This window comes from Halanaerobium sp. ST460_2HS_T2 (genome assembly GCF_003337665.1).
GTDB classification, from domain to species: Bacteria; Bacillota; Halanaerobiia; order Halanaerobiales; family Halanaerobiaceae; genus Halanaerobium; species Halanaerobium kushneri.
The window spans coordinates 57,672-104,266 of sequence record NZ_QPJF01000010.1; the positions used below are offsets into that span (position 1 = coordinate 57,672).

Genomic DNA, 46,595 nt, shown 5'->3' on the forward strand with positions numbered 1-46,595 from the left:
CAAATTTAACATCCGCCTTAAGGATGATAAAACTTATCCCTATATTAAAGTGACTAAAAATGTTGATTTTCCAAGGGTGTTTAAAACCAGAATTGTAAAAAATGATGGAGCAAAATATTTTGGCCCCTTTGCTGATGTTGATGCAATTTATAAGACTCTTGATGTGATCAAAGATATTTTTAAGCTTAGAAGCTGTAAAAAGGAATTGAAGGCAGATGATCCAGAAGATCGCCCCTGCTTAAATTATCATATTGATAAATGTCTTGGTCCCTGTATTGGAGCTATCAGTAAAGAGGATTATCATGAGCTGATTGACCAGGCCTGCCTTTTTCTCTCCGGGCGTCAGGTGGAGCTTAAACATCAGGTCGAGGAGAAAATGAAAGAAGCGGCCGCTGAAAGAAATTTTGAAAAAGCAGCTCGTTTCAGAGATGCCCTGGAGGCATTTGAAAAATTAAGTGAAAGTCAGAAAGTAATGACAGATAAAAATGTTGATCAGGATGTGGTGGCCCTGGTTCAGGGAGAAGAGGATAATGCCTGTGCTCAGCTGCTTTTAGTCCGCAATGGCCGTCTGATTGGACAGGAATACTTTATTCTTCAGGGAACTGAAGAGGAAAGTGAAGCAGAAACCATGGCTTCATTTTTGCAGCAGTATTATGAGCAGGCAGCTGGAATCCCTGATGAGCTCTTATTAAATACGGAAATAAACTATCAGAGTTTACTTGCCGAAAGACTGGCAGATATTAAAGGTAAGAAAGTAAGCATCCAGTACCCGCAAAAAGGTGATAAGAAAAAAATGCTGGAGATGGCTGAACGAAATGCCGAACAGAATTTAAAGAAGGAAGATATTCGCAGCAAATATGAAAAACAGCGTACCTCAGGAGCTGTAGAGAAGCTGGGAGAAATTCTGGAAATGGAAAATGATCCCTATCATATTGAGGGATTTGACATCTCAAATATACAGGGTACAGATTCTGTTGCTTCAATGGTTGTTTTCAAAAATGGACGACCTTCCAAGCAGGATTACCGGCGTTTTAAAATTAAAACTGTGGAAGGACCCGATGATTTTTCCAGTATGAAAGAAGTGGTGGAACGCCGCTATGCAAGACTTTTGCGTGAAGATAGAAAACTTCCGGATCTGATTCTAATAGATGGTGGTAAAGGCCAGCTTAATGCAGCCTATGAGATTTTGGAACTCTTAGGTATAGAAGACCTGCCGATTATTGGTTTGGCTAAAAGAGAAGAAGAGATCTTTAGGCCTGGAGAAAGTGAACCGATCACTTTACCTCACCATACTCCTACTCTGCAGCTGCTGCAGCGGGTAAGAGATGAAGCCCACCGCTTTGCAGTCAGTTATCACCGCAAACTTAGATCAAGGCGTCTGACCCATTCGATGTTAGATGAGATTCCAGGAGTGGGAGAAACCAGAAGGAATGCCCTGCTCCAGCACTTTGGTTCTCTGGCAAAAATAAGAGAGGCTAAAATCTGGCAGCTTAAACAGGTGGATGGAATCAGCGGCAAAACAGCGCGTAAGATCTATGATTATTTAAGAGAAAATATGAGAGCCTATTGATTTCAGGCTTAAAAGAGGTGAAGATTATGGATTTTAGCAGAGATGAAAAGGGACGAATAAAAAGAGATAGTTTAATTGAGGAAATAAGAAAAGAACTTAAGCGATTATATTTTCTTGAACAAATTAACAATATAGATTTAAGAATTGATTTATCTAACCATTTTTCTAAACTGACAGGAATAGAAACTGATATAATAATATTAAACTCTGCTAAACCATTATTGAAATTTCAGGTTTTGAAGCATGGAAAACCAATATATGTAAATGATGATTTTGACTATCCAGGTTATTTTTCTAAAAGTCTGAGGGAACACTTTGATTTTAAATATTATAAGGAATATCATTATCAAAAGATGAGAGAAAGATTAACTAAATCAACTTAGGTAAACTGAATTTTGATAAGAGGATGTGTTATACATGGTAGATAAAGATGTGGTTTTAAAATATTTATAGATTTTTTATTTTTTTTGCAGGAGAATTAACTTCAGTGTTGAATATGTAATATAGAGAATCTGATATATCACAGAAAAAATTAGGAAGTGTTACTATGGCAATTAATAAAAAAAGCCTGACAGATCAGGTTTATTCAATGTTAAAGGAAAAGATTTTAAATAGAGAGGTAGAACTTGGAGAGCAGTTAAATACCAGAGAGATTGCCGAAGAGCACGGTATTTCTTTGATGCCTGTTCGTGATGCTCTGCGTCGTCTGGCAAATGAGGATCTGGTTGAAAATAAACCGCGAGTTGGCTTTTTTGTTAAGAATTTTTCGGAAGCTGAAGTCAATGAAATTTTAGAGGTCCGCAAAATGCATGAAATTTACTGTCTTAAAAATTATTTTACTGATATTAATAGAGAAGTTATTTCTGATCTAAAAGATAAATTTGAGAATGGGCATAAAAAGTATTTTACCAGTTATGACAGTAAATTGCACAAAGAAATTGTGCTAGCCTCTCATAACGATTATTTAATTGACAGCTATCTAAAAATGATAAATCACTATACAATGCTGTTTAGTTATTTAAATTATAAGCGTTCGGAGACTTCTCATCAGGAGCATATTGATTTGATTGACTGTATTTTAAATGATAAAAAAGAAAAAGCAATGGAAATTTTATACCGTCATTTAGATAGAGTTGAGATTGCTGAAGATGCAGCAATAAAAAGAAGAGCTTAAAATTTGATGGTAAAAATGCAAATTTTATTTGCATTTTGTTGCTAAATGTTGTAATATTAAAAATAGAAAGAAAATAAAGGCAACAGAATAATTAAAAAATCTTTATTTAACAAATAAAGAATATTTTTTGCTCAACTCTGATATATCACATATCAAATAGTAGATAAATGATATCAGTAAAAGTTATTAATAAAATTTTTATTAAGATTATTCAGGCAGGAGTTGATTCTTGTGCAAATTAAAAAAATTGAACTTTTTAAGGTTCCACCCCGCTGGCTTTTCCTTAAAATTACTACTGATCAGGGGTTATCTGGTTGGGGAGAAGCAATTGTAGAAGGGAAAGCTGATACAGTAAGAGCAGCAGTAAAAGAAATGGAAAGCTACTTAATTGATAAAAACCCAATGCAGATAGAAGATATCTGGCAGACTTTATACAGAGGTGCTTTTTACCGGGGAGGGCCTGTTTTAATGAGTGCAATTGCTGGTATTGATCAGGCACTCTGGGATATCAAAGGTAAGTATCTGCAGCAGCCTGTTTACGAGCTGTTGGGAGGAAAGGTTAGAGATAAAGTTAGAGTTTATTCCTGGATTGGTGGAGATAGACCTGATAATGTAGCTCAGGCGGCTCAGGAAAAAAAGGATGCCGGATTTACAGCTGTTAAAATGAATGGAACTGAGGAATTACATTACATAGATAGTTATAAAAAAATTGATCAGGCAGCTGCCAGAGTTGCAGCTATTAGGGAAAAACTTGGCCCTGATTTTGGAATTGCAGTTGATTTTCATGGAAGAGTACATAAAGGAATGGCTCGAATTCTGTTTAAAGAATTAGAACCCTATCGTTTAATGTTTATTGAAGAACCAGTACTGTCTGAAAATATAGAAGCACTGGCTACAATGGATACTTTTGGAATTCCAATTGCTCTGGGAGAGAGATTATTTAGCCGCTGGGATTACAAAAAAGTTTTTGAGCTCAATAAAGTTGATATAATCCAACCTGATCTATCACATGCAGGTGGTATATCGGAGGTTAAAAAGATTGCAGCAATGGCTGAAGCCTATGATACAGCAGTAGCTCCTCATTCTCCACTGGGACCAATTAATTTAGCTGCCAGTTTGCAGATTGATGCTGTTACACCAAATGTTTTCATTCAGGAACAGAGCCTTGGTATTCATTATAACCAGGGAAATGGCCTTTTGGATTATTTAGTAAATAAGGAAGTATTTAAATATAAAGATGGATATGCGGAAATTTCTGACCAGGCTGGACTTGGTATAGAAATTGATGAGGAGCTGGTAAGAGCGGAAGCAAAATCAGCCCATAACTGGAAAAATCCTGTCTGGCGCAACCAGGATGGAACTATTGCAGAGTGGTAAAAATTTTAATTGCTTATTGTTTTCTCTAAACCATAATTAGGAGAGAAGAAAATGAATAAAATCAAATCCGAAATTATCAGTCAGGGTAAATATCTTAATGAAGCAGAAATTGATAAATATTTATCTGAACTGACCAGAGATATAATAGATGCAAAAATAAATAACCTCTTACTTATTCCACCTGATTACACACGTAAATCATCAGCTCTGGGACCAATAACTGAGAAATTATATTTTAAGCTGGTTGAACAGGTTAAAAATATTGAAATTTTGCCTGCATCTGGAACCCACGATCCAATGGACAGAAAAAGTCTTAAGTCTATGTTTGGGGAAATACCCTCAGATAGATTTTTAGCTCATAACTGGAGAAGTGAAACAATCAAAGTTGGCGAAATACCAGCTGCTAAGATGAAAGAATTTTCTCAGGGAGAATTAACTGAAGCGATTCCCTTAGAAATTAACAGGCACCTATTTGATGATAAATATGATCTTATTATCTCTATTGGCCAGGTTATTCCACATGAGGTTGTAGGGATGGCAAATTATACTAAAAATATTGTAGTTGGCTGTGGAGGAGATCAGATAATTAATAAATCACATTTTCTGGGAGCTCTTGCCGGAATGGAAAAAATAATGGGAAAAGATCATTCTCCGGTTAGGAAGCTTTATGACTACTGTCAGCAGAAATTTTTAGCTCAACTTCCGCTTTTATATTTAATGTCTGTTAACTCGCCAGTAGGAGACAGCAAAACTGGTTTGACAAAGATTAAAGGTATTTTTGCTGGAAGTGAGAGAGATAGTTTTGAAAAGGCAGTTGCTTTGAGTCAGCAGCAAAATATAATAAAAGTAGAAAAACCACTGGAAAAAGTTGTAGTTTACTTAAAAGAAGATAAATTTAAAAGCACCTGGATTGGTGGTAAGGCAATTTATCGAACCAGAATGGCAGTTGCCGATGGGGGAGATTTAATTATCATTGCTCCGGGTATCCATAAGTTTGGAGAAGACAAAGAAATAGATAGACTGCTGCGTAAATATGGCTATCGGGGGACAGAAAAAACTCTGGAGAACTTGCATAATAATTCGGAGTTACAGGAAAATCTTTCGGCAGCAGCCCATTTGATTCATGGTTCTTCTGAAGGCAGATTTACAATTTCACTGGCGTCGCCAAAATTAAGTCAACAAGAAATTGAAGCTATAAATTTTAATTATTTAGATTATCAGCAAACAATTGAAAAATACAAAATAGATGAGTTAGAAAATGGTTTTAATAATGTAAATGAAGAAGAGATCTTTTATATCAACAATCCTGCTACAGGATTGTGGGTATATCAAGATAAATAAGTAAAACAGGAGCAAGTTTATAATCCTATAAGCCCTTTAAAAAATCTTGGTGCAGGAGGTGGTAGTTTAAAAGAGGGGAGATTCATAGTATAATATGTTTGGTCAATTTATTTTAATTAATTAACTTAAACTAAAAAATATCTTACAGGAGGAAATTATCTTGAGAAAAAATTTAATTATTAACTTATCACTTGCTCTATTATTGGTTTTAACATTCACAGTGTCTACAATGGCGGCAGAATATACTATTAATGCTGGTATCGGTCTTAACGATAAATCCGCTCAGTACAAGTCTCTGGAATTCTTTAAAGAATTAGTTGAGAAAAATAGTGACGGTCAGATTGAAGTAAACCTTTATCACTCCAGTCAGCTTGGTGACGATAGAGAGATGATGGAAGCTCTGCAGATGGGTGTACAGGAAATGACCTGTCCTTCTACAGCTCCTATCGCTCCTTTTGTTAATGGATTTAAAGTCTTTGATTTACCTTTCTTATTCCCAACTCACGAAGCAGCAGACTATGTTCTTGATGGACCTGTTGGTCAGGATCTATTAAAGCAGTTAGAAGATGTTGGTATTGTTGGTCTGGCATTCTGGGAAAATGGATACCGTCAGTTAACAAACAGTGTTAGACCTGTTGAAACTCCAGAAGATGTTAAAGGTCTAAAAATTAGAACTATGGAAAATCCAATGCATCTGGCTGCCTGGAAAGAAATGGGAGCTAACCCTACACCAATGGCATTTGGTGAGTTATTCTCAGCTATGCAGCAGGGTGTTGTAGATGGTCAGGAAAACCCATGGGGTACAATTTACCTACAGAATTTCTTTGAAGTACAGGACTACACAACAAACACAGGACACGTATATTCTCCATTTGTACTTATGATTTCCAAGCAGTTCTATGACAAATTACCTTCTGACTTACAGGATGTAGTTTATGAAGCTGCTCAGAAAGCTAAAGATCACAACAGAAGAACAAACAGAGCAATGAACGCTGAATACTTAGAAAAACTGAAAGATGTTATGAATGTAACTATTTTAACTCCTGAGCAAAAAGCTGCTTTCCAGGAAGCTGTTCAGCCAGTATACGATCAGTTTAAAGATGAAATTGGTGCAGACTTAGTTGAAGAAGTACAGGCTCAGGTAAAAGAATTTCAGGCACAGCAGTAATTAGTCTGATATTTTAAGCAAAGAATCTTTAGAAGAATAATTAACTGATGAAGGGGGAGCTAATCCCCCTTCATTTTAAAATTCAAGCCAAATGGGTTTAAAGGGGAGAATATTATGGAAGACAAAGGGTTTTCTAATTTATTTTTTAGCATTTATAAATTTTTATTAATTTTATTAACTCTGGTAATGTTTATTATTGTAGGAGCAAATGTTTTCAGCCGTTTTGTTTTAAACAATTCACTTGGCTGGGCAGATGAACTGTCTCGATTTATTTTTATCTGGATTTCATTTCTGGGGGCTGTACTTGCTTATAATACTGATGACCATGTTGGTTTAAATTTTGTAATAGCAAGAATTCCATCAGCAAAAGTACAGAACATAGTAAATCTTATTTCTGATATTTTAATTTTACTGGTCGTATCATTTATAACCTATTATGGCTATATAGTGGCAACTTCAGCTACCAATGTATCACCTGCTTTATATATACCAATGAGCTATGTTTATTCGGTAGTTCCAGTTAGTGGTCTAATGATGGTAATAATTAATTTATCAAAAATCAAAAAACATATTGACTTATTTAAAGAAAATGAAAAAGAAATATCTGTTTCGGCTGAAGAATATGGAGGTGCTGAATAATGCTCTGGTTATTTTTAGGAACTTTATTTACTTTTGTACTGGCAGGGATACCTGTAGTATTTAGTCTGGGATTATCAAATATCGCAATTATGAATGCAATGGACCTGCCTTTTATGGTGCTTCCCTCAAAAATGATCTCCGGTATGAATAGTTTTCCACTGCTGGCGATTCCATTTTTTATGTTTGTAGGAGAGGTTATGAACCGTGGTGGAATTGCAAAAAGACTGGTTGATTTTGCGGATGCAATTGTAGGGCATATTACTGGAGGTTTAGGACATGTAAATATTCTGGCCAGTATGTTTTTTGGTGGGATTTCTGGTTCTGCGATTGCTGACACAGCTGCTATTGGTGGATTACTGATTCCACCAATGATTAAGCAGGATTATCCAGCTGATTATTCAGCTGCTATTACTGCTTCCTCAGCTGTAATTGGAATTATTATTCCTCCCAGCATTCCCTTTATTTTATATGGAATTATTACCAGTACTTCTATTGCCAGATTATTTTTGGCCGGTATTATTCCCGGTATTATTGTTGGGCTGGCTTTAATGATCACAACTTATTTTACTACTAAAAAACATGGTTATGGTCATATAGTTGAGTCCGAACAGGTAGCAGAATTTACTCTGGGTAGACTCTGGAAGACATTTAAGCGGGCCTGGCTTGCTTTAACAATTCCGGTACTTGTTGTAGGTGGAATATTAGGTGGTATTTTTACTGCAACTGAAGCGGGAGTTGTGGCAGCTTTTGTGGCTTTATTACTCGGTCTTTTTGCTTATAAAGAAATTACAGTAAAAGATTTACCCGAGATCTTTTTGGCTACTGCTAAAACAACTGCAATTGTATTATTTTTATGTGGAATGGCAATGGTAACTGCCTGGCTTTTAACAATGGCCCGAGTACCATTTACCTTATCAAATCTGCTGACTTCAATTACTAATAGTCCAATCGGAGTTTTATTAATTGCCAATGTTTTGCTATTTTTAGTAGGTTTTGTAATGGATTTAACCCCTGCAATGCTGATTTTAGCTCCGATTTTACTGCCGGTTATGGAATCAGTTGGTGTTGATCCTGTTTATTTTGGAGTTATTATGTCGATCAACCTGGGTATTGGTTTAATTACACCTCCTGTGGGAACAGTACTTTATGTTGCAACCGGGGTGGCTAATATAACATTAGAAGAACTTGTAAGGTCAATACTGCCCTTCTTATTTACTCTGCTGGCAGTACTGGGATTACTACTTGCTTTTCCCCAGTTAGTAATGTTTATTCCTAATTTAGTAAGTTAATTTTAAAAATAACATAAGCTATATTACTAGCAAGATTGGTTAAATAGATTTTAATTAGTTAGAAAAAGTTAATTAAGTGTAAGTGTTTTTAATAAGGAGTTGATTTTATTGCTTAGAAGTCAGGAAATTAGAAAGCAGGGTCCGGAAATTGATGCTCTGCGTATGGGAATGGACTGGAAAGCAGAAGATTTAGATAAAATGCAGATTGTAATTGCCAATACTTATGGCAATGGTCATCCAGGAAGTTTTCATCTTGATAAATATGTAAGTTTACTAAAAAAAGAATTAAAAGAGATTGATGTGATGGGCAGCAGAATGACAACCTCTGATATCTGTGATGGAATTGCCCAGGGACATGATGGGATGAATTATTCCCTGGTTTCCAGAGAAATGATCGCTAATATGGTTGAGATTCAGGCAATGGCAGCTCCTTATGATGGGATTGCTCTTTTTTCCAGCTGTGATAAGTCGGTGCCTGCACATTTAATGTCGATAATGAGACTTGATTTACCTGCGGTTCATATACCGGGTGGCTCTATGGCTCCGGGACCAGATGGTTTGACTTTAGAAATGATCGGAACTTATTCTGCTGAGCTGCAGCGGGGTGAAATTACAGAAGAGGAATTTAAAGAATATCAGTATTCAGCCTGTCCCAGCTGTGGAGCCTGTCAGTTTATGGGAACAGCTTCTACAATGCAGCTAATGGCGGAAGCTTTAGGTCTTGCTTTACCGGGGGCAGCATTAATACCTTCAACAAGCCAGGCACTGTCAGAAATGACAAAAGAGGCAGGACATTATTTAGTTGAGCTGGTCAAAAAAGGTCTGAAACCATCGGATATTATTAGCCGTAAATCATTTGAGAATGCAATAATGATTCATGCTGCTATCGGAGGTTCTACTAATGCCTTACTCCATCTGCCGGCAATTGCGCACGAATTTGGAATTGAAATTGAACTGGATGAGTTTGATGAGATCCACCGTAAAATTCCCTTTATTGCCAATGTCAAGACCAGTGGTCAATATCCAACCCACTATTTCTGGTATGCAGGTGGTCTGCCTGCAGTAATGAAGGAGCTAAAAGATTACCTACATCTTGACCAGATGACTATTACTGGAAAGACTTTGGGAGAGAATCTTGCAGAACTGGAGAGATTCAGCTATTTAGAATATATGGAAAGTGAAGCACCTGCTAATCTGCCTGATGATGTAATTTATCCTGCAGCAGAACCAATTAATAACGAAGGTTCACTGGCTGTGCTCAAGGGTAATCTGGCACCAATGGGGGCGGTTGTAAAACATTCAGCCGTTGAACCGGAAATGCATAAATTTAAAGGTAAAATTAAAGCCTTTGACACGGAAGAGGATGCTATGGAAGCAGTTCTTTCTGGTGATATTGTCTCAGGTGATGCAGTAATTATCCGTTATGAAGGACCCAAAGGGACTGGAATGCCTGAAATGTTCTACACCAGTGAGGCGATAGCTTCTGATGAAGTTTTAAATACTTCTACGGCCTTAATCACAGATGGCCGTTACTCGGGAGCTACCCGGGGGCCAGCAATTGGACATGTTTCTCCCGAGGCAGTAGATGGAGGCCCCATTGCTCTGGTTGAAGATGGAGACCTGATAGAAATTAATATTCCAGAACGGAGTTTAAATATTATTGGAATAGCGGGTGAGGAAAAATCTGCCGCAGAAATTGAGCAGGTACTGGCCCGGAGAAAAGAGAAGTGGGTTAAACCTGAACTAAAGTTTAATAGTGGAACTCTGGGGCTTTATGTCCGGCACGCAGTTCCAGCTGCTAAAGGTGCCTATATTGGTATGGACTAATAAATATTTTGGTTTGGACAGAAAATTAACTATAAATCATTTTGCTATGAGGTGAAAAAGATGACTAAAAAAGTTAAATTAGATCCCCAGACGGCTTATCTGCAGGCGGCTCCAGCACAGTATATCAATGAAAAAGGAATTCTGAAAAAAGCTGGCGCCTATGTCAGTGAATGGGGAGAGAGAGTTTTAATTACTGGTGGTGTGAGGGCACTTAGAGCTGCCGAGGAAGATTTAACAGCTTCTTTAGACGAATATGGTATCTACTGGGAGAAGAATGTTTTTAAGGGTGAGGTTTCTCAGTCTAATATGGAGATTATCAAAGAAAAAGCAGAAAAGATGAAGGCTGATTTGATTATTGGAGTTGGTGGTGGTAAAGCAATTGATACTGCCAAAGCAGCTGCCGAAGATCTCAGACTTCCAGTTGCAGCTGTGCCGACAATTGCAGCTACCTGTGCGGCAGGTTCAGCCTTTGCTGTTGTTTATACAGAAGATGGTCAGTTTGAAAGAGATTATTTTATGACTCAGAATCCGAGACTGGTAATGGTTGATCCTGAGATTATTGCTGAGGCACCTGCTAAATATTTAAAGTCGGGAATTTTAGATTCTTTAGCAAAATGGTATGAGGGTAAAGCAGTAGAAAGTGGAATAGAAAATCCCAGTCTGGAAACTGTTGTAGCTATGAATCTGGCAGAAATATTATATAATAAAATGCGAGCAGAGGCGATTACAGCCGTCGAACAGTGTGAAAATAATGACTTGGGTCCGGAGTTAAAGGAAGTTATTGATCTAAATATTTATCTAACTACAATTATTCAGAGTCTGGGCCAGAATACTTCTCGAGGAGCAGCTGCACATGGTATTCACAACGGAATGACAGCACTGGCTGAATCCCACGAATTACTACACGGGTTAAAAGTAGGTTATGGAATTATTGTACAGCTTTATCTGGAGGAAAAGGATCAGGACTATATAGATGATGTGATTGAGTTTTTTAATCAGCTTGGTTTGGTTCCTTCCTTTAAAGGTCTGGGACTTCCGTTTACCGAGGAAAATCTTGCGAAAATAGCAGCTAAATCTGTCAATGATACAGTAATGCTCAAGATGCCCATTAAAGTAACCGAAGAGATGATAATTGAGGCTATGCAGAAGGTAGAAAAAAAGGTAAATTAGTAAGATTAAAAAAACGAAGTTGAAAAAGCTATAAATTATTTAAATTTCTCCCTCCGAGGAATTAACATTAAAGCCAGCCCATTTGGGCTGGCTTATTATTTTAGTCAGGATAATCCTTCGTATTTATAAAAAGACTGGAAGATTTTATCCAGACCATACTTTTCAGGTGAAAATATATATTCGGTGTTGCCGAGGAAAAAATAACCGCCTGGATTTAAGACCGAAGTAAACTTTTTAATCAGCTCGTCTTTCATGTCTTTGGTTAAATAAATAAAGAAATTGCGGCTTAAAATTAAATCCCAGTCGTTTTTAAAACGAGCATTGATTAAATCCTTCTGCTCGAAATTTACCATTCTTTTGATTTCAGAACTGAGAGCATAAGTTTTGCCATCACTGCTTTCTTTAAAGTATCTCTTTAAAAGCTTATCGGAAACATTTTTAAGAGAGTTTTCCTTATATTCAGCTCTGCGGGCGGTATCCAGAATTGTGTGATCTAAATCTGTAGCATAAATTTCAAATTTAGATGGTCTGATCCCCATCTCCTTTAAAATAATGGCCAGAGTATATGGTTCCGAACCATTAGAACAGGGAGCACTCCAGATTTTAACTTTTTCATTTGTTTCAAATAATTTTGGAAAAACATCTGACTTTAAAAACTCAAAATTTTCTGGATTGCGAAAAAACTCCGAGGTGTTAATGGTAAAATGGTTTAAATATGCATCTTTAAATTCCCCATCATTTTTGATTAAGTTAATACACTGATCAAAATCATCAACCTGATATCGGCGCATCAGGCTCTTAGTCCTTCGCTCAACTCGATCCAGTTTATAGCCATCTAAATCAATATTTAAAATTTCCTTAGCCTGATCTTTAAATTCTGTAAAAGTAATAGCCATTAAATTTATCCCTCCACGATTTCTGTAATTCTCCTGCCAATTTCATCTATTCTTTTAATTTCATGATAGGCACCAGCCTTTGCCGCCGCTGAAGGCATGCCATAAACAAGTGCAGTCTCTTTAGATTCTATTATACCATATCCACCCTGGTTTACAATGGCAGACATTCCTTCTGCTCCATCATGACCCATTCCGGTTAAAATAACTCCCAGGAGTCTATCTCCACTGAAGTTTTCAGCAATACTTTTCATCATATAGTCCACACAGGGGCGAACACCGTGCAGTCTGTCTTTCTGATTCAATTTAACTTTTCCCTGGGCGTCAATTTCTAAATGATAATCTCCAGGAGCTAAAAGTCCATGACCGGGTTTAAGCTGGTCGCCAGCTTCTGCCTCTTTAATTTTAAGGCCAGAAATATTATTCAATCTTTCAGCTAGAGTTTCTGTAAATCCCGCCGGCATATGCTGTACTATCACAAAAGCAGCCGGAGAATTTTTTCCGATATCTGCAAACAGCTTATTTAAAGCTCGCGGTCCTCCCGAAGAGGAGCCAACTGCCACAATCGGAAAACCTCGATTTTTTTTGATAACTTTTTTCTTAGCCTTCTTATTTGTTATTCTGCCTTTAGAATCAGCAGCAGCCTTCAATTTAAGCAGCAGTTCTTCTTTGATTGAGTCAATATTTAAAGAAATAGAGCCTGAAGGTTTGGGGATAAAGTCAAAAGCACCCAGCTCCAGTGCTCTAAATACTGTTTCGCGATTATCCAGAGCACTGACCATAATTACAGGTATTTCGGGATATTTTTCTTTAACAATTTCTAAGGTTTCAAGGCCGTTAAGTTCAGGCATTTCAACATCCAGCATCAAAAGATCTATATCAATTTTTTTGAGTTTGCGCAGAGCATCTTTACCGTTATAGGCAGTTGCCGCAACTTTGAGTTCTGAATCTTTTTCAATAGTATCCGAAAAAATTTTTCTCATAAAAGCGGAATCATCACAGATTAAAACTTTAAGCATGATTTTAACCTCCCTTATTATCTCTGTCTCTAATTTATATATTCTTTGTTTGCCCTAAAAAACCTCTTTAAATATCTGATTATTATCCTAATAATTATCGAATTTTGCTCAATCTGTCAAAAAATGTCTCAAAATATCTGGAGCCTCAAATGACTCTATGTTATAATATAGATAAAGAAACTTTAAAAGTAACTCTTTAATCAATTTTTATAAAAATGTTAACAGGAGTGAGACTCATGGAGCTTATAAATTGTAAAGAATGTGGTAAGTTGTTTTCTTCAGGTGGACAGAAAGTCTGTCCTGATTGTCGTCAGAGTGAAGAGGAAAAGTTTGAGCTGGTCAAGGAATATCTCTGGGAAAATCCTAATTCAACGGTTAAAAAAGTCTCAGAGGATACTGGAGTAGAAAAAGAATTAATTATTAAGTTTATGCGGGAAGACAGACTGGCTGCTGAGGGGCTGCTGGTTGACTACAGCCTGAAGTGTAAACGCTGTGGAACTGAAATTCAGTCGGGACTCTTTTGTTCAAGCTGTCGTTCCAAGATGATTAGTGACTTTAATCAGGGTTCTGAGCCAGAGGAAGAAAAGAAAAAAAGCAGTCAGGAAATGTTTTTAAAGGAACGTTTTAAAAGGAATAATTAGTTAAAATAATGAATGAAAAATTAAAGGACAAATAATCTGCTTTCTATTTAAGATTAAAATATTAGTTTAAAAATGCCAGGCTGAATGATCAGAGTTTATATTTTCAGTCTGACATTTTTGAGAAAGAATTTTCAAAATAATCTTTTAATTTAGTGAGGATATGATATAATAATAGTTGAAGTCGGATTTTTTTGTCTGAATTCTAATTCGATTTAGTTAAGTTAAAAAAGGAAAATGAGTTCAGTGGAGGTGGTAGCTGGATAGTATAAATTAGATTCTGTTTTCAACATTTGTTAAAGTCTGAATACAAAAATAAGGAGGACAAAAAATGTTATTGAAAAAAAGTGCTGTGTTGAGTGTTCTGGTTATGGTGGCTTTGCTTTTTGTCTTCAGTTTTTCAGCTCTGGCTCAAGAAGGAGAAGTTGAAATTTTTAGCTGGTGGACCGGTGGTGGAGAAGAAGAAGGTCTAAATGCTTTAATTGAACTTTTCAATGAACAATATCCTGATGTTGAAGTGATTAACGCTACAGTTGCAGGTGGTGCAGGTTCTAATGCTAAGGCTGTACTAAAAACCAGAATGGTTGGGGGTAATCCTCCAGACTCATTCCAGGTACATGGTGGTGCAGAACTGGTTGATACTTATGTTGAAACCGGTATGATGGAACCAATTACCGGCCTGCTGGAAGAATGGGGAGTAAAAGACAAATTTAATCAGCAGATTTTAGAAATGTCTTCTTATGAAGGCGAATATTATTCTATTCCTGTTAATGTTCACCGCTCAAATATTATGTTTTATAACAATCAGGTACTTTCCGAAAACAATGTTGAACCTCCAACAGATCTAGCAAGCTTTAAAGAAGCTCTGGCTAAGCTGGATGAAGCTGGTGTAGTTCCACTGGCACTTGGTGATACTAATAAGTGGCCTGCCGGTCAAATTTTTGAAACATTATTGGTAGCTACTTTAGGTCCTGATGGCTATAATGGTCTCTGGGATGGCTCTACAGCACCAGATGATCCTGCAGTCAGAGAAGCACTAGTTCACTTTAAAGATATTATGCAGTATGTAAATGAAGATCACTCTGCTCTTACCTGGCAGGATGCTACTCAACTGGTAAATGAGGGAGAAGCAGGATTTAATATTATGGGTGACTGGGCAGAAGGTTATCTTAAAACATTAGGCTGGACTCCCGGTGAAGAATTTGGCTGGACACCTGTGCCAGGCTCAGAAGGAACTTTTATAGTTGTAACTGATACCTTTGGTCTGCCAAAAGGTGCTCCTCATCCAGAAAACGCTAAGAAATGGTTGAAAATTATTTCCTCTAAAGCAGGTCAGGATACATTTAACCCAATTAAGGGTTCAATTCCTGCTCGTTTAGATGCTGATAAGAGTAAATATGATCCTTATTTAACAAGTGCAATGGAAGATTTTGCAAGTGATACTCTGGCACCTTCTATTGTTCACGGTTCTGCTGCTCCAGAAGGATTTATTACAGCAATGAATGATACAATTAACTCCTTTATTACAACTGGAGATGTTGATCAGGCATTTAAAAGCTTCCAGCAGAATTATGAGGAATATGTTCAGTAATTGATCTAGATTTATTTTAGATCTGGTTAAAATTGAGGTACTGATGCAGTAAACTATTTCGGTAGGGAATGCAATATCTCCCCTCCTGTAAATTTTCAGGAGGGGAAGATTTATTTTATGGAGTGATAGCTATGAAAAGAAAACATAAAGAATCACTTACTTCACTTGCAATTTTATCACCGTCAATAATTACTCTGGCAGTATTTGTCTATGGTTTTATCAGCCGCAGTGTTCAGATTTCTCTGCTTGACTGGGACACTTTTTCCAGTTTTATGCGGAAGGCAAAGGATTATGTAGGTTTAGAAAATTATGCCGGACTCTTTCGGGAAGCGAGGTTTCAGACTGATCTCTGGAACACCCTTTATTTTACTCTCTTTTTTATCCTGGGCTGTCTGGCAATTGGTATTTTACTGTCTTTAATTTTGAATAATAAGCCTAAAGGAGGATATTTCTTTCAGAATCTTTATCTTTTCCCGATGGCAATTTCCTTTGTAGTAACAGGTACAGTCTGGCGCTGGATTTTTGCTCCTGGTCGTTTACCCGATAATCCCCGGGGTATTAATCTGCTCTTTGAGCAGCTGGGGCTCGATGTTTTTCAGTGGGGCTGGTTTACCAGCACCGGTAACTTTTTGGGTTTCAATATTGCGCTGGTAGCTGTAATAATTGCTGCTGTCTGGCAGTACTCAGGTTATACAATGGCCATGTGGCTGGCCGGTCTGCGGGGAATTGATCAGCAGCTGATAGAAGCAGCCCGGATTGATGGTGCCAGTAAGTGGCAGATTTTTACCAAAATACTATTTCCAATCCAAAAGCCAATTACTCTTTCGGCGATTATAGTACTGGCTCACGTATCACTAAAAGCCTTTGCTTTAATCTATGCGATGACAGGTAGTGGACCAAATAATGTAACTGATATTCCAGCAGTCTATATGTTTGAGGCCACCTTTAGATCCAACCGCTATTCAACAGGTTCGGCAATAGCAATTGTACTTTTAATGATGGTTGGACTGCTGATTATACCTTATCTGGTCAACAGCTTTAAGGAGGAGTAAGCAATGGACGAAAAAATGACAACTCAAGAAAAAATAATTAGATATGCTATTTTAATTGCCTTTGCCATATTTTTTCTGATTCCAATGTATGTACTTTTATCTACCAGTTTAAAAAGTTTTTCCGAAGTTTCAATTAACACAATGTGGCAGCTGCCCGACTCGCTTTCTTTTGAAGGATTTAGAGAGGCTTTTACCAAATTGGCTCCCAATGTGTTAAACAGTTTTTATCTGGTAATTCCGGCCACTCTGCTTTCTGCCATTATGGGCTCAATGAATGGTTATGTATTATCACACTGGAAATTTAAAGGTTCAGATACACTCTTTGCTTTAATTTTATTTGGGATGTTTATTCCCTACCAGAGTGTACTTTTTCCTCTGGTCCAGTTTATGCAGACAATAGGACTTTATGGTTCAATTCCGGGTCTTATTTTAGTTCATGTTGTTTATGGTCTGCCAATTACCACCTTAATGTTTAGAAATTATTATCAGGATGTTCCGGAGGCTCTAACAGAGGCGGCAAAAGTTGATGGAGCGAATATTTTTAGTATTTATCGTCATATCTTTTTTCCAATTTCCATTCCGTCTTTTGTAGTAGTCTTTATCTGGCAGTTTACAAATATCTGGAACGAATTTCTCTTTGCTGTTTCTTTAACTGATACCCAGAGTCAGCCAATTACGGTAGCACTAACCAATCTGGCCGGAAGTCAGGTTGTAGAGTGGAATGTGCAGATGAGTGGAGCAATAATTACTGCTCTACCAACCCTTTTAGTTTATATTATTTTTGGTCGTTACTTTATTAAGGGGATGCTGGCCGGTTCAGTTAAGGGATAATTTTTACTTAAACTTAAAAATGAATAAAACAGAGATATACTCAGTCACTAATGGCTGGGTTTTATCTTTTTTAAAAGCTAAAAAATAATGTTTAACAGAATATGGTTTTAAATTACAGTTTTCAAACGAGCTTTTTCCGGGTTAAAATTATACTCTGAGAGAGGAATTGCAGCTTTTTTCAAGAAATAAATAAAGAGTGGTTAATTAGCTGTATATTTTTTGATATTTAAAATAGTAAGGCATTCTACTTAATTTATCTAAATTTATCACTAATAAAGTACTTAAAAATTTTTAAATTAGAGGAGTGAGTTGTTAATGGAGAAAATTAAATGGGGAATTTTAGGCTGTGCAAATATTGCTCGCAAGGCTGTAATACCAGGCATTATAGCTGCCGAAAATTCAGAATTATATGCTGTAGCCAGTCGGAGTCAGGAAAAAGCGGCTGATTTTGCGGAGCAATTTGGAGCTGCTGTCTATTATGATGATTATGATAAACTGCTGGCTGACGAAGAGATAGAAGCTGTTTATATTCCACTGCCCAATGGAATGCATAAGGAATGGACAATAAAGGCAGCAGAAGCTGGAAAACATATTTTATGTGAAAAACCACTTTCCGGAAAAAGCAAAGCAGAAGCAGAGGAAATGTTTGCTGCTGCCAAAAAAAATGGAGTTAAGTTGATGGAGGCCTTTATGTATCGTTTTCAGCCTTTTGTGGTTAAGCTCAAAGAAATGGTTGCTGACGGAGTTATTGGAGAGATTAAAGAGATTAAAAGTAATTTTGCTTTTGATATTAGTGATCGTGATAATGACATTCGCCTCAGTGCTGAATTAGATGGAGGAGCCTTAAATGATATCGGCTGTTATACTGTTAATATCTCGCGTTATTTAATGGGAGGAATGCCAACGAAAGTTGCTAATTTCTTTCAAAAAGAAACAGCGGCAGGTGTTGATTTAAGCGGAAGTGGTACTCTCTATTTTGAAGGCGGGTCTTTTGCCAGTCTTTATTACAGCCTCAATTCTTATAATGAGCAGGACCTGGAAGTAGTAGGGACAGAAGGTATAATTAGAGTACCAGGATTTTTCTCCTGGCTGGAAGAAAATTATTTTCTGCTGGATAAAAATGGTGAGGTGGAAAAGCTTGAAGTGGAAACCGGTGCTCAATATCAGCTTGAAGTGGAAGCCTTTGCCAGAGCAATCATTTATCAGACTGAGGTGCCGCTAAAAGTAGAAGAAGAAACATATGCCAACCTGAAAGTTATGGATGCTATGCGCAGATCAGCTGCAGAGGAGACAGTGGTTAAGCTTTAGTAAAGTTTTCACATTAATTTTTTGAGATTACTGGATTTTTTGCCTGAAATCAAATACAATAATAACAATAGAGTATTTCAGCTATTTTTAATAAAATAAGAAATTTGATTTTTTGCAGTCAGTACTGACAGGAGGTTGAATTGTGGAAATAGAAAAGGTTAATCAGATTATAGAAAAATTATTGGTTTATGGTGAGTCCAACGATCTGCTGGGAGACTGGGATCGAGTTGCGGCTCGTAATCAGATCAGAAGTATTTTAGATATTAAGGAAAGTCCGGCATCTGCTTTAACGGAAGAAGATTTTGAGATTCCCGCTGAGCCCCAGGTTTTACTGGATCCACTTTTAGATTTTGCAGTTGAAAAGGGACTGATTAAGGATCGGGTAACAGAAAGAGATCTTCTGGATACTAAAATTATGGGGGCACTGACACCTCGTCAGTCGGAAATTGGGCGTCGTTTTTATCAGACCGCCGAAAGAGAAGGAATCAAAAGGGCTACTAATGAGTACTATCATTTTGCTAAAGCAAGTAATTATATCCGCCAGGCCCGAATTGCCCGCGATTTAAATTGGAAGGCCGAAAGTGATTATGGTCAGATTGAGATTACTATCAATCTTTCCAAGCCGGAGAAAGACCCGGATGAGATCGCAAAAGCAAAAGAAGAACCTCAGAGTAATTATCCAAAATGTTATCTCTGTCTTGAAAATGTGGGATATCCAGGCAATTTTAGTCATCCTGCCCGTCAGAACCACAGAGTTGTACCTTTAAAACTGCAGAATGAAGACTGGTTTTTACAGTATTCGCCCTATGTTTACTATAATGAACACTGTATAGTTTTTCATAAAGATCATATTCCAATGCAGATTGATAAAAACACTTTTGCCGTACTGCTGGACTTTATTGACCAGCTGCCGCATTATTTTATCGGTTCTAATGCTGATCTACCGCTCGTTGGTGGTTCAATTTTAAATCATGATCATTATCAGGGAGGACGACATATTTTCCCGATGGAAGAAGCGGAGGCAGAAAAGTTTTATCAGCATCCAACCTTTCCCGAAGTTGAGATCAGCCGGGTTAAGTGGCCAATGTCGGTAATCCGTCTTAAAGCGGAAGTCAGAGAAGATATTATTAATCTGGCTGCTAAAATTTTAGATAACTGGCGTCAGTATTCTGATCCGGATCTTGATATTCTTGCTTTTTCTCAGGTTGATGGCAAACAGAAAGCTCATAATACAATAACCCCAATTGCCCGGAAAAAGAACGGTCACTATGAACTGGATCTGGTGCTGAGAAATAATCGTAAAAGCGAAGAATATCCGGATGGTATTTTTCATCCACATGCAGATTTACATCATATTAAAAAAGAAAATATCGGTCTGATTGAGGTAATGGGAAGAGCTATTCTGCCGGGACGGTTAAAGACTGAATTAAACTGGATTTCTAGTTATTTAAGTGGTGATCTGGAGCTGGACGAGTTAAAAATGAAGGATGGTCTGGGAAAACATTTAGACTGGGTTGCAGAGCTTAAAAATGAATATGGTATTAATTTAAGTGAAGAAGAAGCCGAGCGAGTTGTAGAAGTTGAAGTGGCCGGTAAATTCAGCCGGGTTCTTGAGGATGCTGGAGTTTATAAAAATAATTCAATCGGATATAAGGGTTTTGAGCGATTTCTGGAAAGTGCAGGTATCGAGGTCTCAGAACTATAATAAAGAAGGAAGTGTTGAGTATGAGTAAATTTAATTTAAGTGCAATTGATTCTTACAGTTATGAACCTTTAAGAAAACAGGTTTATAAAGTTCTGCGGGAAGCCATTTTAAAAGGTGAGCTGATGATCGGGGAAAAGATAACTGAGATGGAGATCGCGGAAGAGCTCAGTGTCAGTAGAACCCCGGTGAGAGAGGCCTTTAGAATGCTGGAACAGGAGGAATTGATTAATATTATTCCTCAGCAGGGTGTTTTTGTGGCTGGAATTGAAACCAAAAAAGAAATTGACGATATTTTTCAGCTCCGGACGGAACTGGAGGGGCTGGCCGCCTATCTGGCCGCCCAGAATATTGATGAAAAACAGAAACAGCTCTTAAGGGAATATACTGAGGAGCTGGAAGACTGTATTGAACATAATGATCAGCGAGGCTGTATCCGGGTGGATGTTGCTTTTCATCGAATAATTAAAGAAGCCTCTAATAATAAGTGGCTGGAGAAATTTCTGGATACACTTTTTGAGCAGGCAACTCGCTTCCGGCGGAGCAGTTTTTCCCGCCAGGGAAGGATGCAGGAATTTCTGGCCGAGCATAAGGAGCTGGCCGAGGCAATAGCCAGTGGCGATGCTGAGCGGGCTCGAGAATGTGCCGAAGAGCATATTAGGGCAGCCTGGCAGAGTATTATTACAGTTTTTGAAAAAGAGAATAGGTAGCAAAGAAATTTATGGCTGTAGAGAGATATCTCTACAGCCTTTTTATATATATAATAAAAAATACAATAAATAGATGTAGAATATCAAATCAACTATGGAGGTATAAACTAGTAAATGAAAAAAATGTTTAAACTAATGATTCTATTTTCTCTTCTCGTAACTTTGTTAAGTGGATGTTCAAATGGTGGCAATATTGCTGGTGACTCAGGATTGGATAATACAGGTGATAGTAATAATGTGATTGTAAGTAAAGAGGGTGGCGGAGAAGTCATTTTAGAAGAGGAGGATAGTACAACTACAAAATTGATGGCCCAGGCAGCTGACAGTTATTATTTTTCTCACTGGGAAGGTGATCTGAGTGGTACTAATAATCCAGAATATATAGATAATACTGCTCCCCGAGAGGTAACTGCAGTTTTTCTCAGTCAGGAAGAGAATAATCCGGATGGTACAGATGCAAATGGAGTTTTTAAGCTGATTAATTCCTGGGGAGAAAATTGGGGGGCATTTAACGATGGGTCCTATTATATAAGTTATGAGGCTGCGATTGCCAATAATCTCGATTTATATTTAATAGCTCCTCGTGATCAGTATCAACCAAAAGCTCTGGCGGTTTTCAATATCGAAGCAGCCTCACGTAAAGACGTTGAGATAAAATTTGAGACTGCCGATGGTAGTAAACAGCTCTATCCAGCATCTGCTCCCTATGATTATGATGGCAGTATGAATAATATTCCTGTCAATCAAAAAGGAGGAGCTTCTGCTTTTCCTGAAAATAATATTGCTCTTGATATTTCAAGTCTGCTGCCAATAAATGGTGAGATTACTCTAACAGTTACTAATTCAGGTAGTAGTGATATCTATTTGAATAACTGGCAGCTAGAAGAATATTCTGCTTATCCAGGTACTCCGGTGCAAACTTACAGTTCTAATCTTAGTTCTGAACTAATTGCTGCCGGTAACTCAAAGAGTTTTACAATGAATATTAATATTGAAACCAGTGTTTCAGCTCAAGCTGACAGCAGTTCCGGTTTGGATAGTTATGTTCGCGATTATACTGAGGCTGACTGGAGGAGCAGGGAAAATAAACATTTAAGGGCTCAGAGTTATCACAATGATAGTTTTGGCAGAGGTTTAAAAGAGCTATCAGCCGAAGAGATGAAAACTGCTCTGGAAAGTGGTATAGTAAAAACAATTGATGCTGGTGCTCTTGCAGGTGATCAAATTAAAGTTGCCGGAGAAGCAAGTCTGGATTATTCTGCTTCTGAATATTTTCCTCCGGTAGGAAATCAGGGCAGTGAAGGTTCCTGTGCTTCCTGGAGTACTGTCTATTACATGCTCGGTTTCTATCAAGCTCGAGATCAGGGTTGGGATCTAAGTGCAGCTGCAGTAACTGGAGTAGATCAGAGCCAATTAATGAGCCCAGATTTTATTTATCAGCTGATTAACGGCGGCCAGGATGGAGGAAGTTATTATACTGATAACCTGATGATGCTTGCCAACCTCGGAGCTGCAAGCTGGGCCGAGATGCCGGCTGATGATAGTGAATATCTAAGCTGGGGCAGTGAAGAAGCCTGGAGAACAGCGGCTGGCCATCGAGTTGATTATCCAATATATTATCTGCAGATAAATAATTATACAGATATCAAGGCAGTAAAAGATCTTCTGGATCAGGGATATTTACTTTCAGCAGCTATTGATAGTACCCAGTATAATAGTAATGGTATCTGGACAGTTGATAATTACAGCAACCCATATTTAGATCATGCCAATACAGTAGTTGGTTATGATGACTCCTATCAAAATAGTGTTGAAGAAATTTCTATTAAATAAAGATAGTTATGAGGTGACAACCAATGAATAATTTATTTAAAAACTCAAATAGCAAAATAATTCTGCTGTTTATTATCCTGATTTGTTTAAATGGAACTGCTGCAGCAATAAACTTAAAAGCATTAAATACGGAAGAAATCAGTCAGATAAAATTGTTTGAAAATCCTGCCGCCGGTCAGCGGTGGCAGATAAAAGTTAAGAATCCGGAACTTATCTCTTTGCTTTCTGAAGGTTATGAGCCGCTGAAAAAAAGAGAGCAGCTGGCAGGTGAAGGAGGAATTCACAGCTGGTATTTTGAGGCTGCAAAGAAAGGTGCAGCTCTGGTTAATTTTAACCTTTTAAATGCTGAAGCTGGGAGTTTAGTTAGCCAAAAAACTTATCTTTTTGCTATCAATTTACTGACCAGGGAAATAGCAGTGGATGAAATTTTAGAGCTTAAACTGGCGGAAAATCCGAGTACAGGTTATCGCTGGAGTTTAATAGAATCAGAGGCTAAGATTTTGGAGCTGCTTGCAGCTGATTATCAAAGAGATGCTGCTGGCCCAGAATCAGATGTTGAGGCAGCAGAATCTAAAATAGAGGGCTCCGGGCTGTTGGTTGGCCGGGGAGGAATTAAAAGCTGGACTTTTAGGGGAGCTGCAGCCGGCTATCAGCGCTTAAGTTTTGAGCTTGCCCGCAAAGGTGGGGAGGTAATAAAAACTGTCGATTATCTAGTTTTGGTAGAATAGAGATTAAGTAATATTTGGACCCTGCATCTTTGTCAGAAAAGGGATATTATGCTAAATGGATTAATTGCTGATCTTTATTCTTAAACTATCAGGATTTTTAAGATAATAATTAAATAATTATATTGAATTAAAAACGCTGTCTTTGCCGACAGCGTTTTTTGGATAAATACGAGTTTGATTTTACTGTTGATTCAGCTTTTCAAGTTCTGTAATAATATTTTTGATCGGCTCCGGGTGGCTGTAATAATAACCCTGTAGAAGATCACAATCCACAGCTTTTAATTTTTCAGCCTGGTTTATTGTCTCTACACCTTCGGCAACAACTTCTAAATTGAGACTGTGAGCCAGGGTAATAATTGTATTAACAATCGCTCTGTTATTGTTATCAGTAATGAACTCATCAATAAAAGACTTATCAATTTTTAGAGTGTTGATTGCAAATTCCTTAATATAATTTAAAGAAGAATAACCGGTACCAAAGTCATCAATTGAGGTTTTAACCCCAAGCTCCTGCAGCTGATTTAAAGCTTTAACTGTATAATCAATATTTTCAACAGTAGTACGTTCAGTAATTTCCAGTTCCAGATTTTCAGCTTTTAGACCTGTTTTTTGCAGGGTGGATTTTACTTTTTTTATAAAATCCTGACTTATAAACTGTTCCGGACTGACATTAACCGAGATAAAATAATTTCTGTTAAAACGATTATTTAATTTTTTTATTTCTCGACAGGATTCCTCTAAAACCCAGTCGCCAATTTCTTTAATCAGACCATTTTCTTCTGCCAGTGGTATAAAAACTCCCGGTGGAATTAGACCCTTTTCGGGATGCTGCCACCTGATTAAGGCTTCAAAACCAACTATCTTTTCCTTTCTGCTGTCAATAAAGCTCTGATAGTAAAGAGTAAATTGATTTTCAGCCAGTGCATTTTGCAGCTGGTTTTCCAGCCTCTTTTTTTCGGAGATATTATTATCGATATTTATCGAATAAAAAGCCATTTTGTTTGAGCTATTTCTTTTTACATAATGCATTGCCAGACTGGCATTTTTAATCATTCTTTCCGGGTTCTGACTATCATCAGGGTAAACTGTAACTCCCAGGCTGGAACTAATATAAATTATATGGTCCTCAATAAAATAATCACTATTAATGTTTTCTAAAATATTGGCCAATTTTTTCTTAATATTTTCTTTATCCGAATTGTGGCTTAGATGAAAATAAAACTCGTCTCCAACCCGGCTGATTACTTCCTTTTCTTTTAATTGAACTGATAGTCTTTCTGCCATTTTTTTCAAAATCTCGTTACCCACATTATGTCCAAAGCTGTCATTTATCGTTTTAAAATCATCAATGCCGACTGCACAGACATATATTTTTTCATTTTGATGTTCTTTTATATACTGATTTAGCTTCTTTTTGAAAAAATTAATGTTTGGCAGCCCTGTAAGAGCATCATTAAAACTTAAATCTTTAATTACAGCCATCATTTTATTGAAACTCTGGGCAGCTTCTCCAATTTCATCATTACTTTTTATATCAGAGCGGACATTTAAGTTTCCAGAAGCACCTTTTTTAAAAGTATTTTTAAGCTGAATAATTGGTTTAGCAATATTTTCTGCCAGGTAGATACTTAAAACAACAGCAATGATAATGGTCAACACCGTTATTATAATAATTATATTATTTACTTTTTCAATCGATTGATTAAGATAACTGTGAGGCAGTATACTTACCAGTTTCCAGTTATCTGTTCCGGGTATTGTCTGGTAAAAGGCATGTTTTTCCTCTCCATTTTCTTCAAAATGAAGATCTCCTTTTTTCTGGCCTATAATATCTGCAATAAAACTGTAATCATAAGCAAAAAAGCTGCTGTAATTATAAAAATACTGGTTTTTAATTTTTTCCTGCTCGGGATGAGCAACAATATTTCCTTCTGCATTAATAATGAAAGAATAAAGACCTTCTTTAGTATTTGTATAACGGTTTATGTAATTAGATAAATCTTTAATTTTAATGGTGGCTCCCAGCAGAGAAAGCTGATCCTGATTATTAATTGGGGCGGCAAGTACTATAATTGGTTCGCCCGTTGATTTTGAAATCAAAGGATCTGAAACTACAGTTTTTCCCTTTAAAACCTCCTGGAAATATCTACGATCACTGATATTTCCGGCTTTTTTCTCAATTGTAGTGCTGTAATTGCCTTTTTGGTCAGCTATAAAGAAGAAAAAATAGTTATTTTCTCGCTTGTTCAATTCAGACTGCAGATAGGTAAGTTTTTTCTCCCAGCTGTCGGACTGAATAATTTGTGTATTGGCATAAATCTCTAAATCTGCTTTCTTCTCTTCAAACCAGTTTGCCGTCAGTTCGGATTTTTGAGCGGTTTTATTTCTTTCGTTTTCAAAAATAATTCCCTGAAGTATAGAATTAAAACTATTTGTAATTGCAATAATTACAACTAACGCAAAAATGACAATGATCGTTAAAATCAATGTCATAATCTTATTTTTAAAGCTAAAATTTTTCATTTCTGACACCTGCTTTATTTATCTATCTTGTTCTTATAGTCCATAAAAATTAACCACTATTAACAATTATTCTTTATCCGACTAAAATATCCTGTATTTTTTATAAAAATAATTTAAAATATAATCCCTGTATACAAGGATAGAAAGTTGAGAAGCTATTTACACTTTTAAACTTTGGCTCTATACTAAATAGTACACCTTATAAAAGAAAAAACATTGGTACCTGGTATCCGGTAAATTTCTTCGGCTGCTCGGTACCTTCAATCACAAGAGAGAAGGAATGATTTGCTATGACTTTTACAAAAATGCCTGAGAAGCAGGGTTTGTACAGTCCAGAATTTGAACATGATGCCTGTGGTATGGGTTTTGTAAGCCATATTAAAGGTAGAAAGTCGCATCAGATAGTTGAACAGGCTCTGGAGGTGCTGGTCAATTTAAGCCACAGGGGAGCAAGTGGTAGTGAAGAGAATACTGGTGATGGTGCCGGTATTCTTATTCAGCTTCCTGATAGTTTTTTGAGACAGCAGATGGCGGCAAAGGGAGTATCACTCCCAGAAGTCGGAGATTATGGAGCAGGAATGGTTTTTCTGCCGCAGGCTGAGAAGAAGCGAGAAGAAATTAAGGAATTAGTTGAAAATATTGTTAGAGCAGAAGGACAGAAGCTGCTTGGCTGGCGTAAGGTACCGGTTGAGACAGCAGAAATTGGAAAATCAGCTTTAGAAGTAATGCCAGATTTTTATCAAATTTTTATTGAGAAGTCGAAAGAAGTAGAGCAGGGAATAGATTTTGAGAGAGTATTATATTTAATTCGCAAAAAAATTGAAAATAAAATTCGTAATTCAGAGTATAAAGGAGAACTGTATTTTGCCTCTCTCTCCAGCCGTACTCTGGTCTATAAGGGGATGCTGACTCCTGAACAGCTGGAAGGATTCTTTCCGGATTTAAGTAAGGCAGAAATGGAGACTGCAATTGCTCTGGTACATTCACGTTTTAGTACCAATACTTTTCCCAGCTGGGAGCGGGCTCATCCAAATCGTTATTTGATTCATAATGGTGAGATCAACACAATGCTTGGTAATCAGAACTGGATGCGGGCCCGGGAAGGGATTTTTGAGAGTGAGATCTTCAGTGATGATTTAAAAGAGCTGCTGCCTGTTATTGCCCCCGAAGGTAGTGACTCGGCACGTTTTGATAATGTTTTAGAGTTTTTAGCTCTAAATGGACGCTCGCTGGCCCATTCGGTTATGATGATGATCCCCGAGCCCTGGGAGCATAACGAAGAGATGAAAAAAAAGAAGCGGGACTTTTATCATTATCACAGCACCTTAATGGAAGCCTGGGATGGTCCGGCTGCAATGGCCTTTACTGATGGGACTCAGGTTGGAGCCGTACTTGACCGTAATGGTCTGCGTCCATCCAGATATTATATAACTGAAGATGATTTATTGATTTTATCCTCTGAAGTAGGGGTTCTGGAGCTGCCTGAAGAAAGGGTTATCAGCAAACAGCGCCTGGAGCCGGGAAAAATGCTGCTCCTGGACACCGAAAAAGGGCGAATAATTAATGATCAGGAACTTAAGAGAGAAATTGCTGCCGCTGAACCGTATGGCGAGTGGCTGCAGGAGGAATTAATTGAACTAAATGATTTAAAGTCTGAGTCAGCAAGTGACCAGACTAAAATTAAAGCTGCTGCAGAAGAGAGCCTGGATTCTGCCGAACTGGTTAAAATGCAGAAAAGTTTCGGCTATAGTTATGAAGATTTGCAGAAGATTTTAATTCCAATGGCCCGCGATGGTGTAGATCCAATTGGTTCAATGGGCAATGATGCCTCCCTGGCAGTTCTATCTGACCAGCCGCAGCTTTTGTATAATTATTTTAAGCAGCGTTTTGCTCAGGTAACCAATCCTCCCATTGATTCAATTAGAGAAAAGCTGATTACAGCTACCAATACTTTTTTAGGTTCAGAAGGGAATCTGCTGCAGCCTGCAGCTAAGAGCTGTCGGCAGCTGGAGCTTGAACACCCAATTTTAACAAATGAAGAGTTAGATTTGATTAAGCAAATTGAGCAGCCAGGTTTTAAAACCGCGACCCTCGATATTATCTTTGATAAAAAAGAGGAGAGCGGCAGTCTGGCTGCAAGAATGGAAGAATTATGTACTGAAGCGGAAGAGCTGATAGCTGAGGGAGTAAATATTCTGCTTCTCTCTGACCGGGGAGTAAACGGCACTAAAGTAGCTGTGCCAGCTCTTCTGGCAGTAAGTGGACTGCATCATTATTTGATTGAAAAAGGATTGCGGACTGAAGTTAGTCTGGTTTTAGAATCAGGAGAGCCCAAAGAAGTGCATCATTTTTCCGTTTTAATTGGTTATGGAGCCGATGCAGTAAATCCCTATCTGGCGTTTGCAACCCTGGAAGATCTGGTTGAAACAGGACATCTTGAGTCTTCTAAAGAAAAAGCTGTTCAAAAATATATTAAGGCAGCAGTTAAAGGTGTAGTTAAGGTTATGGCCAAGATGGGAATTTCTACTGTTCAAAGTTACAGAGGAGCTCAGATATTTGAGGCGATTGGGATTTCAAAAGCAGTTATTGATAAATATTTCTGCCGGACAGCTTCCAGAATCGGTGGGATTGGTCTGGATGAAATTGAAAAAGAAAGTATTATGCACCATGATAGTGCTTTTAAGGGTGTTAAAGTTGAAAAGGAGACTCTCGAACCCGGCGGTCAGTTTAGCTGGCGAAAAGATGGAGAAGAACATCTTTATGATCCGGAGACTATTTATCTGCTGCAGCGGGCAGTGAGAGAAAATAATTATGAGCTATTTAAAGAATACAGAGAAAAGATAAATGATCAGAGTTCAAAAATGCTGACTCTACGAGGCCTTTTAGAACCAGAATATCAGCCAGAGCCAATACCTTTAGAAGAAGTTGAGCCGGCTGAAAAAATCATGCAGCGATTTAAAACAGGAGCTATGTCCTATGGTTCGATCAGTCAGGAGGCCCATGAGGCATTAGCGATTGCCATGAATAGAATTGGTGGTAAAAGTAATACTGGCGAAGGAGGAGAAGATCCAGAGCGCTTTACTCCCGATGCAAATGGAGATTTAAGGAGCAGTGCAATTAAACAGGTTGCTTCCGGTCGTTTTGGAGTTGATTCGAACTATCTGGTTAATGCTAAAGAAATTCAGATTAAGATGGCCCAGGGAGCCAAGCCGGGAGAAGGCGGACAGCTGCCCGGAAAAAAAGTTTACCCCTGGATAGCTGAGACCAGAGGTACAACACCTGGAGTAGGACTTATTTCCCCTCCTCCTCACCATGATATTTATTCGATTGAAGATCTGGCCCAGCTGATTCATGATCTCAAAAATGCCAATCGGGAGGCCCGGATTAATGTTAAGTTGGTCTCAGAAGTTGGAGTCGGAACTGTAGCAGCCGGAGTAGCCAAAGGAAAAGCAGATGTAATCTTAATCAGCGGCTATGATGGAGGAACAGGTGCTTCCCCGCGGACCAGTATTCGTCACGCCGGTCTGCCCTGGGAACTTGGACTTTCGGAAACCCATCAGACCCTTGTCTTAAATGATCTGCGGGACCGTGTGACCTTAGAGACTGACGGCAAGATAATGACGGGTAAAGATTTAGCGGTGGCAGCAATGCTGGGAGCGGAGGAATTTGGTTTTGCGACAACCCCTCTGGTTGCTTTAGGCTGTGTGATGATGCGGGTCTGCAGTAAAAATACCTGCCCGGTTGGGGTAGCCACTCAGGACCCTGAACTGAGGAAGAAGTTTCAGGGTAAACCGGAACATGTTGTTAACTTTATGCGCTTTATGGCAGAAGACTTTCGCCGCGAGCTGGCAGCTTTAGGTTTCCGTTCGGTTAATGAACTGGTAGGTAGAGTTGATAAGTTGAGACAGGATAAAAAAGAAGAACACTGGAAAGCAAAAGGACTCGACTATGCTTCCATTTTATATCAGCCGGAAAAAGCAAAAGAAAAGTCGATTTACTGTCAGCAAAAACAGGATCACGGGCTGGAGAAGAGTCTGGATCTGCGAGAATTACTTAAACTGACTAAAAATGCTGTGGAAAATGGAGTTCAGCTGCAGAAGGATTTAAAAATTAAAAATACAGACCGAGTTGTAGGAACAATTATGGGCAGTGAAATAACCAAACGCTATGGTGCTGATGGTTTAAAGGAAGACACCATTCAGCTTAATTTTGAAGGATCAGCCGGTCAGAGTTTTGCAGCTTATCTGCCAAAGGGGGTCAGCTTCCGTCTCAAAGGAGACAGCAATGATTATCTCGGTAAGGGACTCTCAGGAGCAAAAATAATTGTTGAGAAATCGGAGAGCTCAAAATTTAAGGCAGAAGAAAATATTATCATTGGTAATGTTGCTTTCTTTGGTGCTACAGCTGGAGAAGCCTATATAGAAGGCAAGGCAGGCGAACGTTTCTGTGTCCGCAACAGTGGTGTTAATGCTGTTGTTGAAGGACTGGGAGATCATGGCTGTGAATACATGACAGGTGGTAGAGTTGTAGTTCTCGGTCAGGTCGGCCGTAATTTTGCTGCTGGTATGACCGGTGGAACTGCTTATGTATTTGATTTAGAGTCTGATTTTAAAGATAAAGTGAATCAAGAAATGGTTGAACTTGATTATTTAACTGAAACAGAAGATGAAACAGTTGTAAAGAAAATGATAGAAGACCATTTAAAATATACCGGTAGTGATCGGGCAGCGGAAATTTTAAATAATTGGCAGCACCTGCGCGAAAAGTTTTTGCGGGTTATGCCGCGAGATTATCAGCGGATGATTACAGCTATCAATAGTTTTAAGGATCAGGGATTAAGCAGAAAAGATGCTTTAATGAAGGCTTTCGAGGAAAATGCTCATGACGAAGCCCGAGTAAGCGGAAATTAAGACAGAGGAGGAGAATAATATGGGTAAAGCAACTGGATTTATGGAATATAAGCGGGAAGTTCCAAAAGAGCGCCCGCCTAAAGAACGTATAAATGACTGGCTTGAATTTAAAAATAAATTTAGCGAAAAAGCTGCTAAAATTCAGGGAGCCCGCTGTATGGAATGTGGTATCCCCTTCTGTCACAGTGGCCTTGATATCGGAGGCATGGTTTCCGGCTGCCCGGTAAACAATTTAATTCCGGAGTGGAATGATCTAATCTATAAAGGTAAGTGGGAAGAGGCAGTAAAAAGACTGCTTAAAACCAACAACTTCCCCGAATTTACAGGCAGAGTCTGTCCGGCTCCCTGTGAGGGTTCCTGTACTGTGGGACTCAATGATCCAGCAGTTACAATTAAGGCCAATGAATATCAGATTATAGAGAAAGCATTTGCAGAGGGCTGGATTAAACCAGAGCCACCAGAAGTGAGAACAGGAAAATCAGCAGCAGTTGTTGGTTCAGGACCTGCCGGACTGGCTGCAGCTGATCAGTTAAATAAGCTGGGACATACAGTAACAGTGTATGAACGTCAGGATAGAATAGGTGGTCTTTTAGTCTACGGTATTCCTAATATGAAGCTCGACAAGAAAAAAGTACTAAAGCGTCGGCTGAAGATTATGGAAGCTGAAGGAATTGAGTTCATTACAGAAACAGAAATTGGAAAAGATTTGAGCTTAGCAGAGCTTCAAGGTGGGTTCGACGCGGTGGTCCTCACCGGAGGAGCAACCAAGGCTCGCGACCTGGAAGTGCCGGGCCGTGAGGCAGATGGGGTCCATTTTGCCGTCGATTACTTAAAAGCAAATACAAAGCATATTTTAGGCGATCAAAATGAGGACTATATTTCCGCCCAGGATAAAGATGTAATTGTAATTGGTGGTGGTGATACTGGAACTGACTGTGTAGCAACTGCTATTAGACAGGGAGCCAAAAGTGTAAACCAGTTTGAAATTATGCCTAAATCACCATCTGAACGCCAGCCAGATAACCCCTGGCCGGAATGGCCAAAAACTCTGAAGGTGGATTATGGCCAGGAAGAAGCAATTGAGCTTTTTGGCTCTGACCCTCGAGAATTTCTGATAATGACAGAAGAAATTTTAACTGAAGAAGCTGAAGGTCAAAAGATTGTCAGTGGAGTTAAAACTGTTAAAATCAACTGGGAAAGAAATGATGAAAATCGTTTTGTACCTATAGAACAGCCAGGAACAGAAAAAATCTGGTCTGCTGATTTAATTTTGATAGCGATGGGTTTTTTAGGACCTGAAGAGACTATAATAGAAAAAGCTGGACTTGAACAGGATCAGCGTTCCAATATTGATGCAGAGTACGGAGATTTCAAAACTAATATTGATGGAGTTTTTGCAGCCGGTGATATGCGGAGAGGCCAGAGTCTGATTGTAAATGCAATAGATGAAGGTCGTAAGGCTGCAGCAGAAATAGATAAATATTTAAGTTGAAATAAGATGTTAATAAAACATTGGCACTAGTTTTTTACTATCTAATGTGGTATAATTTAATTTATACAGGCAATCAATTAAACTCAAAAGATAAAAGTAATTAATTAAAAAATGCATGCCACTCATGGAAATTATTAAGAGATAGGTGGTGTTAACTTTGGATCAGGAGCTGTTAGATGGTATCAGGCAGATAGTGAGAGAAGAAATATCTGGTGTTAAAGCTGATGTTTCCTCCCTAAAAGAAGATGTCACGTCATTAAAGGAAGATGTTTCCTCCCTAAAAGAAGATGTCACGTCATTAAAGGAAGATGTTTCTTCCTTAAAAGAAGATGTCTCGACATTAAAAGGTGATGTAGCTGAAATGAAACCTCAGCTTAAGGAAAACACTCAATTGATCAAGACACTGCTTGCAAGAACTGAAGCTAATGGTGCCAAAATTGATCAGCTAGATAATAAAGTTGCTCATTTGCAGGGTAGCGAAAAAAGGCAGAATAAACTTGAAGATGAGTTTTATCATCACAGACATAAAATTATTATTGAAACAGGAGAACCAGAATTCAAAGCAAGTTAAAAATCAAGATTTCTTGAGCCACTATCCACTGAGGGTAGTGGTTTTTTGTTAGCTGTATGATATAATGAATTTAAGAAACCAGGTGAGATCATGAGCAAGAAATATCCATTTTTATTTAAAGAAAGCAAAAAAAGGAAAAAGCAGAGCGGAGACAGGAAGCTTTAAACAAAGCTGAACAGGCAGCTTTGATGTTAAAAGAAAAGTATAATGTCGAAAAGGTTGTTCTCTTTGGATCTGTTTTGAATGAAGATAAATTTCATCTGCATTCAGATGTTGATCTGGCTGTGTTTGGGCTTAAAGATGAACTTTTCTTTAAAGCTTATGCAGAAGTGATGAATATTTTAAGTGGATTTGAAGTTGATCTCCTTGACTATAAAGAATGTCGTGAATCTTTCAAAAAAGAAATAAAAGAGAGAGGTGTAGAATTATGACTGAAAAAAGAAATTCTTCAATTTTTGAGGTTTTTAGAATCTGATATAAACTGATTTAAAATAATAATCAAAAAATAGATTATTTTTTTAGATTAGCTGTTAAAAATAGTTAAAATGTTATATAATTAGTAACAATAACTAAAAAGAACGGATTTGAGGGGGTAAATTATGGCTAAAGCAAAAAAACAGGACATATTACTGGAAAGTGGAACTGGAGAACTGGAGATACTAAAATTTATAGTTGATGATAGTTCATATGCGATAAATGTACTTAAGGTTAGAGAAATTTTAAGAATTAATAAAGCTGATATTAAAAAGTTGCCGGAAAAATCAGATGTTATTCTGGGAATGACCAATATTCGCGGGGAAGTTATCATGATTGTTAATTTAAGTTCTTACCTTAATTCGGAGTTAGTCGAAAATGATGGGGTAATAATGTCAATTCTGGCGGAGTTTAATAATACCAAAATTTTATTTGCAGTCGACAATGTGGTTGGTATTGATCGTATTGGCTGGAACGATATTCAGCCACCTGACAGGATGATGGGAGAACTTGTTAATGGTGTTATTAAGTCAGATGAAAATAAGGATTTAATTAACTTTTTAAACTTCGAAAAGATTTTAAAAGATTTACAGCCTGAGTTGGGAAATGAAGTCGATGTTCAGCCAGAAGCACCGGCTGAGGTAAGGGCACGTCGAAAAGGCAAAACTCTGGCCCTGGCTGATGACTCACCTACGACCAGAAATATGATCAAGGATACTCTGGTTGAGGCAGGTTATCAGGACTTTAAAATTTTCAGTGATGGGCAAAAGCTCTATGATCACCTAATGGAGATTAAAGAAAATTATCCAGAAGATGACATTTTAGATCATGTGCAGGGGATTATTACTGATATTGAAATGCCCAATATGGATGGACATACTCTAATCAGAAAAATTCATGAGGATCGTTACTTAAGGAAATTACCTACGGTTATCTTTTCCTCATTAATTAGCGAGGATCTGCTGCATAAAGGAAAAGAAGTGGGAGCAGACGCACAGATAACAAAACCGGAACTTGATAAAATGGTTGGTGTTATTGATCAGCTGGTTAAGGCAAAAAAACCGGTAGCAGACTATTAATAAAAGAAGATAGAATTGCGCTCCAAATTAAATTTAGAAACAACTAGAATTCATCCAAGACTTAAATTAAGCTGTCTTCCCGATTGGTACATCCTGTGCCACGGTTAGTTCAGAGCCTCGTGCTCTTCAGCTTACTTTAAGTTTTTTTTATTTTAAAAAAATCATTAAAATTAATTTACACAACTTATTATACAATGGTTAACTAAAGTTAATAAGTCGCTTAACTTTATAGTCTTTTTTGCCCTGCATGAATATTTGTTAAGAAAATCAATCCCGAGAAAAGTTATCAATTTTAAATGAAAATAGAAGCCCAGTTACTGTAGAAGTCATTTTTGGCATAATTTGACCCATGGAAGCTCTTTACTTTTTCTCCTTTTTATATGATAATCGTTATTAATAAGAGAATATTAATATAATTTGTAAGTCTAAGGAGAAAATAAAATGAACATTAAAAAAATATCAATTAAGTATAAGATTTTACTGCTGGTGTTTATCGGAATCGTAATTTTAACTGGAGGAATAATTTTCAGTGTTTATGAGATTGCTTCTAAAGAAGCAAATAACGCAGCCGTTGTTAAAGCAGTTTCTGATCTGGAACTTGGCTATGAAATAATCAATTCCAAATTTCCCGGGGAATGGAGATTAGAAGGAGATCAGCTGTATAAAGGTCAAACCCTACTCAATGATAATAATCAGATTGTTGATATGATTGGAAAATTATCTCAGGGAAATATAGTAACAATTTTTGCAGACGAAATAAGGGTGGCAACCAATGTTAGAGAAAATGGCAGCAGGGCAGTTGGAACTCCAGTTTCAGCGGCAGTAAAAGAGAGAGTTTTAGTTAATGGAAAGCGTTTTACAGGAGCAGCCAGTGTACTGGGAAAAAGTTATCAGACTGCATATATGCCGCTCAGAAATGATAATAACGAAATAATTGGAATCTGGTCGCTGGGGACTTCAACAGAGTTTGTAAAAGCGATGAAATCAGGAATTACTTTTTCAACAGCCATCTTTGCTTTGATAGTGGGAGTGATATTTCTAATAGCTATCTTCATTTTTGTACTTAAAATGACAGAGCCCTTAACAGAATTAAGTTCCTATGCTGAAGAAATTGCTGATGGTAATTTAACTTTTGAAGTTAATGATAGTTATCTTAAAAAAGAAGACGAAATAGGAACTCTTGCTAAGTCTTTTGAAAAAATGAGAAATAACTTAAAGAATCTAATTGGAAATATTGATGACAGTGTAGATGAACTAAGCGAATCCAGTCAGGAGCTAACTGCTACAGGAGAGGAATTAACAGCCTCGGCAGAAGAAGTAGGAAATTCAATTCAGCAGATTGCTTCTGGTGCTGAAGAACAGTCGGCCCAGGTAGAGGAAGTCTATTCGATTTTTGAAAGACTGGTGGAAAATATTGATCAGGTCAGCCATAATTCTGATTTAATGGCCGGTCAGTCGAAAGAGGTAATGGAAAATATCAAAGAAGGAGATAATTCTTTAAAAAGTTCTGAAAAGAGCTTTAAAGAAGTTAATGATAACATTAGAGAGACCTCAGAGTTGATTAATTCTCTGGGTGAGTCTTCAGAAAAAATAGGTGAAATTATTAGTCTTATTGATAATATTGCTGCTCAAACAAATCTTTTGGCTTTAAACGCTGCTATCGAGGCGGCTAGAGCAGGAGAGGCAGGAAGAGGATTCTCTGTTGTAGCAGATGAGATTAGAGAACTGGCAGAACAGTCTGCAGCTTCAACTAAAAATATTGCAGATTTAATTGCTTCTATTCAAAAGGGGATTAATCAGACTGTCAGTAAGATGAAAGAAAATGAGCTTAAAGTCGAAGCGAGTGTAGATAATATCAACAATACTTCTGAGTTATTCAATCAGATTACTGCAGCTTCTAAGAATCTGGATCAACTGGTCCATGAGATTGACCGGATGACCAGGGAGATGAATAATGATAGTAAAGGAGCCAGAAATTCTGTTAAAGAAATCGCTGTGGTTAGTGAGGAAGCAGCCTATAATGCTGAAGGTGTAGCCGCTGCCAGTGAGGAGCAGTCAAAGTCGACAAAAATTATTGCCGAAGCCTCGGAAGATTTAACTGAACTGGCAAAAAATCTTGCAACATTAATTAAGAGATTTAAAGTTAAATAATTAAAGATAACTAAAAGTATCAGAGATCAAATTTATTTAGATTTTTGGTACTTTTTTTATTATCGTTATAAAAAATATTTTATAATTCAAATCAATAATGTTGCTTCTCAGACAAATTTGTTGGCTTTAAATGTAGCTATAGAAGCAGCCAGAGCTGGAGAAGCTGGATGAGAAATTTCGGTAGTAGCTGATGAGATTCGAGAACTTGCTGCTGTTAGTGAAAAAGCAGCTCAAAACTCCTAAGAAGTTGTTGCATTTGATGAACAGTCAAAATTAACTCGAGTTATTGCCCGCGCTTATGAAGATCTAACAAAACATGCGAATAATCTTTCTAATTTTATTAAGAAATTTAAAATTTAATTTAAAAATATTGAATTAAGTTAAAAAACGAAGAATAAAAGAGATAATCTTATTTAAATAACTAAAATCACTTATTAAGCGGCTAAGAGAAGTTTAACAAATTAACCACTCTGACGATAATATAGGCAGAAGCTAAAAATGAATTACTTTTTAGGAGGGAGCAGCCATGAAAATCAATAACATTCAAGCAGGAAAAATTAATCAATACTATAAGCAGATGCAGCAGAAGCAGACTGAAAAAAAGCAGGCTAAAGATGACAGCACTCAAATTTCTGCTAAAGCTAAAGAAATCATGACTGCTAGAGCTGAACTCAAAGAGATGCCTCAGCTGAGAGAAGAAAAGGTAGCAGCTTTAAAAGAAAAAGTACAATCTGGTAATTATCAGGTTGACAGCAAAAAGCTAGCTGCAAAAATTTTAAATAATGTTGAGCAGGTGTAAAAATGTCAGAGAAGCTGAGAAAAGATTTATTAAATATTTTAAAAGAAGAAAAGGCTCTCTATCAGAAACTTTTTGAGATTGCAGAAGAAAAAAATGAAGCTTTAGTAAATAACGATACAGATAAATTAATGGAAATAATAGAAAATGATAGAGAAGTCATTTCAGATATAGAAGCAAAGGATCAGGAAAGAAATGATAAGATTCAGGAAATCAAAGCTGAATTTGAAATAGAATTAGAAAAAGACTCTTACAGCAATTTAATAAAAGAGCTGCCTGAAAGTTGGGGAGAAGATTTAAGCCCAATCAGAGAAGAACTTATAGAATTAACTGATGAATTTCACAGCTTAAATGAACAGAACCAGAAACTCTTACAGCAGGCAATAGAGTTAAATCAGATTTCATTTGAAACAATAATGAAAAGCATTAAAGATGAGGATACTACTTATACTAAAGATGCAAAAACAAAGAAAGAACAGCCGAGAATTATAAATAAACAGGGCTAAAGGTGGGAAGATAATGAATAATATATTCAGCGGTCTCAACCTCGGGTTAAGAGCACTAGAAACTCAGCGCAAATCACTCGATGTGACCGGACATAACATAGCAAATGCCAATAATGAAGATTATAATAAACAGCGAGCAATACATAAGGCTTCTTACCCTTATACAGCTCCTGGACTTTCCAATCACGGTGGAGCCGGACAGTTTGGTACAGGAGTTGAGATTGAGCAGGTTGAGAGAGTTAAAGATCAGTTTATTAATTCTCAAATTTTTAAGGAAAACCAAACTTCTGCTTACTGGGATGAAATGCAGAGGGGCTTAGAGAAGGTAGAATACATTTATAATGAACCTTCTGATTCCGGAATAGATACAGCAGTTAATCAGTTCTGGAACTCACTTCAGGATTTAAGCAATAATCCCAGTGATAATGCAGCCCGAAATATGGTTAGAGAAAACGCCTATAATTTAATTGATTCTTTTCAGAGTGTAGAAAATCAGCTAATCGGATATAAGGAAAGTATTAATGATAATTTAGCCAATGCAGTAACAGATATTAATCAGATTTCAACTAAAATTGCTGATTTAAATAAACAGATTGTTTCAGTTAAAGGGAGTGGACAGAATCCTAATGATTTGCTTGATCAGAGGGATGCTCTTTTTAAAGAAATGAATCAGATGATCAATGTTCAATCTAGACAGGATGCTCAGGGTAATCTAATTGTTTCTACCAATGGTCTGCAGCTTGTCAATGGTGCAGATGCCTATAACTTAGAAATTGAGCCCGGAGAACCGGGACAGTTTAATGATAAGATTATTCACAGCCGAACTAATACAGAGGTTAAACCTACAAATGGGAAGGTTGCTGCCTGGCAGCAGATGAGAGATGAGAAACTTGACTTTTATTCGGGCAGATTAAATAAACTGGCTACAACAATGGTAAAAGAGTTTAACACTCAGCATAAAGCAGGTTATGATGCCAATGGTGTTGATGGGGAAAACTTTTTTAAACCGATTGATGAAAATAGTACTGAAAGTGCAATTTCTCAACTGGATTTGACAGCGGCTATCAAAGATCTGGATACTGGTTTAGATAAAATAGCGGCCGGAAATAAGAATATTGATTCTTTTGTAGAGATTGATACTCTTGGTAATGATCTTAGTGGAAATTATCAGGTTGAAGTTAAAGATGGTGCAGCTGCTGATGAGTTTGAGTTAAAAATTAGTGATTCAGACGGTAATCAAGTTTATCCTGCAACTTCTGGTACAACAGTAACAGTTAATGCTGGTGATCCAGTTAATTTAAAAGTTGACGGAAGTGGGAATATAACAGCAGATACTGATCCAGCGACTGACGCTCCTGGAGATTTCACCCTCACATTTACTGATACAGGCAAAAAAAATATAAGTTTAAATAAAAGTATTGGCAATGGAGAAAATGCAAATGCACTGGGAAACATATTTAATAGTAGTGAAGTAATAGAAGGAACCTCTCTTGAAGGTTATTTTAGAACAATTGTAACTTCTGTTGGTGCTGAATCATCCAGAGCTGGGAAAATGAAAAATAATCAGGATGCAGTTTTAAAGCAGTTAGATACCTTAGATAGAAGTGTCTCCGGAGTTTCTCTTGATGAAGAAATGGCTAAATTAATTAAATATCAGCAGTCATATAACGCAGCAGCAAAATATATAAATAAAACTGAAGAACTACTTGATTCACTGATGACAATAGTTTAAATTATAGGAGTTGACAGCAATGAGAGTTACCAATTCAATGATGGTTAGAAACATGTTAGATCATCTTAAAAATAATATGGGAGATTTAAATGACTTAAATGAACAGTTAAGTTCAGGTAAGTTGTTCCAGATGCCATCTGATGCTCCAATTAAGGTATCAGATAGTATGAATTATAAATCACAGCTAAATAGAAATTCTCAGTTTCAGCGCAATCTTAATCAGGCGGAAAACTGGTTAAATACAAGTGAGAGTGCTCTAAAAAGTGGAACAGAAGTTATCCAGCGAGCAAGAGAGTTAACAATCTATGCTGCCAATGATTCAATGACTCCTGATGACAGAAAAATGGTGGCTAAAGAGATGAAACAATTAAGAGATGAACTAATAGATATCTCCAATGCCAAACTTGGTGACAGTTATATTTTCTCCGGTCAGAATACGGAAGAAAAACCTTTTGAAGTTGTAGATGGTGGTATAGATAACTATGTTAAGTACCAGGGAGATACTAATACTGTCAGTAGAAGATTAAATGAAAATGTAGAGATGGATGTTAATTTAAATGGAAAAGAAGTCTTTAAAGATGAAATTGAAAATTTAAATAAGATTTATAATCAATTAGAAGATCAAAATGTTTCAGGTGAAGATCTAGGTAATAACTTATCTGAAATGGATGCATCAATCAATAAATATGCTGAACTGAGATCCGAAGTCGGAGGGAAACTTCAGCGGACAGGAAATATTATTGATCGATTGAATGCAAATGAAGTTCACCTTAGGAGTTTAAAATCAAAAAATGAAGATGCTGATTTAGCGGAGGTAATTACTGAACTCAAAATGGAAGAAACAGTTTACAGAGCTTCTTTAGCCTCTGGTTCAAGAATTATGCAGCAGTCTTTAGTAGATTTTATTAGGTAAATTTTTAGTTACTTTTATAACTATGGTTGAAATTTTACCATAGTTGTAATGGTTACTAAAACACCGTTGCTGGCAACACTATCGGCCGAAGTGTTGCTGCGGAGGTGCTTATATAACCAAAATAAATTAGAACATCTGGCAAGGATGCCAGTAACAACACAAAATTTCAAGGAGGAATAAATAATGAGAATTAACACAAACATTGCTGCGTTGAATTCATACAACCAGCTAAAAAACACACAGGGTAACTTACAGAAGTCTTTACAGAGATTGTCTTCAGGTAAGAGAATTAATGGTGCTTCTGATGATGCTGCAGGTCTTGCAATCAGTGAGAAGATGAAATCTCAGACTAGAGGTTTAGCAATGGCTCAGCGAAATGCACAGGATGGTATTTCAATGATTCAGACTGCTGAGGGTGCTTTAAAAGAATCTCATTCTATCTTACAGAGAATGAGAGAACTTGCAGTACAATCTTCTAATGACACTAATACTGCTGATGATAGAGCAGAGATACAAAAAGAAGTTGATCAGTTAACTTCAGAGTTGAATAGAATATCTTCTGATACTGAATTTAATACAAAAAAATTATTAAATGGTTCAATTGGAGCTTCTGCTGCTATTAGTACTAATAATTCTGGAGCAGAAGGTGTTGAAGTTAATGACGCTTCTATCGAAAGTGGAGATTACACAGTTGATGTTAGCAATGTAACTGTTACAGCTGCTGCTAATTATAATGCTGGTGGTACTAGCGTTGCTTCTGGAGATATTTCAATAACAGGTACAGATGTAGATGCTGGTAGCTATTCACTTGAGTTTAGTGGTGCAGCTACAAGTGCTGATGTTGCATTAAAAGACTCAGATGGTAATACAATAAATACATTATCTGGAGTCGACCTTTCTTCAGGTAGTGGTAGTGCACAAGCAATAGGTGGATTCACAATTCAAAACACTTATGATGGTACTGCTGGTACTGCTACCTTTGACACAACAGTTTCTGCTGATGTAAGTGTAACTGATCCAGAGGGAAATGTTAGTAATGAAACTGGACTTTCTGCTGGTCTAAGTGATAGCACTATTTCAACTAGCGCTGGACTAGATATTAAGGTTAGTGGAGATTTAGTGGCTGGTACTGATACAGTTGCAGTTACTAATGAAGCAGTTAGCTTTCAAATAGGGTCAAATGAAGGACAAAGCACTAAAGTTGCTATTAATGATATGTCTTCATCAGCGTTAAATGTTAATAATTTAGATCTAACTACACAAGAAGATGCAGATGCGGCAATATCAACTATAGATGATGCAATTAAAAATGTTTCCGCTGAAAGATCTAAATTAGGTGCTGTTCAGAACAGATTAGATCATACAATCAACAATCTGAACACATCTGAAGAAAACTTAACAGCTGCTGAATCTAGAATCTCTGATGTAGATATGGCTAAAGAAATGATGAGCTTTACTAAGTCTCAGATCTTAAGTCAGGCTGGTACAGCAATGATGGCTCAAGCTAATCAGTTACCACAGGGAGTACTTCAGTTACTCGGTTAATTTCTTGAGGAGAACTAAATATACAATAACAATAAAGCCGGCCGGTTTTCCGGCTGGCTTATTTTTTAAGAAAGGGTGGAAGCTATTATGAGAGTAGATAGTGTGGAATCTCTTTCCAACCGTCAGATTCATAATAATAACAGCAATAATCAAAGCACTAGAGTTAATAGAAATGATAATAGTGAGCGCAAGCCTGAATCTCTTCGAGAAAAACAGGAATACTCCGAGCAAGACCTTGAAGATGAAGTCAGAGAATCAGTTAAAGATGTAAACGAAATAGTAGATAAAGTAAAAGAAGGACTTTCCTTTCAAATTCATGAAGATACAGAAAAAATGATGGTTAAGGTAGTCGATTTAAATACAGATGAAGTAATTAAAGAACTACCACCAGAAGAAATGCTTGATTTACAAGCTCGAATTCATGAAATGGTAGGCATTTTAATAGATGAGACGGTTTAGGAAGAAGGTGTTATAAATGAGTGATTTAAGTCTTGGTGGATTAGCCACCGGTATGGATACGGCATCAATAATTGATCAATTAGTTCAACTAGAGCAGCGCCCAATCTATAATTACCAGCAGGAAATATCTGAATTAGAACAGACTAAGGGAGCCTGGAGAGATGTTAACAGCAGGTTAGATAAGTTAGAAAATAGAATAACAGATCTAAAACTTTCTGCAACTTACAATTCTAGAACTGCAAACAGTAGTGATGAAGAGGTAGTTACAGCAACTGCGAGTAACTCCTCTATAGAGGCTAATTATGATATTACTGTTAGAAGTACAGCTAAAGCACAGAGAATTTTTGGTAGTAAATTAGCAGATGATTATACAGCGTCTGCTGACGATACGATTACTATCAAAGGAACTGATATTGCTGTAAATTCAGGAGATACATTTAATGATATCAGTAATAAAATAAATGATGCTGAAGCTGGTGTAAAAGCTTCAATAGTAGATGATAGGCTTGTTTTAGAAGCTTCAGAAACTGGAGTTAATAATGCTCTAAAAGATACTGCAGATACTGGTGGAGCAACAATATCAGATAACAGCGGTATTCTGCAAGAATTGGGTGTTCTTAATGCCAGTGGAGAAATAGTTAATGAACCACAGCAGGCTTCAGATGCAGAGATTGAGATTAATGGAATTACAGGGATTACAAGTTCTAACAATGAATTCTCTGATGCTGTAGAGGGTGTTACCTTTAATATTGATCCCAATGCAGCTGTTGATAGTTCTGCTACTGTCTCGGTAGCTAAAGATACTGGTAAAGCTACTAAAGCAGTTCAGGCTTTTGTAGATCAGTACAACAGTGCAATGAGCTTTCTGGACGGTAAGACGGACTATGATGAAGAAACAGAAAAAAGTGCTGTTTTACAGGGTGATAGTACTGCGATGCGCTTACAGATGCGCTTAAGAGAACTTGTTACTTCTAAAGTAAAAGATAGTGGTGACTATAATACTCTAACTTCTGTAGGTATAGAAATCGACAGAGATGGAGTAATGAGCTTTGATAGTGCCAAATTTACTGAAGCTCTTGAAGATTCTCCAGAAGAGGTAATGTCTATCTTTAATGCTGAAAGTGATTCTGATGGCTATGACGGAATGGCTGTCAGAATGGACAGTTATCTTGACCAATTGATGCAGTCCAATACTGGTCTGATCCCAAGAAGACTTGACTTCTATGATACCAGGATAGATGGCTTGAATGATGATATAGAAGATGTGCAGCGAAAAGTAGAGATGACCCGTCAGCGATATGTTGATCAGTTTTCTGCTATGGAAGAAGCTATTTCAGAAATGCAGAGTCAGCAGAGCTGGATGATGAGTCAACTTCAGAGTATGGGAGGATCTACTGTAAGCAGTATGATGTAAATATGATAGTGATAATTAATTTTTGAGGAGATTGGTGAATTGAATAGATGCCGGTCTCCTTTAATTGTTTTTAGGGAAGGAAATTTTATGAATATATATTTGAATGATAAACTAATCGAAGATACAGAAATGACAGCTAAAGAAGAGATTTTAGAACTTATAGATACAAAAATGGAAAGAGAAATTATAGATACCATCTATCTGGATGAAGTCGATGTTTCTTTAGCTTACTTTCAGGAAAATGAACTTGATCTAGAAAGAATTGATACAATCAAATTTGAAACAAAAAAAGTTTCAGTACTAATAGAAGAAACACTAACCCAGGCAGAAGACTATCTACCAAAGCTAAAAAATGCCCTAAATAACTCAGCTGCCAAGTTTAAGGAAGAACAGGTAGAAGAAACAGCTAATCTTTTGGATAAAACTCTGGAAGGAATAGAGTGGTATCTCGAGGTAATCAATGGTATAATTTCCTTAATAGATAAGCAGGAACTAAAGGATAAAGGCAATGAAACTTTAAATAATTTTACTCAGGCTTTAAACAGAGCTATGGTTGCTCTGCAGAATGAAGACTTTGACTATCTTGCTGATTTACTGGAATTAGAGATGATAGAATATCTGGATAAAATGAGTGCCTTTAATCAAGAGTTGCTGGAAGAAAACTAAGAGAGGTGACTAAAAATGTCTGTTGTAGATAATACTAATTCTATCTTAAATCAAATTAAGAATGTGATTGTCAATCAACTAAATAAGATCAACGAGACAAAAAATCAGAATACGCAGGATCTAAAAGGTGACAGATTCACCAGATCACAGCCGACAGAAAAAGTTACCTATGACTTGGAAGACTTTGCAGATTCTGATGCGATTAAAAGACCGATTAAGATCAACAACAGCAATAATATCTTTTTTATTAACCACAATAACCGCAATCGGGCGCTGAAAATTGATCCGGGAGAATATAATCTAACAGAGATTCAGGCTGTCATTCAGCAGCAGGTTAACGAAGAATTTGGAATCGGTAAGGTTAGTGTTAAAATGACTGCCTCTGGCTCAGATCGCTTTATCTATGCTGAGGATAAGAAGGAAGAACATGTTCTGGATGAGCAGGGTTAGTTCTTAATATTCTACTTAATTTAGATAAAATAATATATATGATAATAAAAACAGATTGAATGATGGAGGACATAAAGTTGGTTACAAACTGCTATATCTGTGAGTCATTAACTAAAAATCCATCCGGCCTCTGTGATGAGTGCCAGGAGGAAAACCAGCATAAGCTGAGAAAAATAAAAGATTTTCTCTGGGATAATCCTAATTCTACAGTTAAAAAAATTCATAAAGAAACAGGTGTTGAGGAGAAACTGATTCGCAAATACATCAGAGAAGATAAATTTATTATTAGTAATGTAATAGATTATGATCAGCAATAAAATAATTTCTTTATTAAAGATTTTAGAAGTTAAAGCATAAGTAATTAGGACTGATAAAATGCAAATAAAAATAGGTAAGCTGCTTAAAATAATAAAGAAATTAAAAAAAGAAATAAACTCTAAACTAAAAACTGCTAAAGATAAAAGAGCAGAAGTAATAAGCAAGAGAAGAAAACTTGCTGAAATAGAAATGAACCTGAGAAACATGAGGGCTACAGCAGTAAAAATAAGGGATGAAGATTTAACAACTTTAGAGAAAGAAGAGCTGCAGGAATATTTTAACTATCTTAAGATGAAGATAAGTAATTAAAAGAGCTCAAATAAATTATACCAGCTATTAGTTTAGCTGGTAATTTTATTATAAAAATATAGAAGGAAGGCTTAGATGTGGCTGAAATAATAAAAAAAACATATGTAACTAACGGGACAGGGTGTTGAATTTATTATTAATACTAATCTAGCAGCTTTCAATACTTACAATAGTCTGATTCACAACTTGCAGTTCAAGCAGTAAATGTCTGTAATAGCAGTGAAGACGTTTGCCAGTATCCAATTGAAAATTAAAATTTTTAATATTAAAAAAATCAACCACTAACAGGTGGTTTTCTTTCATATAAAACATATGTATGATATAATTATAATAAGGAGTTTCCCCATTTTTTAAAATAGCAAAAACTTAAAGTTATCAACAGGCAAAATTGTGGATAAATTGTTCTTAGAAACTCTTAAAATAGATT

40 protein-coding genes (1 of these 40 only partly in view) are annotated in these 46,595 nt (G+C 37.0%); 37 read left to right on the top strand and 3 right to left on the bottom strand.

Features of this window, described 5'->3' with window-relative positions; translation table 11 throughout:
• From uvrC to DFR80_RS06385, 10 genes are all read left to right on the top strand, one after another.
• Positions 1-1,570, top strand: the 3' portion of a protein-coding gene (uvrC, locus tag DFR80_RS06340; RefSeq protein ID WP_114489494.1) for an excinuclease ABC subunit UvrC. Its footprint begins 281 nt before the window's first position; only the last 1,570 of its 1,851 coding nucleotides appear in the window; its start codon lies beyond the left edge, outside the window; it ends in the stop codon at positions 1,568-1,570.
• 26 nt (positions 1,571-1,596) lie between these two features.
• The gene (locus DFR80_RS06345; RefSeq protein ID WP_076543876.1) at positions 1,597-1,953 is read left to right on the top strand and encodes a nucleotidyltransferase domain-containing protein; all 357 of its coding nucleotides are present in this window, start codon (positions 1,597-1,599) and stop codon (positions 1,951-1,953) included.
• Between the two features lie 164 nt (positions 1,954-2,117).
• Positions 2,118-2,744, top strand: a complete 627-nt coding sequence (locus DFR80_RS06350; RefSeq protein ID WP_076543877.1) for a GntR family transcriptional regulator — start codon at positions 2,118-2,120, stop codon at positions 2,742-2,744.
• A 231-nt stretch (positions 2,745-2,975) separates the two neighbouring features.
• Positions 2,976-4,121: a galactonate dehydratase gene (gene dgoD / locus DFR80_RS06355; RefSeq protein ID WP_076543878.1), complete on the top strand. Its 1,146-nt coding sequence runs from the start codon at positions 2,976-2,978 to the stop codon at positions 4,119-4,121.
• 51 nt (positions 4,122-4,172) lie between these two features.
• Positions 4,173-5,462, top strand: a complete 1,290-nt coding sequence (locus DFR80_RS06360) for a lactate racemase domain-containing protein (protein ID WP_076543879.1) — start codon at positions 4,173-4,175, stop codon at positions 5,460-5,462.
• 160 nt (positions 5,463-5,622) lie between these two features.
• Positions 5,623-6,630, top strand: a complete 1,008-nt coding sequence (locus tag DFR80_RS06365; protein WP_076543880.1) for a TRAP transporter substrate-binding protein — start codon at positions 5,623-5,625, stop codon at positions 6,628-6,630.
• Positions 6,631-6,744: 114 nt separating this feature from the next.
• Complete coding sequence (locus DFR80_RS06370; RefSeq protein ID WP_076543881.1) at positions 6,745-7,269, top strand: TRAP transporter small permease; 525 nt, start codon at positions 6,745-6,747, stop codon at positions 7,267-7,269.
• The gene (locus tag DFR80_RS06375) at positions 7,269-8,558 is read left to right on the top strand and encodes a TRAP transporter large permease (protein ID WP_076543882.1); all 1,290 of its coding nucleotides are present in this window, start codon (positions 7,269-7,271) and stop codon (positions 8,556-8,558) included. Before DFR80_RS06370 ends, DFR80_RS06375 begins: the two co-directional genes overlap by 1 nt.
• Positions 8,559-8,666: 108 nt before the next feature.
• A complete protein-coding gene (gene ilvD, locus DFR80_RS06380) occupies positions 8,667-10,385 on the top strand; it encodes a dihydroxy-acid dehydratase (RefSeq protein WP_076543883.1) in 1,719 nt (572 codons plus the stop codon).
• A gap of 60 nt (positions 10,386-10,445) precedes the next feature.
• Positions 10,446-11,555 carry an iron-containing alcohol dehydrogenase family protein gene (locus DFR80_RS06385; RefSeq protein WP_076543884.1) on the top strand — a complete coding sequence of 370 codons (1,110 nt, stop codon included), beginning with the start codon at positions 10,446-10,448 and terminating at the stop codon, positions 11,553-11,555.
• A 104-nt stretch (positions 11,556-11,659) separates the two neighbouring features.
• Here the strand turns inward: DFR80_RS06385 and DFR80_RS06390 are convergent, their stop codons facing one another.
• Positions 11,660-12,451 (bottom strand): protein-glutamate O-methyltransferase CheR, encoded by a 792-nt coding sequence (locus tag DFR80_RS06390; protein WP_076543885.1) that lies wholly within the window; start codon positions 12,449-12,451, stop codon positions 11,660-11,662.
• Positions 12,452-12,456: 5 nt separating this feature from the next.
• Entirely contained in the window at positions 12,457-13,467 is a 1,011-nt protein-coding gene (locus DFR80_RS06395; protein ID WP_114489495.1) for a chemotaxis response regulator protein-glutamate methylesterase, read from the bottom strand.
• A gap of 236 nt (positions 13,468-13,703) precedes the next feature.
• On the opposite strand from DFR80_RS06395, the gene DFR80_RS06400 reads away from it, so the two are divergent.
• The 9 genes from DFR80_RS06400 (at position 13,704) to DFR80_RS06440 (ending at position 23,860) form a co-directional block, all read left to right on the top strand.
• Positions 13,704-14,108: a flagellar protein gene (locus DFR80_RS06400; protein WP_076543887.1), complete on the top strand. Its 405-nt coding sequence runs from the start codon at positions 13,704-13,706 to the stop codon at positions 14,106-14,108.
• Between the two features lie 328 nt (positions 14,109-14,436).
• Positions 14,437-15,696 carry an ABC transporter substrate-binding protein gene (locus DFR80_RS06405; RefSeq protein ID WP_199505790.1) on the top strand — a complete coding sequence of 420 codons (1,260 nt, stop codon included), beginning with the start codon at positions 14,437-14,439 and terminating at the stop codon, positions 15,694-15,696.
• 131 nt (positions 15,697-15,827) lie between these two features.
• A complete protein-coding gene (locus tag DFR80_RS06410; RefSeq protein WP_114489496.1) occupies positions 15,828-16,748 on the top strand; it encodes a carbohydrate ABC transporter permease in 921 nt (306 codons plus the stop codon).
• Positions 16,749-16,751: 3 nt separating this feature from the next.
• Positions 16,752-17,579: a carbohydrate ABC transporter permease gene (locus tag DFR80_RS06415; protein ID WP_076543889.1), complete on the top strand. Its 828-nt coding sequence runs from the start codon at positions 16,752-16,754 to the stop codon at positions 17,577-17,579.
• A 315-nt stretch (positions 17,580-17,894) separates the two neighbouring features.
• Positions 17,895-18,887, top strand: a complete 993-nt coding sequence (locus DFR80_RS06420) for a Gfo/Idh/MocA family protein (protein ID WP_076543890.1) — start codon at positions 17,895-17,897, stop codon at positions 18,885-18,887.
• 142 nt (positions 18,888-19,029) lie between these two features.
• The gene (locus DFR80_RS06425) at positions 19,030-20,592 is read left to right on the top strand and encodes a UDP-glucose--hexose-1-phosphate uridylyltransferase (RefSeq protein ID WP_114489497.1); all 1,563 of its coding nucleotides are present in this window, start codon (positions 19,030-19,032) and stop codon (positions 20,590-20,592) included.
• Positions 20,593-20,612: 20 nt separating this feature from the next.
• Positions 20,613-21,299 (top strand): GntR family transcriptional regulator, encoded by a 687-nt coding sequence (locus DFR80_RS06430; protein WP_076543892.1) that lies wholly within the window; start codon positions 20,613-20,615, stop codon positions 21,297-21,299.
• 114 nt (positions 21,300-21,413) lie between these two features.
• Positions 21,414-23,132, top strand: a complete 1,719-nt coding sequence (locus DFR80_RS06435) for a hypothetical protein (RefSeq protein ID WP_076543893.1) — start codon at positions 21,414-21,416, stop codon at positions 23,130-23,132.
• Positions 23,133-23,155: 23 nt separating this feature from the next.
• Complete coding sequence (locus DFR80_RS06440) at positions 23,156-23,860, top strand: protease inhibitor I42 family protein (RefSeq protein ID WP_114489498.1); 705 nt, start codon at positions 23,156-23,158, stop codon at positions 23,858-23,860.
• 180 nt (positions 23,861-24,040) lie between these two features.
• Here DFR80_RS06440 and DFR80_RS06445 read toward each other — a convergent pair whose 3' ends face one another.
• Complete coding sequence (locus DFR80_RS06445) at positions 24,041-26,383, bottom strand: EAL domain-containing protein (RefSeq protein ID WP_114489499.1); 2,343 nt, start codon at positions 26,381-26,383, stop codon at positions 24,041-24,043.
• Positions 26,384-26,673: 290 nt separating this feature from the next.
• Between DFR80_RS06445 and gltB the strand changes: the two genes are divergently transcribed.
• The 18 genes from gltB to DFR80_RS06535 all read left to right on the top strand — a co-directional run bounded on the left by gltB (position 26,674) and on the right by DFR80_RS06535 (position 46,168).
• Complete coding sequence (gene gltB / locus DFR80_RS06450) at positions 26,674-31,293, top strand: glutamate synthase large subunit (RefSeq protein WP_114489500.1); 4,620 nt, start codon at positions 26,674-26,676, stop codon at positions 31,291-31,293.
• Between the two features lie 19 nt (positions 31,294-31,312).
• The gene (locus DFR80_RS06455) at positions 31,313-32,785 is read left to right on the top strand and encodes a glutamate synthase subunit beta (RefSeq protein ID WP_114489501.1); all 1,473 of its coding nucleotides are present in this window, start codon (positions 31,313-31,315) and stop codon (positions 32,783-32,785) included.
• A 157-nt stretch (positions 32,786-32,942) separates the two neighbouring features.
• On the top strand, positions 32,943-33,356 hold the full coding sequence (locus tag DFR80_RS06460) for a hypothetical protein (RefSeq protein ID WP_114489502.1): 414 nt from the start codon (positions 32,943-32,945) through the stop codon (positions 33,354-33,356).
• Between the two features lie 188 nt (positions 33,357-33,544).
• A complete protein-coding gene (locus tag DFR80_RS06465; RefSeq protein WP_114489503.1) occupies positions 33,545-33,787 on the top strand; it encodes a nucleotidyltransferase family protein in 243 nt (80 codons plus the stop codon).
• A 168-nt stretch (positions 33,788-33,955) separates the two neighbouring features.
• A complete protein-coding gene (locus DFR80_RS06470; RefSeq protein ID WP_076543900.1) occupies positions 33,956-34,909 on the top strand; it encodes a chemotaxis protein in 954 nt (317 codons plus the stop codon).
• Between the two features lie 441 nt (positions 34,910-35,350).
• Positions 35,351-37,060, top strand: a complete 1,710-nt coding sequence (locus DFR80_RS06475; RefSeq protein ID WP_114489504.1) for a methyl-accepting chemotaxis protein — start codon at positions 35,351-35,353, stop codon at positions 37,058-37,060.
• A gap of 90 nt (positions 37,061-37,150) precedes the next feature.
• Positions 37,151-37,231, top strand: a complete 81-nt coding sequence (locus tag DFR80_RS15570) for a methyl-accepting chemotaxis protein (protein ID WP_369862646.1) — start codon at positions 37,151-37,153, stop codon at positions 37,229-37,231.
• A gap of 355 nt (positions 37,232-37,586) precedes the next feature.
• On the top strand, positions 37,587-37,859 hold the full coding sequence (flgM, locus tag DFR80_RS06485; protein WP_114489505.1) for a flagellar biosynthesis anti-sigma factor FlgM: 273 nt from the start codon (positions 37,587-37,589) through the stop codon (positions 37,857-37,859).
• Positions 37,860-37,861: 2 nt separating this feature from the next.
• Positions 37,862-38,362: a flagellar protein FlgN gene (locus DFR80_RS06490; protein WP_114489506.1), complete on the top strand. Its 501-nt coding sequence runs from the start codon at positions 37,862-37,864 to the stop codon at positions 38,360-38,362.
• Between the two features lie 13 nt (positions 38,363-38,375).
• Positions 38,376-40,094 carry a flagellar hook-associated protein FlgK gene (gene flgK, locus DFR80_RS06495; RefSeq protein ID WP_114489507.1) on the top strand — a complete coding sequence of 573 codons (1,719 nt, stop codon included), beginning with the start codon at positions 38,376-38,378 and terminating at the stop codon, positions 40,092-40,094.
• A gap of 19 nt (positions 40,095-40,113) precedes the next feature.
• Positions 40,114-41,007 carry a flagellar hook-associated protein FlgL gene (flgL, locus tag DFR80_RS06500; RefSeq protein WP_114489508.1) on the top strand — a complete coding sequence of 298 codons (894 nt, stop codon included), beginning with the start codon at positions 40,114-40,116 and terminating at the stop codon, positions 41,005-41,007.
• Positions 41,008-41,190: 183 nt separating this feature from the next.
• Positions 41,191-42,552, top strand: coding sequence for a flagellin (locus DFR80_RS15525; protein WP_114489509.1), 1,362 nt, complete (start codon positions 41,191-41,193; stop codon positions 42,550-42,552).
• An 87-nt stretch (positions 42,553-42,639) separates the two neighbouring features.
• Positions 42,640-43,011 carry a flagellar protein FlaG gene (locus DFR80_RS06510; protein ID WP_114489510.1) on the top strand — a complete coding sequence of 124 codons (372 nt, stop codon included), beginning with the start codon at positions 42,640-42,642 and terminating at the stop codon, positions 43,009-43,011.
• 16 nt (positions 43,012-43,027) lie between these two features.
• Positions 43,028-44,425 (top strand): flagellar filament capping protein FliD, encoded by a 1,398-nt coding sequence (fliD, locus tag DFR80_RS06515; RefSeq protein WP_114489511.1) that lies wholly within the window; start codon positions 43,028-43,030, stop codon positions 44,423-44,425.
• 87 nt (positions 44,426-44,512) lie between these two features.
• Entirely contained in the window at positions 44,513-45,091 is a 579-nt protein-coding gene (locus DFR80_RS06520; protein WP_147270175.1) for a hypothetical protein, read from the top strand.
• Between the two features lie 15 nt (positions 45,092-45,106).
• Complete coding sequence (locus tag DFR80_RS06525) at positions 45,107-45,541, top strand: hypothetical protein (RefSeq protein ID WP_114489513.1); 435 nt, start codon at positions 45,107-45,109, stop codon at positions 45,539-45,541.
• Between the two features lie 77 nt (positions 45,542-45,618).
• The gene (locus DFR80_RS06530) at positions 45,619-45,858 is read left to right on the top strand and encodes a hypothetical protein (RefSeq protein WP_114489514.1); all 240 of its coding nucleotides are present in this window, start codon (positions 45,619-45,621) and stop codon (positions 45,856-45,858) included.
• A 58-nt stretch (positions 45,859-45,916) separates the two neighbouring features.
• Entirely contained in the window at positions 45,917-46,168 is a 252-nt protein-coding gene (locus tag DFR80_RS06535; RefSeq protein WP_114489515.1) for a hypothetical protein, read from the top strand.
• The last annotated feature ends 427 nt before the right edge of the window (positions 46,169-46,595 follow it).

Coding starts and splice junctions, on each gene's coding strand:
- DFR80_RS06345 (WP_076543876.1), top strand. CDS start 1,597: ATGGATTTTAGCAGAGATGAAAAGGGACGAATAAAAAGAGATAGTTTA.
- DFR80_RS06350 (WP_076543877.1), top strand. CDS start 2,118: ATGGCAATTAATAAAAAAAGCCTGACAGATCAGGTTTATTCAATGTTA.
- DFR80_RS06360 (WP_076543879.1), top strand. CDS start 4,173: ATGAATAAAATCAAATCCGAAATTATCAGTCAGGGTAAATATCTTAAT.
- DFR80_RS06370 (WP_076543881.1), top strand. CDS start 6,745: ATGGAAGACAAAGGGTTTTCTAATTTATTTTTTAGCATTTATAAATTT.
- DFR80_RS06375 (WP_076543882.1), top strand. CDS start 7,269: ATGCTCTGGTTATTTTTAGGAACTTTATTTACTTTTGTACTGGCAGGG.
- DFR80_RS06385 (WP_076543884.1), top strand. CDS start 10,446: ATGACTAAAAAAGTTAAATTAGATCCCCAGACGGCTTATCTGCAGGCG.
- DFR80_RS06390 (WP_076543885.1), bottom strand. CDS start 12,451: ATGGCTATTACTTTTACAGAATTTAAAGATCAGGCTAAGGAAATTTTA.
- DFR80_RS06395 (WP_114489495.1), bottom strand. CDS start 13,467: ATGCTTAAAGTTTTAATCTGTGATGATTCCGCTTTTATGAGAAAAATT.
- DFR80_RS06400 (WP_076543887.1), top strand. CDS start 13,704: ATGGAGCTTATAAATTGTAAAGAATGTGGTAAGTTGTTTTCTTCAGGT.
- DFR80_RS06405 (WP_199505790.1), top strand. CDS start 14,437: ATGTTATTGAAAAAAAGTGCTGTGTTGAGTGTTCTGGTTATGGTGGCT.
- DFR80_RS06410 (WP_114489496.1), top strand. CDS start 15,828: ATGAAAAGAAAACATAAAGAATCACTTACTTCACTTGCAATTTTATCA.
- DFR80_RS06415 (WP_076543889.1), top strand. CDS start 16,752: ATGGACGAAAAAATGACAACTCAAGAAAAAATAATTAGATATGCTATT.
- DFR80_RS06420 (WP_076543890.1), top strand. CDS start 17,895: ATGGAGAAAATTAAATGGGGAATTTTAGGCTGTGCAAATATTGCTCGC.
- DFR80_RS06430 (WP_076543892.1), top strand. CDS start 20,613: ATGAGTAAATTTAATTTAAGTGCAATTGATTCTTACAGTTATGAACCT.
- DFR80_RS06435 (WP_076543893.1), top strand. CDS start 21,414: ATGAAAAAAATGTTTAAACTAATGATTCTATTTTCTCTTCTCGTAACT.
- DFR80_RS06440 (WP_114489498.1), top strand. CDS start 23,156: ATGAATAATTTATTTAAAAACTCAAATAGCAAAATAATTCTGCTGTTT.
- DFR80_RS06445 (WP_114489499.1), bottom strand. CDS start 26,383: ATGAAAAATTTTAGCTTTAAAAATAAGATTATGACATTGATTTTAACG.
- gltB (WP_114489500.1), top strand. CDS start 26,674: ATGACTTTTACAAAAATGCCTGAGAAGCAGGGTTTGTACAGTCCAGAA.
- DFR80_RS06455 (WP_114489501.1), top strand. CDS start 31,313: ATGGGTAAAGCAACTGGATTTATGGAATATAAGCGGGAAGTTCCAAAA.
- DFR80_RS06465 (WP_114489503.1), top strand. CDS start 33,545: ATGTTAAAAGAAAAGTATAATGTCGAAAAGGTTGTTCTCTTTGGATCT.
- DFR80_RS06470 (WP_076543900.1), top strand. CDS start 33,956: ATGGCTAAAGCAAAAAAACAGGACATATTACTGGAAAGTGGAACTGGA.
- DFR80_RS06475 (WP_114489504.1), top strand. CDS start 35,351: ATGAACATTAAAAAAATATCAATTAAGTATAAGATTTTACTGCTGGTG.
- flgM (WP_114489505.1), top strand. CDS start 37,587: ATGAAAATCAATAACATTCAAGCAGGAAAAATTAATCAATACTATAAG.
- DFR80_RS06490 (WP_114489506.1), top strand. CDS start 37,862: ATGTCAGAGAAGCTGAGAAAAGATTTATTAAATATTTTAAAAGAAGAA.
- flgK (WP_114489507.1), top strand. CDS start 38,376: ATGAATAATATATTCAGCGGTCTCAACCTCGGGTTAAGAGCACTAGAA.
- flgL (WP_114489508.1), top strand. CDS start 40,114: ATGAGAGTTACCAATTCAATGATGGTTAGAAACATGTTAGATCATCTT.
- DFR80_RS15525 (WP_114489509.1), top strand. CDS start 41,191: ATGAGAATTAACACAAACATTGCTGCGTTGAATTCATACAACCAGCTA.
- DFR80_RS06510 (WP_114489510.1), top strand. CDS start 42,640: ATGAGAGTAGATAGTGTGGAATCTCTTTCCAACCGTCAGATTCATAAT.
- fliD (WP_114489511.1), top strand. CDS start 43,028: ATGAGTGATTTAAGTCTTGGTGGATTAGCCACCGGTATGGATACGGCA.
- DFR80_RS06520 (WP_147270175.1), top strand. CDS start 44,513: ATGAATATATATTTGAATGATAAACTAATCGAAGATACAGAAATGACA.
- DFR80_RS06525 (WP_114489513.1), top strand. CDS start 45,107: ATGTCTGTTGTAGATAATACTAATTCTATCTTAAATCAAATTAAGAAT.
- DFR80_RS06535 (WP_114489515.1), top strand. CDS start 45,917: ATGCAAATAAAAATAGGTAAGCTGCTTAAAATAATAAAGAAATTAAAA.